The 57,671-nt window shown below is 64.8% G+C and carries 54 protein-coding genes (2 of these 54 cut by a window edge); 39 read left to right on the top strand and 15 right to left on the bottom strand.

The window, feature by feature from the left end; all coding sequences use genetic code 11:
• The 3 genes from mnmG to IT430_00590 all read left to right on the top strand — a co-directional run.
• On the top strand, positions 1-264 hold the end of the coding sequence (mnmG, locus tag IT430_00600) for a tRNA uridine-5-carboxymethylaminomethyl(34) synthesis enzyme MnmG (GenBank protein ID MCC6906413.1). The gene continues 1,626 nt to the left of window position 1, outside the view; the window shows 264 of its 1,890 coding nt (coding positions 1,627-1,890); the start codon falls outside the window, past its left edge; it ends in the stop codon at positions 262-264.
• A gap of 117 nt (positions 265-381) precedes the next feature.
• A complete protein-coding gene (gene rpsD, locus IT430_00595) occupies positions 382-981 on the top strand; it encodes a 30S ribosomal protein S4 (GenBank protein MCC6906412.1) in 600 nt (199 codons plus the stop codon).
• A gap of 204 nt (positions 982-1,185) precedes the next feature.
• Positions 1,186-3,240: a hypothetical protein gene (locus tag IT430_00590; GenBank protein MCC6906411.1), complete on the top strand. Its 2,055-nt coding sequence runs from the start codon at positions 1,186-1,188 to the stop codon at positions 3,238-3,240.
• Positions 3,241-3,247: 7 nt separating this feature from the next.
• Here IT430_00590 and IT430_00585 read toward each other — a convergent pair whose 3' ends face one another.
• Positions 3,248-5,185 carry a hypothetical protein gene (locus IT430_00585; GenBank protein ID MCC6906410.1) on the bottom strand — a complete coding sequence of 646 codons (1,938 nt, stop codon included), beginning with the start codon at positions 5,183-5,185 and terminating at the stop codon, positions 3,248-3,250.
• Positions 5,186-5,260: 75 nt separating this feature from the next.
• Complete coding sequence (locus IT430_00580; GenBank protein MCC6906409.1) at positions 5,261-5,758, bottom strand: hypothetical protein; 498 nt, start codon at positions 5,756-5,758, stop codon at positions 5,261-5,263.
• Positions 5,759-6,200: 442 nt separating this feature from the next.
• Here IT430_00580 and IT430_00575 point away from each other — a divergent pair, with 442 nt between their 5' ends.
• The 3 genes from IT430_00575 to IT430_00565 all read left to right on the top strand — a co-directional run bounded on the left by IT430_00575 (position 6,201) and on the right by IT430_00565 (position 12,048).
• Positions 6,201-9,050, top strand: coding sequence for a hypothetical protein (locus IT430_00575; protein ID MCC6906408.1), 2,850 nt, complete (start codon positions 6,201-6,203; stop codon positions 9,048-9,050).
• Between the two features lie 272 nt (positions 9,051-9,322).
• Positions 9,323-11,110 (top strand): hypothetical protein, encoded by a 1,788-nt coding sequence (locus tag IT430_00570; GenBank protein MCC6906407.1) that lies wholly within the window; start codon positions 9,323-9,325, stop codon positions 11,108-11,110.
• Between the two features lie 152 nt (positions 11,111-11,262).
• Positions 11,263-12,048: a TIGR00266 family protein gene (locus IT430_00565; protein MCC6906406.1), complete on the top strand. Its 786-nt coding sequence runs from the start codon at positions 11,263-11,265 to the stop codon at positions 12,046-12,048.
• A gap of 30 nt (positions 12,049-12,078) precedes the next feature.
• Here the strand turns inward: IT430_00565 and IT430_00560 are convergent, their stop codons facing one another.
• Both IT430_00560 and IT430_00555 read right to left on the bottom strand, forming a co-directional pair.
• A complete protein-coding gene (locus IT430_00560; GenBank protein ID MCC6906405.1) occupies positions 12,079-12,714 on the bottom strand; it encodes a tRNA-(ms[2]io[6]A)-hydroxylase in 636 nt (211 codons plus the stop codon).
• 32 nt (positions 12,715-12,746) lie between these two features.
• Positions 12,747-13,256 (bottom strand): GNAT family N-acetyltransferase, encoded by a 510-nt coding sequence (locus IT430_00555; GenBank protein ID MCC6906404.1) that lies wholly within the window; start codon positions 13,254-13,256, stop codon positions 12,747-12,749.
• Positions 13,257-13,404: 148 nt separating this feature from the next.
• On the opposite strand from IT430_00555, the gene IT430_00550 reads away from it, so the two are divergent.
• The 12 genes from IT430_00550 to IT430_00495 all read left to right on the top strand — a co-directional run bounded on the left by IT430_00550 (position 13,405) and on the right by IT430_00495 (position 25,067).
• On the top strand, positions 13,405-14,916 hold the full coding sequence (locus IT430_00550; GenBank protein ID MCC6906403.1) for an acetate--CoA ligase family protein: 1,512 nt from the start codon (positions 13,405-13,407) through the stop codon (positions 14,914-14,916).
• Between the two features lie 29 nt (positions 14,917-14,945).
• Positions 14,946-15,884, top strand: a complete 939-nt coding sequence (locus IT430_00545; protein ID MCC6906402.1) for a CoA-binding protein — start codon at positions 14,946-14,948, stop codon at positions 15,882-15,884.
• Between the two features lie 49 nt (positions 15,885-15,933).
• Entirely contained in the window at positions 15,934-16,719 is a 786-nt protein-coding gene (locus IT430_00540) for a citryl-CoA lyase (protein MCC6906401.1), read from the top strand.
• Between the two features lie 25 nt (positions 16,720-16,744).
• Positions 16,745-17,305 (top strand): GNAT family N-acetyltransferase, encoded by a 561-nt coding sequence (locus tag IT430_00535; GenBank protein ID MCC6906400.1) that lies wholly within the window; start codon positions 16,745-16,747, stop codon positions 17,303-17,305.
• Entirely contained in the window at positions 17,302-17,880 is a 579-nt protein-coding gene (locus tag IT430_00530) for an HD domain-containing protein (protein MCC6906399.1), read from the top strand. The genes IT430_00535 and IT430_00530 overlap by 4 nt, the downstream gene beginning before the upstream one ends.
• A 154-nt stretch (positions 17,881-18,034) precedes the next feature.
• Positions 18,035-19,393 carry a tryptophanase gene (locus tag IT430_00525; GenBank protein MCC6906398.1) on the top strand — a complete coding sequence of 453 codons (1,359 nt, stop codon included), beginning with the start codon at positions 18,035-18,037 and terminating at the stop codon, positions 19,391-19,393.
• Positions 19,394-19,816: 423 nt separating this feature from the next.
• Positions 19,817-20,809, top strand: a complete 993-nt coding sequence (locus IT430_00520; GenBank protein MCC6906397.1) for a hypothetical protein — start codon at positions 19,817-19,819, stop codon at positions 20,807-20,809.
• 6 nt (positions 20,810-20,815) lie between these two features.
• Positions 20,816-21,418: a nucleotidyltransferase family protein gene (locus IT430_00515; GenBank protein ID MCC6906396.1), complete on the top strand. Its 603-nt coding sequence runs from the start codon at positions 20,816-20,818 to the stop codon at positions 21,416-21,418.
• Between the two features lie 5 nt (positions 21,419-21,423).
• Positions 21,424-21,801 carry a hypothetical protein gene (locus IT430_00510; protein MCC6906395.1) on the top strand — a complete coding sequence of 126 codons (378 nt, stop codon included), beginning with the start codon at positions 21,424-21,426 and terminating at the stop codon, positions 21,799-21,801.
• A 33-nt stretch (positions 21,802-21,834) separates the two neighbouring features.
• Positions 21,835-23,829 (top strand): homoaconitase, encoded by a 1,995-nt coding sequence (gene lysF / locus IT430_00505; GenBank protein MCC6906394.1) that lies wholly within the window; start codon positions 21,835-21,837, stop codon positions 23,827-23,829.
• Positions 23,830-23,920: 91 nt separating this feature from the next.
• Positions 23,921-24,364 (top strand): hypothetical protein, encoded by a 444-nt coding sequence (locus tag IT430_00500; GenBank protein MCC6906393.1) that lies wholly within the window; start codon positions 23,921-23,923, stop codon positions 24,362-24,364.
• 154 nt (positions 24,365-24,518) lie between these two features.
• The gene (locus tag IT430_00495; GenBank protein MCC6906392.1) at positions 24,519-25,067 is read left to right on the top strand and encodes a hypothetical protein; all 549 of its coding nucleotides are present in this window, start codon (positions 24,519-24,521) and stop codon (positions 25,065-25,067) included.
• A 20-nt stretch (positions 25,068-25,087) separates the two neighbouring features.
• Here the strand turns inward: IT430_00495 and IT430_00490 are convergent, their stop codons facing one another.
• On the bottom strand, positions 25,088-26,020 hold the full coding sequence (locus tag IT430_00490; protein MCC6906391.1) for an aspartyl protease family protein: 933 nt from the start codon (positions 26,018-26,020) through the stop codon (positions 25,088-25,090).
• A gap of 156 nt (positions 26,021-26,176) precedes the next feature.
• Between IT430_00490 and IT430_00485 the strand changes: the two genes are divergently transcribed.
• Together IT430_00485 and IT430_00480 are read left to right on the top strand one after the other, a co-directional pair.
• Positions 26,177-27,313 carry an isocitrate/isopropylmalate dehydrogenase family protein gene (locus IT430_00485; protein ID MCC6906390.1) on the top strand — a complete coding sequence of 379 codons (1,137 nt, stop codon included), beginning with the start codon at positions 26,177-26,179 and terminating at the stop codon, positions 27,311-27,313.
• A 408-nt stretch (positions 27,314-27,721) separates the two neighbouring features.
• Entirely contained in the window at positions 27,722-29,092 is a 1,371-nt protein-coding gene (locus tag IT430_00480) for a hypothetical protein (protein ID MCC6906389.1), read from the top strand.
• Between the two features lie 309 nt (positions 29,093-29,401).
• On the opposite strand, the gene IT430_00475 is transcribed toward IT430_00480, so the two are convergent.
• Positions 29,402-29,602 (bottom strand): hypothetical protein, encoded by a 201-nt coding sequence (locus tag IT430_00475; GenBank protein MCC6906388.1) that lies wholly within the window; start codon positions 29,600-29,602, stop codon positions 29,402-29,404.
• 136 nt (positions 29,603-29,738) lie between these two features.
• On the opposite strand from IT430_00475, the gene IT430_00470 reads away from it, so the two are divergent.
• The 10 genes from IT430_00470 to IT430_00425 all read left to right on the top strand — a co-directional run bounded on the left by IT430_00470 (position 29,739) and on the right by IT430_00425 (position 35,999).
• Entirely contained in the window at positions 29,739-30,317 is a 579-nt protein-coding gene (locus IT430_00470) for a DUF4287 domain-containing protein (GenBank protein ID MCC6906387.1), read from the top strand.
• A 10-nt stretch (positions 30,318-30,327) separates the two neighbouring features.
• Positions 30,328-30,921 (top strand): hypothetical protein, encoded by a 594-nt coding sequence (locus tag IT430_00465; protein MCC6906386.1) that lies wholly within the window; start codon positions 30,328-30,330, stop codon positions 30,919-30,921.
• Positions 30,922-31,049: 128 nt separating this feature from the next.
• The gene (locus IT430_00460; protein MCC6906385.1) at positions 31,050-31,508 is read left to right on the top strand and encodes a hypothetical protein; all 459 of its coding nucleotides are present in this window, start codon (positions 31,050-31,052) and stop codon (positions 31,506-31,508) included.
• Positions 31,498-32,025 (top strand): isochorismatase family protein, encoded by a 528-nt coding sequence (locus tag IT430_00455; protein ID MCC6906384.1) that lies wholly within the window; start codon positions 31,498-31,500, stop codon positions 32,023-32,025. The genes IT430_00460 and IT430_00455 overlap by 11 nt, the downstream gene beginning before the upstream one ends.
• 269 nt (positions 32,026-32,294) lie before the next feature.
• Positions 32,295-32,540, top strand: a complete 246-nt coding sequence (locus IT430_00450; GenBank protein MCC6906383.1) for a hypothetical protein — start codon at positions 32,295-32,297, stop codon at positions 32,538-32,540.
• 182 nt (positions 32,541-32,722) lie between these two features.
• Positions 32,723-33,223 (top strand): VOC family protein, encoded by a 501-nt coding sequence (locus IT430_00445; protein MCC6906382.1) that lies wholly within the window; start codon positions 32,723-32,725, stop codon positions 33,221-33,223.
• A gap of 144 nt (positions 33,224-33,367) precedes the next feature.
• Positions 33,368-34,486: an acyl-CoA desaturase gene (locus IT430_00440; GenBank protein ID MCC6906381.1), complete on the top strand. Its 1,119-nt coding sequence runs from the start codon at positions 33,368-33,370 to the stop codon at positions 34,484-34,486.
• A 352-nt stretch (positions 34,487-34,838) separates the two neighbouring features.
• On the top strand, positions 34,839-35,363 hold the full coding sequence (locus IT430_00435; protein MCC6906380.1) for a GNAT family N-acetyltransferase: 525 nt from the start codon (positions 34,839-34,841) through the stop codon (positions 35,361-35,363).
• 33 nt (positions 35,364-35,396) lie between these two features.
• On the top strand, positions 35,397-35,693 hold the full coding sequence (locus IT430_00430) for a hypothetical protein (GenBank protein ID MCC6906379.1): 297 nt from the start codon (positions 35,397-35,399) through the stop codon (positions 35,691-35,693).
• Between the two features lie 33 nt (positions 35,694-35,726).
• Complete coding sequence (locus tag IT430_00425; GenBank protein ID MCC6906378.1) at positions 35,727-35,999, top strand: hypothetical protein; 273 nt, start codon at positions 35,727-35,729, stop codon at positions 35,997-35,999.
• Between the two features lie 100 nt (positions 36,000-36,099).
• Here IT430_00425 and IT430_00420 read toward each other — a convergent pair whose 3' ends face one another.
• Entirely contained in the window at positions 36,100-37,383 is a 1,284-nt protein-coding gene (locus tag IT430_00420) for a hypothetical protein (GenBank protein MCC6906377.1), read from the bottom strand.
• Between the two features lie 391 nt (positions 37,384-37,774).
• Here IT430_00420 and IT430_00415 point away from each other — a divergent pair, with 391 nt between their 5' ends.
• From IT430_00415 to IT430_00395, 5 genes are all read left to right on the top strand, one after another.
• The gene (locus tag IT430_00415; protein ID MCC6906376.1) at positions 37,775-38,374 is read left to right on the top strand and encodes a hypothetical protein; all 600 of its coding nucleotides are present in this window, start codon (positions 37,775-37,777) and stop codon (positions 38,372-38,374) included.
• A gap of 51 nt (positions 38,375-38,425) precedes the next feature.
• Positions 38,426-39,151 (top strand): L,D-transpeptidase family protein, encoded by a 726-nt coding sequence (locus IT430_00410; protein ID MCC6906375.1) that lies wholly within the window; start codon positions 38,426-38,428, stop codon positions 39,149-39,151.
• Between the two features lie 293 nt (positions 39,152-39,444).
• The gene (locus IT430_00405; GenBank protein MCC6906374.1) at positions 39,445-40,863 is read left to right on the top strand and encodes an MmgE/PrpD family protein; all 1,419 of its coding nucleotides are present in this window, start codon (positions 39,445-39,447) and stop codon (positions 40,861-40,863) included.
• A 57-nt stretch (positions 40,864-40,920) separates the two neighbouring features.
• A complete protein-coding gene (locus IT430_00400) occupies positions 40,921-41,181 on the top strand; it encodes a hypothetical protein (protein ID MCC6906373.1) in 261 nt (86 codons plus the stop codon).
• A gap of 25 nt (positions 41,182-41,206) precedes the next feature.
• The gene (locus IT430_00395) at positions 41,207-41,839 is read left to right on the top strand and encodes a hypothetical protein (protein ID MCC6906372.1); all 633 of its coding nucleotides are present in this window, start codon (positions 41,207-41,209) and stop codon (positions 41,837-41,839) included.
• A gap of 1 nt (position 41,840) precedes the next feature.
• Here the strand turns inward: IT430_00395 and IT430_00390 are convergent, their stop codons facing one another.
• Positions 41,841-42,605, bottom strand: a complete 765-nt coding sequence (locus IT430_00390) for a DUF3891 family protein (protein ID MCC6906371.1) — start codon at positions 42,603-42,605, stop codon at positions 41,841-41,843.
• Positions 42,606-42,904: 299 nt separating this feature from the next.
• Between IT430_00390 and IT430_00385 the strand changes: the two genes are divergently transcribed.
• Complete coding sequence (locus tag IT430_00385; GenBank protein ID MCC6906370.1) at positions 42,905-44,260, top strand: hypothetical protein; 1,356 nt, start codon at positions 42,905-42,907, stop codon at positions 44,258-44,260.
• 186 nt (positions 44,261-44,446) lie between these two features.
• Here IT430_00385 and IT430_00380 read toward each other — a convergent pair whose 3' ends face one another.
• Positions 44,447-46,060 carry a hypothetical protein gene (locus tag IT430_00380; GenBank protein ID MCC6906369.1) on the bottom strand — a complete coding sequence of 538 codons (1,614 nt, stop codon included), beginning with the start codon at positions 46,058-46,060 and terminating at the stop codon, positions 44,447-44,449.
• A gap of 400 nt (positions 46,061-46,460) precedes the next feature.
• Between IT430_00380 and IT430_00375 the strand changes: the two genes are divergently transcribed.
• Positions 46,461-47,129 (top strand): hypothetical protein, encoded by a 669-nt coding sequence (locus IT430_00375; protein ID MCC6906368.1) that lies wholly within the window; start codon positions 46,461-46,463, stop codon positions 47,127-47,129.
• 154 nt (positions 47,130-47,283) lie between these two features.
• Here the strand turns inward: IT430_00375 and IT430_00370 are convergent, their stop codons facing one another.
• From IT430_00370 to IT430_00360, 3 genes are all read right to left on the bottom strand, one after another.
• Positions 47,284-48,165 (bottom strand): PPC domain-containing protein, encoded by an 882-nt coding sequence (locus IT430_00370; protein ID MCC6906367.1) that lies wholly within the window; start codon positions 48,163-48,165, stop codon positions 47,284-47,286.
• Between the two features lie 202 nt (positions 48,166-48,367).
• Complete coding sequence (locus IT430_00365) at positions 48,368-48,829, bottom strand: hypothetical protein (protein MCC6906366.1); 462 nt, start codon at positions 48,827-48,829, stop codon at positions 48,368-48,370.
• Positions 48,830-48,972: 143 nt separating this feature from the next.
• Entirely contained in the window at positions 48,973-50,073 is a 1,101-nt protein-coding gene (locus IT430_00360) for a sigma-70 family RNA polymerase sigma factor (GenBank protein MCC6906365.1), read from the bottom strand.
• Between the two features lie 411 nt (positions 50,074-50,484).
• Between IT430_00360 and IT430_00355 the strand changes: the two genes are divergently transcribed.
• A complete protein-coding gene (locus tag IT430_00355; protein MCC6906364.1) occupies positions 50,485-51,114 on the top strand; it encodes a superoxide dismutase in 630 nt (209 codons plus the stop codon).
• A gap of 93 nt (positions 51,115-51,207) precedes the next feature.
• On the opposite strand, the gene IT430_00350 is transcribed toward IT430_00355, so the two are convergent.
• The 3 genes from IT430_00350 to IT430_00340 all read right to left on the bottom strand — a co-directional run bounded on the left by IT430_00350 (position 51,208) and on the right by IT430_00340 (position 55,297).
• Positions 51,208-52,533, bottom strand: a complete 1,326-nt coding sequence (locus tag IT430_00350; protein MCC6906363.1) for a rod shape-determining protein RodA — start codon at positions 52,531-52,533, stop codon at positions 51,208-51,210.
• Positions 52,530-54,908, bottom strand: coding sequence for a hypothetical protein (locus IT430_00345; GenBank protein MCC6906362.1), 2,379 nt, complete (start codon positions 54,906-54,908; stop codon positions 52,530-52,532). The genes IT430_00350 and IT430_00345 overlap by 4 nt, the downstream gene beginning before the upstream one ends.
• 137 nt (positions 54,909-55,045) lie before the next feature.
• Positions 55,046-55,297: a glutaredoxin family protein gene (locus IT430_00340; GenBank protein ID MCC6906361.1), complete on the bottom strand. Its 252-nt coding sequence runs from the start codon at positions 55,295-55,297 to the stop codon at positions 55,046-55,048.
• Between the two features lie 222 nt (positions 55,298-55,519).
• On the opposite strand from IT430_00340, the gene mfd reads away from it, so the two are divergent.
• On the top strand, positions 55,520-57,671 hold the 5' portion of the coding sequence (gene mfd / locus IT430_00335) for a transcription-repair coupling factor (protein ID MCC6906360.1). It continues 1,208 nt past the right edge of the window; only the first 2,152 of its 3,360 coding nucleotides appear in the window; it begins with the start codon at positions 55,520-55,522; its stop codon lies beyond the right edge, outside the window.

Here is a 57,671-nt window from a genome sequence, read left to right as displayed (position 1 = left end):
CGCCTGGCAGAGATGGATCAGCGGTCGATTCCGGCGATGTTCGAGTATGCCCGGGTTCCCGGCCTTGGAAACGAGGCCATCGACGTGCTGAGCCGGTTCAAGCCGGCCACGCTCGGACAGGCCGGGCGGCTGGCGGGCGTGAATCCGGCGGATGTGACGCTGCTGGAGATCGCGATCCGCGGGCGCCACAGTGGGGCCGGGACCACCAACGGGCGGCGTCAGGCGCTGACAGGTCCGGTGAAGCCGAGCACCGGGCCAACTTGACGTTTCGCCCTGAACGTCCTTTGATTCAGTTCGATCCTGAACCGGTCGGCAGCCTGAGCGGGTGGGTCCGCGGCCGAAGGTTCTCACTCCGAACAGGTCTTTTGAGGATTGGCGTCTATGGCTCGTTACATCGGCCCGAAGGTCAAACTGTCCCGCAAGGTGGGCGTGCCCATCGCGGACATCCCCAAGCACACGTCCAAGCGGCAGTTGAATCCGCCGGGCCAGCACGGCTTCCGCGGGCGGCGCCTGCGCGACTACGGCGTGCGCCTGAATGAAAAGCAGAAACTGCGCTACCACTACTCGGTGCTCGAGAAGCAATTCCGCCGCGTGTTGGCCGAGTGCACGCGCCAGACGGGCAACACCGGCGAGATCCTGCTTCAGGCGCTCGAGCGCCGGCTGGACAACGTCGTGCGCCGCGCGGGCCTGGCCCGCACGATCTGGGCCGCCCGCCAGATCGTCGTGCACGGACACGTCATGGTCAACGGCCGCAAGGTGGATCGCCCGAGTTTCCAGGTCAACGTGGGCGACGTGATCACCGTCAGGGAGCGCCTCCACAAACTCGTCCGCGAGAACATGGAATCGCTTGCCGGCCACGTCGTTCCCGGCTGGATGGATCTCAATCCTGCGGAACTGTCAACCAAGATCGTCTCCATTCCCACGCCGGACCAGATCCCGTTCGACGTCGATCCGAACCTGATCGTCGAGTTGTACAAGTAATCCACGCCGGGCAGGATCGGGGCGGCGGCCCGCGCCATCCTGCTCACGGGTGGAATCGAAAAGTCGCCGCGGTCGGTCGGGCTCTCTCGGCCGACCGCTGTCTTTAACACGCCCCGACGGTCCGGCGAGACACTTCACCCTCGCCGGACCGAACCTACGATTCGTCCCTGATGTAGAACGTCGCCCGAGGAAGGCTCACCGTCCATGCTGAAGTTTCTGCGAAAGTACCAGGCCTGGATCATGGCTGTCGGCGGATCGCTGCTGATGATCGCGTTTCTCCTGCCTCAGGCGATTCAGCGATTTGGCAACATGGCGCGCAACAAGCCGGTCTTTCGCATCTCGGTGGACGGGTCGACGCGATCAATTGAGACCATGGAATGGCAGAAGGCCAGTTCCGAACTGGCCATCCTCGAGGCGATGTTCAACACGCGCGACATCGGCCCGCTGCTCAACTTCCCCGAGCACGACGAGGCTGATTCGAAATCCGGCGGGCTGCAGGGTGCGGATCACTGGATCCTGCTCAAGCGCGAGGCCGAACTGGCCGGGCTGCTCGGCGGCGTGGGGGACGGCGACCGGCAACTGATGGAACAGGCCGCGAACTTTGCCGCCCAGCAGCGGCTCGAGGTGGATGAAGTCTACCAGCGACTGATCCAGATCCTGCGCAGCGAAGCCGGCCAGGCGAGCATGTCTCTCGACGACGGCAAGCGCGCCTTCGCCGCACTGGCCGGCATCGGCCGGCTCATCGACCTCTACGCTGGCGCTCCTCCCGCCTCGGACAATCGCGTGCGCCACATCTTCGATAAGTTTGAAGACAAGGTAAACGTCGCGCTGGTCTTCGTCGATGCCGCCGATCACATCGCCGATCTGCCCGAACCCGATGAAGCGCTGCTCACCGAGCAGTTCGAGAAGTACAAGCACGTCGCGCCTGGCGAAGGCGAGAAGGGCTTTGGCTATCGCCTGCCCGATCGTGCGCAGGTCGAGTACCTGACCATCGACTACGACAGCGTGATCGACCAGGTGCAGGCCTCGGGGCTCGAGGCCCGCAAGTGGTTCCAGCGGAACGCCGACCAGGCCCGGGCCAATCCGGATGGCAGCCAGCCGACTTTTGACGAGGTCGCCGACGAGGCGATCGACGCCTACCGCCGCTCGAAGGCCGAGGAATTGCTGACCGAGATCTCGCGCTACATCAAGGGCGAACTTCTCAAGAACGTCCAGCCACTCGCGCACGAAGGCGGCTACCGCGTGCTGCCCGAAGACTGGGCTCAGAAGAGAGTCTCGTTCGAGAAGCTCCGCGATGAGATCCAGCAGCAGTTCGGCGTGGATGTCGAGTATCACGCAGATACGACCAAGTGGTACACGATGTCGGAACTGAGTCAACTCGAAGGCATCGGCGGCGCCGTGCGCCCGGCCGGCGTGACCAACATGAGTTTCGGCCAGCTCGTGCAGGCGCATCGCGAACTGGGCAAGAGCAATGTGCCCGGCCTGCAGGCGGGTCTGGCCGACTTCCTGTTGCTTCGCTCCAACGTGTACAACACGTCGCGCGTGGGCCCGACGGCCTATCCCGGCGACGCGTTCCTCTATCGCGTTCTGGACATCGACCTCGCCCGCGCGCCCGAGACGCTCGCCGAAGTGCGCGATCAGGTGGCCAAAGACGTCAAGCGGCAGCAGGCGTTCGAGCAGTTGAAGGCGAACCTCGACACCTGGCGGCAGCGCGGCATCGACGAGACGCTCGAGGAACTCGCCAAGTCAATCGACACGACCGTCCGCCGCGGATCGATCGCGCGCTACGGCAACTTCAACAGCAAGCCCGGCGACTTTGCGCCCAACGGCGTGGGCAGCGTCAACAGCCCGACGATGGTCGCGGCCGTGTTCGACCGCGTCGAGACGTTCGAGCCGCTCACTCGCGTCAACGATCTGCCCATGGAGCAGCGGCTGCTGGCCACGCCGGTGCCTGAGCAGCTGGGCCTTGCCCTTGTGCGCCTCGAGAGCCATTTCCCGCCCACGCGTCAGGCGTGGCTGCGCGCCTTGGACACGGGCATGCGCATCTCCGGCCTGGCGCCGGGTCCGATCTCGCCGACCAAAGTGCTCATGGATCGGACCTTCGCCGACGAGCAGATGGAGCCGTTCACCTTCGAGTCGATGAAGCGCCGCTTCGATTACGTGGATGAGCGGCCCGAGTCGGAGCGGGAACCGGCCGCCGACGGCGTCGCGCCGTCTGAGGGCGAGCCCGAGTCTTCATCCGAAGAAGCCGGCGGCTGAGCGGTCCTCAACCGCCCACCGCGCACGACGTCTCGTAACTGCGGCCGGTGCGGTTCTCGTAGTAGTTGATGAACGCGTTGTTGAGCACGCGATAGCCGCCGGGCGTGGGATAGCGGCCGGTGAAATACCAGTCGCCCGTGTGGCGCGGCAGCGAAGCGCGCAGCCCGTCGATCGACTGATAGATGATCTGCAGTTCACCCTGCCAGTCGATCGTCACCGGCCTGATGATCTCGGCGATCTTGGCGCTGAGACGTTCGAGGCTGATGCCGTCGTAGATGCGCTCGACGTGGTTCTGGTACGCGCCCAGCGGCAAGCCGACCTGCGACTTGCACGATTCGTAGACGTTGTCGATGAGCGACTGTCGTCCGTCTCCGCGGAGGATGGAGATCGCCGCCTCAAAGGCGACGAAGCGCTTCAGTTCGCTCATGTCGATGCCATAGCAGTCGGGATACATGATCGGCGGCGCGCTGCTGAGCACGATGATCTTGCGCGGGTTGAGTCGCGAGAGCATCGTGATGATCGAGTTGCGCAGCGTCGAGCCGCGCACGATCGAATCGTCGAGCACGACCAGCGTATCGTCCGGCCCGACCACGCCGCGCGTGATGTCGTAGACGTGGCTGATCAGATCGCTGCGCTGGACGTCCTGCGTGATGAACGTGCGGACTTTCTGGTCCTTGTGCGCCGCTTTTTCGACGCGCGGGATGCCGTTGGTCAGGCGCAGCACGTCCTCGCGCGTCAGCCGGCCCGCCTGGCTCAGGCGCCAGATCTCCTCGGCGTTGCGATGGCGCATGATGCGCTCGGTTTCCTCGACGAGCCCGAGAAACGCGGTCTCGGCCGTATTGGGTATGAAACTGAACACCGTGTGATCGGTGTCGAAGTTCACGGCTTCAAGGGTGCGCTGGGCGAGTTGCCGCCCGAGCGATTTTCGCTCGCCGTAGATGGCCTTGTCGTTGCCGCGCGAGAAGTAGATGCGCTCGAAGGTGCACTGGCGCAGTTCGCCGGGCTCTTTGATCTGGTGTTCGGCGATTTCGCCGTTGTGCCGGATGACCAGCGCAGCGCCGCGGCCGATGAAGCGGATCTCTTCGGGCTCGACGTCGAAGACCGTGGTGAGCGCCGCCCGTTCGGAGGCGACCGCCACGATTTCATCATCCTGGTAGTAGAACACCGGCCGGATGCCGTTGGGGTCGCGATAGACGAACGCGTCGCCGTTGCCGATCAGGCCTGAGAAGACGTAGCCGCCGTCCCAGTCCTTGCTCGCCCGGCGCAGCACGACCGGAATGTCGAGCCGGTCGCTCACTTCGCGCGCCAGGTCCTCTCCCGCCAGGCCGGGCATCTGCCGGGCGAGTTCGACGAGCAGATGGTCGTTCTCGCGGTCGAGGTAGTGGCCGACCTTTTCCATGACGGTGAGCGTGTCGGAGACGCCGACGGGGCGCAGGCCGTAGCCGATGAGTTCGGAGAAGATCTGGTCCGCGTTGGTGAGATTGAAATTGCCCGCGAGCACGAGGCTGCGCGTGGCGGCGGTGTTGTGGCGCACGTAGGGGTGGCACGTCGCCACGCCGTCGTCGCTGAAGGTGCCGTAGCGCAGGTGCCCGAGGTAGAGTTCGCCGATGAACTCGAATCGTTTCTTGAGCCGCTCGTCGGGCCGCCCGGTGTGCTTGCGCTTGGCGATCTTGGAAAGATCCTTGTGGATGTCCTCGAAGACGACGGAAACGGCGTCTTTCTTGGCGGATCGCTTGCGGAAGATGTACGGCTCTCCCATGGGCATGTCGAACTTGACGACCGCGACGCCCGCGCCGTCCTGGCCGCGGTTGCGCTGCTTGATCATCAGCAGTTGGAGTTTGTCCAGGCCCCATGCGGCCGAGCCGTACTTGGCCCGGTAGTGGCTCAGGGGCTTGAGAAGCCGGACCACCGCCAGCCCGCATTCATGCTTGATGGGATCGCTCATGGATTGCTCAATCTTAACGGCGGGAGAGGCCGCGACAAACGAGGCTTGAACCGCAAGTGCCGTCCAAGAGAATGATCACACGCCCAGCCAGCGGATGAGCGCCGCGACGCCAAGCACGCCCAGCAAAGCGCTGATCACGAGCAGCGCCAGCGCCGACCGGCCGGATGAGGCTGAAAGGTGATTCGCGACATCGGCTGACGACTTCCCGCCGAGGGTCGGCGACGCTGGCACGATGCGCAGCCGGTCGGCCAGTTCCCAGGCCGAGTCGGCGCCGGCGGACGCCAGGCGGGCTTCATCCTGCACAATGGCGATGACGAGGTTGGCGTCGAACGGCCTCATGCCCAGGTCATGGGCGAGGCCCAGGAGCCGTTCGCGCCGGTCAGCAGTGAGCGAGGCGCCCTGCAATTCGGCGCGGGTCCGGGCGGCGAGCACCCAGCGGGGGTCAGCCGGATCGAGGTCGGCCGCGAGCGAGGCCGCACGATTCTCACGCGCAATCGCCCTCGCCGCCGGCGAGTCAGCGGCGGACGGGCTCGTGCCGACGAGCCGCAACGGCCCGCCGGTCAGGCGGAGCACGGTCGAGGAACCAGGGGCGGGACGGAGGTTCAAATCGCTTTCCCTTTCGGGGTCAGACGAATCGAGCCTCCCTGCTCGCGCGCTGCGCGGACGGCCTCTTGCCGTCCGCTTGAGCAAGTGTAATCGAAAACGGGTGAGGAGCAAGGCGATGCGCGGAGCTGGGTGAGATTGCCTGCTTTATCGGAGTGAAGTGGCGGCCAGCCTGGCCGCCGCGTCCGCGCGAGCGGTGGCGGTCTGGAATGCACGGGCTTTCCCGCGAAATCGATCGCAGGTCCGATCCCGTGGGATGAAAAACCAGCCGCAACGTGTTCATTCGGCGACGCCTGCGCGTATGGTGCGTACTTTCGGTGCGCGCCGCGGCAGGGGTCGAAGCCGGCCGCCGGAGCGACCGGGTCGAGGAGCATGGGTACTTTGCTAGGGGACCACCATGAAGAAGAGAGGCATGTTGGCTGCGCTGTTGGCGGCCGGTTTCATCAGCGCCAGCGCGCTGGGCTCGAGCACGCCACTGCAGCAGCTGCTCGATTCGCGCCCGGGCGTGCGAGCCTTCAACTGGGAGGGGAAACTGTCGCGCCTGTACGGGGCGCCGATGTCCACGGGCTCGGACCCCGAGGACAGCGCGTGGAATCTGCTCGAACAGCATGCGGCCGCCTTTGGGGCTGACCTGGCCGATCTTCAGCAGCTCGCCACAGCCGACGGCCTGGCCTACCAGCCGGTGATGTACAACCGCGGGACGGGCGATTACAAGTTCTTCGCGATCTACTTTGCACAGGTTCGCGGCGGCGTCTCGGTCTTTGACAGCAACCTGACGCTGGTCGTTCGCAACGACCGCGCCGCGGGCTACCCCGTCGTGCTGGCCGTCAACAACCTCAAGGACCTGAGCACCTACGTCCAGCCGCAGGGCCAGATGAACGAGTCGCAGGTCAAGTCGCTGCGCAACGGCTATCCGGTGACGGAGGCGCTCGACCGCGTGATCTACGTCGATGAAAAGGCGGGCGAGCAGCCTGTCGCCCGGCTGGCATTCACGTACATCAGCGAGACCGGCTCGCCTGAAGACGGCATCGCCATCGGCATCAACGGCGAGCACCGCCACGGAACCTACGACAAGCGACGGCTGATCGTCGATGCCGTGACGGGTCAGACCCTTCACGAAGAGACGCTCGTTCACTCGGTGGACGTGGTCGGCAACGTGAAGGGCAAGGCGACTCCCGGTCTGCTTCCCGACAAGACGAACAATGTGCCGATGACGGTGGACCTGCCCAACGTGACCGTCCAGGTCGTCGGCGGCAACAGCGCCAATACGGATGCGGCCGGCGACTACGTCATCTCCCACAGCGGCAACACGCAGGTGACCGTGCGCAGCCGCATGGTTGGCCCGTCGCTGCTGCAGGGCGTGTTCCCGACCGGGGGCACGGCGATCCAGATCGACCTGAATGTTCTGCCGCCCGGCCCGGCCGACTTCATCCACAACGACGTGCCGACGGAACTGGTGACCTCGCAGGTCAACGCGATGCTGCAGACGTCGATGATCCACAGCCGCGTCATTGAGATCAACCCTTCGTATCCAAACATCAATCGCACGTTCCGCGCGAACGTCAATCTGACGGATACCTGCAACGCTTTCTACAACGGCTCGTCGATCAACTTCTACCGTCGCGGCGGAGGCTGCTGGAACACGGCCTATTCGACGGTCGTGCACCACGAATACGGCCACAAACTCGTCGGCGACGCCGGCACGAACCAGGGCGCCTACGGCGAAGGCATGGGCGACGTCATGGCCATCGTCATGACTGAAAGCCCGATCACCGGCGAAGACTTCTTCGAGAGCGGCCAGGACATCCGCGACGCCCGCGCCGGCAGGCAGTATCCCTGCTCGGGTGAAATCCACTTCTGCGGCCAGATCCTTTCAGGCTGTGCGTACTTCACTCAGGAAGCGCTCCGCGTGACTGAGCCTTCGGAGTATCGCAACATCCTCGCGGATCTCGCCATCAACTCGATGCTCTTCCGGCCGTCAGGCATCACGCCGGGCGTCACGATCGACTGGCTGACGCTCGATGATGATGACAACAACCTCGGCAACGGCACGCCGCACTATGCTGAAATCGACGACGGCTTCAGCCGGCACAACATGGATCCGCCGCCGCTCGAACTGCTTGATTTCAGCTATCCCAACGGCCAGCCGGCGCGGATCGATCCCGCGGGCGGAACGACGTTCCGGGTGAGCGTCTCCGGACTCAACTCGCAGCCCCAGTCCGGCACCGGCACGCTGCACTACAACGACGGCACGAGCGGCTGGCTCGACGTGGCGATGAATGAAGTTCAGCCGAACATCTATGACGCCACGTTCCCGGCTATCGAGTGCGGCCGAACGGTGCGCTACTACGTCAGCGCTGAAACCACGGACAACGAACTGGTCACCGATCCGGACAATGCTCCCGTCGGCAGCTTCTCGACGATCTCCGCCAACGGGATCATCACCTACTTCGCCGACAACTTCGAGACCGACATGGGTTGGACGGTTCAGAACCAGAGCCTTACCGACGGCGCTTGGGAGCGCGGCGTTCCGGCCGGCGACGGCAGCCGACAGGATCCCGCCAATGACTACGACGGCTCCGGCCGGTGCTTCCTGACCGGCAACCGCAGCGGCAATTCCGACGTGGACGGCGGGCCCACGCAGCTCACCTCGCCCACGTTTGACATGAGCGCCGGCGACGGCACGCTGCGCTACGCCCGCTGGTTCGTCAGCGTGAACGGCGTGACCGATCGCTTCACCGTCGAAATCTCCAACAACAACGGCGCCAACTGGACCACCATCGAGAACATCACCAGTCAGGGTGAGCAGTGGGTCCTGCGCGAAGTTCAGGTCGGCAACTACGTCGCCCCGACCGCGACGATGAAGTTGCGCTTCACCGCGACGGACAATCCGAACGACTCGGTGACCGAAGCCGGTATCGACGCCGTCGAGATCTTCAAGATCGACTGCGGCGGCGGTTACACGCTCAACGTCACCGGCTCGTGCCCCGGCTCGGTCAACGTCGCCTGGAGCGGCGCCCAGCCGAGCGTGCAGCAGGGCATCGTGTTCGGCAACAACCTGGGCACGACGATCATCCCCACCGGGCCGTGCCAAGGCACTTCGCTTGGCATCTCCGGGTCGGTGCAACTGATCCAGACGATCAGCACCGGCAACGGCGGCGGCTCGATCAACGGCAACGCCAACCAGGGCGCGTGCGGCCACTACCTGCAACTCGTGCAGGCTGGCTCGTGCCAGACGAGCAATCCGGATCAGATCCCCTGATCGACCTCACGGCACGGAACCCCGAGAGCCCCTCTCCGCCCAGCGGAGAGGGGCTCATCATTTGGCGGCGAGCTACCTCCCCGAATCAAGGGAGTGCTGTTCGCATTCTGCCGTACAGGAGGTTAATTCCGGTAAGAAAGTTGTTCAAAAGTGCCGCGGGTGGCCGGGTCCTCTCAAAATATCCGGTACTATGGGACCTAGTTTGGAGGGGGCGGTTTGCACGTGGCACAACCGGCCGTCCCTCCGTCAACCTGGAATGAGGAGAGGCAATCATGAGACGTTTTACAGTGGCAGCCATGGCGATGTTGGCTTGCGCGGCAACCGCGCATGCTGACGGATTCATCGCCAGCAGTGACTTTTCGGGCGGCGAGAACGTGCTGACGTTCAATGCCCTGGACATGACGACGCTGGGCCATCCCACCGCGAACCTTGGCAGTGGCGTGACGGTCACCGACAGCGGCGGCGGAACGGGCAACGGGGCCTGGCGCGGCAACACGGATTGGAGTGCGTACTTCGACAACATTCCCGGCTCGTCGCAAGGCCGGGCTCTGGCCGACAGCTGGGGTATGTCGGACCTGCTCTTCAACTTTACCGGCGCGGGCAATCCCAACCGCGTGGGCATGCTGCTCTCCACCGGCGTACAGACGACGTGGACGGTCCGGGTCTACAACCCGTCGTTCAGCCTGATCGAAACCGCCACCGTGACGATGCCGGCCGCACAGGACGCATGCTTCATCGGCTTCCACGCCACGGGCGGCATCGGCTATGTTCGCGTCAGCGACAACGAAAACGGCTTCATCACCATCGTCGACGACCTGCGCTTTGAGCACTCCGGCGGCAACAGCCTCTACGAGCGCTTCAACGACGACATGATCGGCTGGACCTCGCGATGGTTCTATCTCAACAGCAACGCCGGCAACTACTACGTCTCCACCGGCAACTGCGACGAGAACAATCGTGGCAACAACTCCTGCGGCGTGTGGATCACCGACACGCAGACCTGCGGCGCGGGTGTGGGCGGCACGATGTGCCAGATCGTCTTCGACGCCGCATTCGCTTCGCGAATCCAGTACTTCGCGTTCGATCTGTCGGCCTACACGGCGCAGGCCCTGCGCATCTACGACTCCAGCGGGAACATCATCCTCAACGTCCCGGACGTCGTGCGGACCAATGATGTCTGCAGCGGTGAGCGCTACAGCGTGACGAGCAGCAACGGCATCTCGCGCATCGTCATGGACTCGTCGGCTAATGGCGGCGGGCAGATCGAAGGCAACACGGCCTGGGACAACATCGTCGTTTCGCTCCGCAGCGGCGCCTGCGACATCGACCAGAACGCCGACACCAACAACTCCTACATGGCCGGATTCAGCCAGGCTGACCTCGCCCAGTCGTTCCAGCACCAGAGCGCCTCGAGAATCTGCGGCGCCGGGATCGAACTGCGCTCCGGCATCGGTGAGAAGGACACGGTCACGATCGAACTCTGGGACCGCCTCCCGAACGCGGGCGGCACGCGGCTGGCCTCCGGTTCGGCCGTCGGGACGCAGGGTCAGTGGATCGATGTCTACTGGAACCCCGTGTCCATCGTCGCCAACAGGACGTACTACCTCGTGTTCAAGGGCAACACCACCCTGGGCATCTCCGGCGATACGAGCAATGGTTACCCGCACGGCCAGGTCTTCGCCAACGCCGGCTTCCAGCCGTTCCCGAACTACGACTACACGTTCCGCACCTACAGCGGCGCTGGAGGCGGGTTCAACCTCTCAGTTACAGGCACGTGCCCGGGCACGGTGACGGTGAACTGGTCGAATGCGATTCCCAACGTCACCCTCGCACTGGTGTTCGCCAAGAACACTGGCTCGTTCGTGATTCCCTTCGGGCCCTGCCAAGGCACGGTGCTTGGGCTGGGCAGTAACAGCATCCAGCTCGTGAACACGTTCGGATCCGGCGCCTCGGGCAGCGGCCAGCGCAGCGGAGCGGCGGGGCAGGCCGCGTGCCGCGGCTACCTGCAGATGCACGACATCCCGGGCTGCAACTTGAGCAACGTGGCTCAACTCCCGTGATCGCCTGACCGTTCTTCGGCTCACAACGTCGCGGCTCCCCGGCAATCGTTGCCGGGGAGCCGCGTCATTTTTTGATTCGTCCGCAGCCGTAGAATGACCGCACCTGGCGCCGGAGGCGGCGCCGCAACGAAACCTGCCGCAGGAGAAGTCGAATGCAGTCGCATGAGATTGACTATGAGATCATCGGCGATGATCTCCAGGCCGTGGTCATCACGCTCGATCCGCAGGAGGCCTGTGTGGCCGAGGCCGGGGCGATGATGTACATGGAAGACGACATCGAAATGGCCACGCAGTTGTCGATGCAGGACGGCGGAGGACTGTTCGGCAAGCTCTTCGAGGCGGGCAAGCGGATGATCGCCGGCGAGAGTTTCTTCATCACGATGTTCGCCAACAAGGGCGCCCAGCGGCGCAACGTCGCGTTCGCCGCGCCCTATCCGGGCCACGTTGTGGCGCTGCCGCTGCGCGAGCACGGCAACCACGTCATCTGCCAGAAGGACGCGTTTCTTTGCGCGGCGTACGGCACCAACGTCGAAATCGCCTTCAACCGCCGCCTCGGCGCCGGCTTCTTCGGCGGCGAAGGATTCATCCTGCAGCGACTCACCGGCGACGGCTATGCGTTCCTCCACGCGGGAGGCTCGGTGACCCGGCACCGACTCGAACACGGTCAGACGCTCCGCGTCGATACCGGCTGCATCGTCGGCTTCGAAACCACGATCGATTACGACATCCAGTTCGTCGGCGGCGTCAAGACCGCCCTCTTCGGCGGCGAGGGGCTCTTCCACGCCGTGCTCCGCGGACCCGGCACCGTCTGGCTCCAGACGCTGCCCTTCAGCCGGCTCGCCGATCGCATTCTCGCCTGCGCGCCCAGTCGCGGCGGTAAGCAGACGGGCGAAGGCTCGGTGCTCGGCGGTGTGTGGCGCATGATCGACGGGCGCTGAGGGCCACCCCCGCACGCTGCAGCGCGCGGCTCAACCCGGCCAACTGTGCATGCGCGGGCCCGGCGACTGCGATCGGATGATCTCCGCCTCCGCGTCGAGCATCTGGTTCCAGCGGCTCTTGACGATCTTCGCCGGCACGACCTGTTCGGCGAGATCGATGAAGATGCGGTAGTGGCCGTGTTCTGACGCCCAGAGGTTGCCGTAGAGTTTGCGCAGCTCGCGATCGTCGGTGCACGCTTCGGCCAGCAGCGCAAAGCGTTCGCAACTGCGCGCCTCAATGAGCGCCGAAACCATCAACCGGTCCATGAGTTCGACGGTTCCTTCTCCAAGCCGCACGAGTTCGCGCAGCGCATTGGCGTAGGGATTGCGGTGGTTCTTGGTCAGTCGCCCGCCGCGGCGCGAGATCAGCCGCGTCACCAGCGCGAGGTGTTCGACTTCATCCCGGGCCACGGTTGCCATCGCCTTCACCCAGTTCTCCGGCGGGACGGGATCGGGCCAGCGGTGGAGCAGTTCCAGCGCGTTGCTCGCCGCTTTCTTTTCGAGATGGGCGTGATCGTTAAGCAGCGCCATGCGGTCGCCGGCGAGCGCCTGCTCGGCCCAGGCCCGCGGTGTATTCATTCGAAGCGGCAGGGCCTGCAGTTCGGCGGCGGGGGGCGACGTGGGCATGGCGTATTGTTGGCGCGCCTGCGCGGCCGGCGTCAGTCGCTCAGCGCGATTTCGAAGCCGTACTCGTGCGAGTTGTTCGAATCGACGATGTCGCGCTCGCCGCAGCGCACAAAGCCCATGGACTCGTACATGGCATGAGCCGCGGTAAGGCGCGTGTCCGACCAGAGAACGAATCGCCTGCGGCCGCGCGACCTGGCGTAGCGCATCGCCAGCGTGGTCAGGGCCCGGCCGAAGCCGCCGCGCCGGTGGTCGCGATGCACGTAGAGGCTCTTGAGTTCGGCGGTGTTCTGATCCTCCTCGTGCAGGTGGACCGCTGCAGTGGCGATGAGGCGCCCGTCGCGGGCGTCGCGCACAACCCAGAATTCGCCCCCGTTTTTGCGAAAGTAGGCGCCGGGGTCGGCCAGGTGCTGTTCGGCTTCATCCGCAAGCACCAGGGTCATGCCATACTCGCGATAGATGTCGCCGATGAGCCGGTAGATATCCTCCAGATCGTCGGTTGTGACTGGTGCAATGGAGCAGTTGCTGAGCATCAGGTGCGTCATGGATTCGTCCCGGTGTGCTGCGTTCGGCCGGCCGCGATTCGGAGGCTATGCGCACCAGAGCCGATCATCCAGCCGGACCGCGGTGCATACGATCCCACTCGCGGCGCACAGCGCGCTGCGTTGCCGCGACGTCGAGAGGTGACTAACGGTGGCCCGTCTGCACGAATACCAGGGAAAGGCGCTGCTTGCACAAGCGGGCCTCAACGTACCGCGCGGGTCGGTTGCGGCTTCGCCCGAGGAGGCGCATCGCGCGGCGGTGAAACTCGCCGGCCCGGTCGTAATCAAGATTCAGGCGTGGACGACGGGCCGCAAGGCGATGGGGGGCGTGGCGTTCGCCAACACGCCCGACGAGGCGGCGGCAGCAGCCCAGCGTCTGCTTGCGATGAGAGTCGGCGCGTTTCCAGTTGAGCAGGTGATCGTCGAAGAACAACTGCCAATCGAGCACGAAGTCTTCGTCTCGATGAGCATCGATGACGCCGTCCGCCGGCCGGTGCTGCTCTTGGCCGTGACCGGCGGCTCGGGCATCGAAGATCGAGCTGCCGACGTAGCCCGCATCGGCGTGGGAGTGGATGGAAGAATCGAGCGAGCAGATGTCGCCGCCAGGCTTGCCGCTTCGTGCATAAGCGACAAGGCGCAGCCGGCCGTCGTCGAAGCCATCGCCCGAATCGCGGCCTTGGCGCGGAAGATCGAAGCGCGATCGCTTGAAGTCAATCCGCTGGTGACGACGCGCGACGGTCGCGTGGTCGCGGCGGACTGCCGCATGACCATCGACGACTACGCCGTGTTCCGCCACGGCGAACTCGGCATCGACATCGCCCGTGAACTCGATCATCCGCCGACGAGGCTCGAGCGCATCGCCTACGCCATCGAGCAGGATGATCATCGCGGCACGTTCTACTTCGCGCAGCTCCCGCCCGATCCGGACAAGCCGCTCATCGGCTTCCACGGCGCGGGCGGCGGCGGATCGATGATGTCGATGGACGCCATCACTGCGGCTGGATTTTCGATCGCGAATTTCACCGACACCTCCGGCAATCCATCCGTTGCCAAGGTGTATCGCGCAGCGCGCATCATCCTCGCCCAGTCCGGGCTCGTGGGCTACTTCGGCTCAGGCAGCGGCGTCGCCAGCCAGGAACAGTTCCATTCCGCCTACGGCCTCGCCAAGGCGTTTCTCGAGATGAACCTCGCCATTCCCGCGGTCATCCGCCTTGGCGGCAACAGCGAAGACCGGGCCGTCGAGATTCTCGAGGATGCGTGCCGCGATCTTCCCGCCAAGGTGCGCGGCTTCAAGAAGGACGACACGCCGGCGAAGTGCGCGGAGGCGTTCGCCCAGCTCGTGCAGCAATGCGGCGGCAAGCCAGCGGCGATGAGGCGCTGCGTTCCCGATTTCGTCGGCTCGGCGCAAGCCCGCTCGTTTCCCATCAGCGGCGGTCGCGTCTGGATCGACGTGGACCGCTGTGATGATGTCGTAACAGAGGCGGTGGTGCTTCATAGCGCCGGGCTGTTCAAGAACGAGATCACCAAGCCGGCGCTCGCCGTGCCTGAGGAAGAAGTTGCAACCAAAGACAGCGAGTTGATCGCGTGCGAAATCGAGTGCCGCCGCGCCGGCCATCCGGTGGTTTTCGTTGATCTGCCCATCCCGGGTCTGGATGACACTTGATGCCTCGACCCCTTGATGCCTGAATAGCCATGTCCATCATCATCGACGAAAAGAAATCGGTCATCGTTCAGGGCATCACCGGCCGTGAGGGTCGCGCGCGCACGAAACTCATGAAGGAGTTCGGCACGAACGTCGTCGCCGGCTGCACGCCGGGCAAGGGCGGCGACAGCGTGCTCGATCTTCCCGTCTACGACACGGTGCTCGAAGCGTGCAACTACGCCGAGTCGTACATGGGCGAGACGGTCGATGTCTCCGTCATCTTCGTTCCCGCGGCGCTCGTCAAGTCAGCGGCGATCGAGGCGATTGAAGCCGGCGTGAAGATGCTGCTGCTCGTGCCGGATCGCGTGCCCGTGTGGGATGCAATGGAAATCTACGCGGCCGCGAGCAGCAACGGCGCTCGCTTCGTCGGTCCCAACACTCTGGGCGTGCTCAGCCCGGGTAAGGCCGTGATCGGCATGATCGGCGGCCGGGCCCAATCGGCGCGCGAGTGGTTCAGGATCGGGCACGTGGGCATCATCTCGCGCAGCGGCGGGATGACTTCGTCATGCGGTTATTACCTCGGCCGCGCGGGCGTGGGCCTGTCCACGCTCGTGCACGTCGGCGGCGACTCGGTGCTCGGCCTGCGCATTCCCGAAGTCGCGCTCATGTTCGAGCAGGATCCTGACACGCGCGCCATCGTCATCTTCGGCGAGATCGGCGGCAGCCAGGAAGAACAGCTCGCCGAATTGATCGCGTCGCGGCAGGTCACCAAGCCCGTCATTGCCTACATCGGCGGCGCCGCGGCCAAGGAGGGCACCCGCTTCAGCCACGCCGGCGCCATCATCGAAGGCGGCAGGGGAACGCACGCCGGAAAAGTCAAAGCGCTCCGCGAAGCCGGCGCCACGGTTGTGCCCGCGTTTGGCGACCTCCCTGCGGCGACGGTCAGTGTATTGGAGCAGTGCCGCATTCCATATGCCATCGAACCATGAACTTCCACCATGAAGTCACGCGCGCGTAGCGGTGGAGATTGGATTTCCGATGACTGTTCAACCCAACCCCAACGCCTGGACCACCGCGATCACGGAGATCAAGCCCAACCACGTCGCCGTGCGCGGCTACGACATCGCCGATCTCATGGGCCGCATTTCCTTCGGCCAGGCGGTGCATCTCATTCTGCGCGGCGAACTTCCGACGCCCGAGGTTGGCCGACTCATGGACGCCCTGCTCGTGGCGAGCATCGACCATGGCGCCACGCCGCCCTCGGCCCTGGCGGCGCGCACCGTCGCTTCGACGGGCGCATCGCTCAGCGCTGCTGTCGCGTCGGGCATCATGAGCATCAACGTGCACCACGGCGGGGCGATCGAGAATTGCGCTCGGGTTCTGGCCGAAGTCATCCAGACGCACAAGGGCGGCGACGACTGGGACGACGCGGCCAGGCAGGTGCTCGACCGGCTCAAAGCGCAGGGCGAGCGCATGGCCGGTTTCGGGCATCGCTACCACACCGCCGACCCGCGCACGGCCCGGCTCTTTGAACTCGCCGCCCAGGCCGGAGTTGCCGGCGACTTCTTCAACGCCGCCCGGGCCGTCGAACGCTGCTTCGCCGCCGCGGGCAAGCCTCTGCCCATCAACGTGGACGGGGCCATCGGCGTGATCCTGGCGCAACTCGGATTTGATTTTGAAGTCATGAACGGCCTGTTCATGATCGCCCGCACGCCTGGCCTGGTTGCTCACGTGCGCGAGGAGCAGTCGAGGATGAAACCCATGCGCAAGATCGATCCGGTCGATCACTCCTACGATGGTCCGACGAGCCGCTCACTCCATTGATTTCGCGGCACGCAATGGACTTGTCATGACCACCGCGCCGACCATCCAGACGCAGCGACTTACGCTTCGGCCGTTCGCAGCGGAGGACGCACCGGCCGTTTACGAGTACGCCCGGCACAAGCAGGTCGCCGCGACCACGGCCACCATCCCGCATCCCTACACCATGCAGGATGCGGTTGAGTGGATCGAGGCGGTCGCCGGAAACGTTGTCGGCGGATCGACTTTCAACTTCGCCATCGTCGTTCGCGACTCCGCCGCGCTCATCGGCGCCATCGACCTGCGCCTCGAACCCGACAACCAGCTGGCCGACATTGGTTACGCGATCCATCCGGATTGCTGGAACAGGGGCTACGTTACTGAAGCCGCAAGCGCCATCGTCGAATACGGATTCGAAACGCTTGGCCTGAATCGCATTCACGCGCATCACCTGGCCAGCAACCCCGCGTCCGGGCGCGTGATGGAGAAGATCGGCATGCGGCGCGAAGGCGTCATGCGCCAGCGCATCTGCAAGTGGGGCGAGTTGATCGACGTGGTCCACTACGCCATCCTGCGCTGCGACTACGAGCAGAGGAAGACCGAGTCATGAGTACGACCGACCGCATCGCCGAATTACTGCCTGAGATCAACCGCATCAAGGACGCCAGTCTGCGCGACAAGGTGGCCGCGGTGTGGAACGAGGCGATCACAACCGGCTGCGGCGGCCAGGGCTGGACGTTTGACGAGCTGCGTGCGGTGAAGTTCACCCTGCTCGCCGGCGACATCCCGATGACCTTCATTGACCACATCCGCAGCTGCGCGCAGCAGTGCCAGGCCATCGCGGATGTCCTTGAGACGATGTTTCCGGGAATGATCCCGATCAATCGCGATCATCTGCTTGCGGGTTCGCTGCTGGCTGACGTGGGCAAGCCGCTCGAGTATGACAAGGACGCATCAGGCCGCATCGTGCAGGGTTCATTCGGGCAGATGCTCCGTCATCCGTTCAGCGGAGTGGCGATGTGCTACAAGCACGAGATGCCGCCCGAGGTGATGCACATCATCGCCACCCACAGCCACGAAGGCGACAAGGTCCAGCGGAGCATCGAGAGCATCATCTTCCACCACGCCGACTTCGTCGATTTCGACATCGCCAAGTACCTCGGCGCGAAGGCGGCAAAGAAGTAAGGCCGCTTGGCGGCTTTGCGGGTCGTCACTGGCCCAACACCCGAATCTCACCCCGGTTCTGCTCCAATCCGGTATCGCCGGAACCGGAAATTGCCGCGTCGGGTGTACCATGCCGCTGTCGAACCGTGCCGCCAGAGAGCCGTCGAGGTGCACCATGAAGACCATCATCGAGCCGTTCCGCATCAAGTCCGTTGAGCCGATTCGCATGACCACGCGCGACGAGCGTGAAGTGCATCTGCGCGAAGCCGGTTTCAACCCGTTTCTCATTCACGCCCGGCACGTGCTCATCGACCTGCTGACCGACTCGGGCACCGGGGCCATGAGCAGCGAGCAGTGGGCTGGCGTGATGCGGGCCGACGAGTCCTATGCCGGGGCCGAGTCGTTCTTTCGCTTTCATCACGTCATGCACGAGATTACCGGCTTTGACCACATCCTGCCTACGCACCAGGGCCGCGCCAGCGAGCGCATTCTCTTCGAGATTCTCGGCGCTCCCGACCTGGTCGTGCCCAGCAACGCGCACTTCGACACGACGCGCGCCAACATCGAGCACAGCGGCGCATCGGCTGTCGATCTGCCCATTCCCGAAGCGGGCGACCCGCGCACGCGCCACCCCTTCAAGGGCAATATGGATGTCGCCGGCCTCGATGCACTCATCAGGCGCGTGGGCCCGGAGCGCATTCCCGTGGTCATGCTCACCATCACCAACAACAGCGGGGGAGGCCAGCCCGTCAGCCTCGAGAACATCAGGCAGGTGCGGCAGGTGTGCGACCGCCACGGCCTGCGCTTCTTCCTCGACGCCTGCCGCTTTGCCGAGAACGCCTGGTTCATCAAGCAGCGCGAGCCGCAGCAGCACAAGCGGCCGGTTCGCGCCATCGTGCGCGAGATGTTCGACCTCGCCGACGGCGCGACGATCTCGGCCAAGAAGGACGGCCTGGTCAACATCGGCGGCGTGCTGCTCTTTCGCGACCGCTCGCTGTTCCAGAAGGCGAGCAACCTGCTCATCCTCACCGAGGGCTACATCACCTACGGCGGCCTCTCCGGCCGCGACCTCGAGGCCATGGCCCAGGGCTTCAACGAGGTCGTCGAAGATGACTACCTCGGCTATCGCATCCGCAGCACCGAGTATCTCGGCGAGAAGTTGCTCGCGGCGGGCATCCAGATCGTCGAGCCGCCCGGCGGGCATGCGATCTACATCGACGCCAAAGCGTTCTGCCCGCACATCCCCGTCGAACAGTTTCCGGGACAGGCGGTGGTGTGCGGCCTCTATCGCACCGGCGGCATCCGCAGCTGCGAGATCGGCAGCGTGATGTTCGGCGGCGACGGCCGGCCGGCGCCGAAGATGGAACTCGTGCGCCTCGCCATCCCGCGCCGCGTCTACACGCAGAGCCACATCGACTACGTCATCGAAGCGACGATCGAGCAGTTCGGGCGCCGCCAGGAAATGCGCGGCCTGCGCATCAAAGAGGCCCCGCCGGTCCTGCGGCACTTCACGGCACAGTTTGAGGAGATCTGAGAAGCGGCGAAGCAACGCATGAACCAGACCGACGCGCCAGCGAGGATGAATGCAGCCAGACCGACGCGCCAGCGAGGAATGATGCCCGATCTTCGGCAACTACAATGTGCTTTATGAACGATTCTCGCGCGGCATCCGAGCAGGAGAGTCGTGGACTCGTCGCAGCCGGCTGCGTGCATAGCGCGGGTGCCGTGGTCTAAGCGACGCTCTGGGAGCGCAGGCCACGCGAGCGCGCGAATGAGATACGGACAGTTTGGTCGTACACCCGCGCGACCGCGTGGCCCTCCGGTCGCAGCCTTCGATGCAGGCTCAGGCCGGGAAGCCTCTCTCCGGACTACGGCACCGCCGCTGCGCCGCCAAAAAGTGAATGCTTCAGTGCATGGCGCCTGACCGATTCTTCGCCCTGCAACTACAATGCGCTCGATGGCCGAACCTGACTCCGGCATCGCGCAAGAGCCTCGCGAGCGATTTGCCGCCGACTGCATACACAGCGGCCACGAGGCTGCGATCACGTGGCTCGATCCTCATGCAGAGCGGCTGTACTGGCTCGTGGCCCTGCTCGTGCTCGGCGGCGGCGGCGTTGTTCTCGCGGTCAACTGGGAAGGCTTCATCGGCGGGTACGTCTCGATGCGCTGGATCGTCGGATACGCCGTCGTGTTCGGAGGCGCGGCCGTACTCATCCCGCTGCTGTGCATTCTGCCGATGCGCCGTGATGCGATCGAACGTCGCGCGATCTGCAGGCGCGCCATGAACCAGCCTGATCCGCGCCGTTGGCTGAGCGGCGATGCGGAAATCGTCCTGGCCACGGCATTGAGCGACGCCGGATTGACCGCCACGCGTGCTGCACAGTCGCGCAATGCGCTGGGCGCGATCAGGCGGCAACTCGATGCATACGGCATTCGTCCTCCAGGGCTCATCGTCGATCGACGGCTGGCGCGCGCGGTGCTGAGTGTCGAAACGACCGAAGAGTTCATTGAGCCGGAACCGATCGAGAGCCAGATGCAGCGCAGCGCCTGGATCATGTCCATCGTGCTGCTGCTGGTGTTGGTGGCGGTCATCAGGCTCACCGGGATGGCTCCACTCTTCTATCTGCTGCTCATCCCCGCGGTCGTCGGCGAACTTCTGCGGCACGTGTGGCGCACGGGCCGTTCAGCTGTGGGACTGGCTGGAATCAACTACTTCGCCGGCGTCGGCTTTGTCGAGTCCCCCAGCGGCGAGCGCATCGGATCATGGCAGGCGCTGACTCTTATCTCGAGCGATTCCGGCGGTTCCTTACTCGTTCGGATCGTGCACGAACACGGCATCGCATCGTTCCGATTCTCTTCCCCGGCCGACCCCGGCTTCATCGCCTTCTGGCAGCGCTGGAATCACCCGCACCCGAGGCCGGAACTGCTCGGCGGGCAGACGCGTCTATGATGCAGCATGTCCATCGGAGGCTATGACTCAGCGGCCCTTCTGCAACGGATGGTGGACGCCGTGGAACAGGTTCGACAGCGATTGGTTCGTGCGGCGGCGGCGCTGAAGAACGCCGGCGTTGAGTATGCCGTGGTGGGAGGCAACGCCGTGGCCGCCTGGGTGGCGACGGTGGACCAGGCCGCCGTGCGCAATACGCAGGATGTGGACATCATGATCCGCCGCGGCGATTTCGATCGCGCCAAAGCGGCGCTGGAGGCCGCCGGGTTCGTGCATCGTCGCGCGCGGAACCTCGACCTGTTTCTGGATGATGCGAATGCCGGTCCGCGCCAGGCGGTCCATCTCGTCTTCGCCGGCGAATTCGTCAAACCCGGCGAGCCTGCGGCGAATCCGGATGTGGCGGAATCTACAGACGTCGGCGGTCACCTCGCGATTCGCATCCTCAATCTCGATGCACTCGTGCGCATCAAACTCACCGCGTTTCGCGACAAAGATCGCACCCACCTGCGCGACCTCATCGAGGTGGGGCTTGTCGATCAGTCGTGGACGACGAAAATGCCGGCCACGCTGGCTCAGCGGCTGCAGTCGATTCTTGACAATCCTGATGGATGATCGCGATGAAGGTCGAGTATCTTCCAGACGCTTCGCCGCACGGTCCGTTCATACGTCTTTACGACTTCACTTCCGAAGAGGCGGCATGCCTGCAAGAGGCTTGCCACGCGCTCCACATCGGGCGGATCGAGCGGTTCGATTTGCATGCGCAGCCGTGGGTGACCAACGTCGGCGGGTTCAGATTGAGTCTCGGCATCGCCGACTGGAACCGGGGCCTCGTGGAACAGCGGGATGGATCATTCGCCTGGCTCCTCAAGCAGACGTGGTGGGACAACGTCGAGGGGCTGATCGAGCCTTTAGTGCAGAATCCCACCGGCTGGGCTCAATGGATCGATTCCAATGGCGGCACAGATCTGCTGCTTTCGTATGATGGGACCTGGTAGTCGCCAGTTGAATGTGACCCGATACCCTTCCCCATGCCCATGCCCATGCCCATGCCCATGCCCACGCCCCTCACCCTCATCGAGAAAATCGCCACGCGCTACGCCGTCGGGCTCAAGCCCGGCCAGGCGGCTCGCCAGGGCGCCATCATCACGATCCGCCCCAAACACATCATGACGCACGACAACACCTCGGCCGTCATGGGCAAGTTCAAGGAGATCTTCAAGGACAACGCATCGCTCAAGCCGCGCATCCATGATCCGCGGCAGCCGGTCTTCGCCATCGACCACGACATCCAGAACACCTCGCCCGAGAACCTGGGCAAGTACGCGAAGATCGCCCAGTTCGCGCGGCAGCACCACATCGACTTCTACCCGGCCGGCACGGGCATCAGCCACCAGGTCATGGTCGAATACGGCTACGCGACGCCCGGCTCGATGGTCGTCGGCAGCGATTCGCACTCCAACCTCTACGGCGGCGTCAACTGCCTCGGCACCCCCGTCGTCCGCACCGACGCCGCGTGCATCTGGGCCACCGGCGTGACGTGGTGGAAAGTGCCGCCCGTCGCGCGCGTCACGCTCACCGGCAGGCTCCGGCCGGGCGTGGTCGGCAAGGACGTCATCATCGCGCTGTGCGGCGTGTTCAACAACGATGAAGTCCTCAACATGGCCGTCGAGTTCGGCGGCGATGGCATCGCCGGGCTGACGATGGATCAGCGCCTGAGCATCGCCAACATGACCACCGAGTGGGGGGCGCTGGCCGGCGTCTTTCCCTTCGACGAGATGCTGCGCAACTACCTCCATGCCCGCGCCGATCTCTTCGCCAAGCGCGGTGACGATCCCCCCAAATACACCCGCGCGGATGTCGATGCGTGGTATGCCGATCGGCTCGACCCCGACACCGGCGCGCACTACGCCGTGGAACTTTCACTCGATCTGAGCAGTGTCATTCCGCATGTCTCCGGCCCCGATCATGTGAAGGTCATGCACGCCCTGCCTGAAATCCAGAAGCAGCAGGTCAAGATCAACAAGGCGTACCTGCTCAGCTGCGTCAACGCGCGCCTCGAAGACTTGCGTGAAGCGGCCAGTGTGCTCAAGGGCAGGCGCGTCGCTGACGGCGTGCAGATGTACGTCGCCGCCGCATCAGCCGAGGTGCAGTCCAAAGCGAGTGAAGACGGGACGTGGCAGACGCTCATCGACTCCGGCGCCTCCATGCTGCCGCCCGGCTGCGGCACGTGCATCGGCCTGGGCGTGGGCACGCTCGAAGCCGGCGAAGTCGGGATCAGCGCCACCAACCGCAATTTCAAGGGCCGCATGGGCAGCCGCGACGCCAAGGCGTACCTGGGCAGTCCGGCGGTTGTTGCGGCCAGCGCCGCCGCGGGTTACATCTGCAGCCCGACGTCTTTTGAGAATGTCAAACCGGTATACTCGGTGAAGTTCGCCGACGCCTCACCGGCCACGGCCGATGGCGAGGTGGACATCATCGAAGGCTTCCCCGAGCGGCTCGCCGGCCGCGCGCTCTGGCTGCCGGTGGACAATCTTAATACAGACGGCATCTATTCCGGCAAATTGACTTATCGCGATGACGTGACCCCCCAGGAGATGGCCGCCGCCGCCATGGCGAACTACGATCCGCAGTTTCAGCAGATCGCGCAGCGAGGCGACATCATCGTCGCGGGCCGCAACTTCGGCACGGGTTCATCGCGCGAACAGGCGGCAACCTGCCTGGAGCTGCGCGGCATCCAGCTCGTCGTCGCCGCGTCGTTCAGCGAGACTTACGCGCGCAACGCGTACAACAACGGCTTCATACTCATCGACTGCCCGGCGTTCTCCGACGATCTGCGCGCCTCGCTGGCCGATCGAAGGGGTGCGACGATTGCCGGGCCCCACGTCGAGATCGACTTCCGCAGGTCACGGATCACTTGTGATGGCAAGTCGTTTCCGTTCCCGCCCCTCAGCCCGACCGCTCAGGAACTCATCGTCGCCGGCGGCGCGGAGAACGTGGCGAAGAAGCGCCTGGCGGCACGCTGACGCCTGGTCTATGGCCGGAGTGCATATTCGGTTCTAGCATGGCCAATACCGGAGCGTGGCAAGAGTGCTCCGGGCCAGGAAGGAGCACATTATGGCACTCATCGATTACGCCTTCGATCGCGAGACGCGCGGCAGCATCCGCATGCTTCGCGTGACGCTGCTCATCGGAGTGTTCGCCTGCATGGCCCTCTTCAAATCCTGCAGCGAACTCAAACTCTCTATCTGGGGCCGCGATGCGACCGGCACCATCGCCCGCGCCGAGCCGAGCCTCTACAACAGGTCCGACCAATTCGTTCTGTTCAACTACGTCGATGAAGACGGCAAGACGCGGCATGTCGAGCGGACCATCACCATCGCCCGGCCGCTCACTCCCGGTGAGCAGGTCGCCGTCGTCTATCGCAAGGGCCGCGAAGACGACGCCGTGCTCGCTGAGGAGCGCAGCATGCGCTGGCCGATGACGCTGGGCGGCCTGGCAATCGCCGGCTCCGTTGCGTTCATCATCGCCTACCGCAAGTCGCAGGCGGGGGAACTCTGACGCTCGCTGTTCGCCGCCGCACGCCCACGGCGCTGTGCGATTCGCTCAGAAGTCTCCCCGGCCGCGCGAGGGGAGATCGTCGAGCATTGACGAGGCAGATTCGCGCCCGCTTCTCCACCTATTAGTCTCCGCGAACCCACCCCCGGAGACACCAATGCCCCAGTACCACATCGCATGGATGCCCGGCGATGGCGTCGGCAACGACGTCATGGAAGCCGCCAAATTCATCCTCGACGCGCTCAAGTTTGACGCCCGCTACACCCATGCCGACATCGGCTGGGACTCTCAGAAGGGCGACATCATCGTCGCCGGCCGCAACTTCGGCACGGGTTCTTCGCGCGAGCAGGCCGCGACGTGCCTGGCGCTGCGCGGCATCCAGCTCGTCATCGCCGCGTCGTTCAGCGAGACTTACGCGCGCAACGCGTACAACAATGGGTTTATTCTCATCGACTGCCCGGCGTTCTCCGACGATCTGCGCGCCTCGCTGGCCGATCGAAAGGGTGCGACGATTGCCGGGCCCCACGTCGAGATCGACTTCCGCAGGTCGCAGATCACTTGTGATGGCAAGTCGTTTCCGTTCCCCCCCCCTCAGCCCGACGGCTCAGGAACTCATCGTCGCCGGCGGCGCGGAGAATGTGGCCAAGAGGCGACTGAATACAGCGTGTTAGGAAGTGTTCCCGGGATCGATCGACTGCGTATTTGACAGCGAGAAGCGATTCGATGTCACGGATCCGCCGCCGCTTCATTGGATTCAGCTTCTTCCGCCGGCTTGGCGGCCGATTCCTTCGCCAGTTCTTCAATCCGCACGCGCTGGCGTGGGCAGTCGATCGTGAAGATGCAGTTGCTGAGGATCTCGCCTCCCAGCATCGTGTCGCGAGCCAGGCTCACCATGAGCCCCTCGCGCGTGAGCGAGCCGATGCGCACCGTGCCTTTCAGCCGCACCAGTTCCTCCCACACCTCGCCCGTCAAGGTCTGATGCCTGATGCTGATCGACGGCCCGTCGTCCCGCGGGAACCGCTGGGCATCTTCGGGGCTCAGGTCGAGTCCGCTGCTGCTTCCCGTGTCGATCTCGGCCTGGATGGCGACCTCGCCGACGTGAATCTCGATGGCCGGCGCATCGCCGCTGTAGAGAAACGGCAGCACGTGCTCATCATCGGGCAGCTCGGCCGATGCCGGTGCGATGCGCAGCTGCCGGCCCGGGTAGTCGATCGTCCACACACTCGCGTACATGAGCGGGATGCCGATCACGCCGTCGAAAGGGTGGTCCACGGCGGCCTCCAGGTGCGACAGATCGGCCACCAGTCCCTCGAACCCGGCAAACGTCGCGCCGCCGATGGTCAGGCGATCAAAGGCCGCCTGGTCCATGCGGCCGAAGTGATCGCCCGCCGAAGTCGCGTGCGTGCCGAAACGCATCGAGGCTTTCATTCCGGCCGCGGCCGCCGCATCGTCATCGATGATCGCCGTGAACGCGCCGGTGTCGATCATGAACCACAGCGGCTCAGAGCCGTTGACGCTCACCTGGACGAACGGCAAGTTGTCCGCCACTTCGAGGGGGACGATTACTCCCTCCGCAGGGATCTCCACCGATGCCGGCACGCGCTGCGGATTGAAGCCCAGCGCGCAGCCGCCCAGCAGCAGCGCGGCGCCCATCAGCACGACGCAACAACCCGGCACACTGCCCGCGCGAGGCTCGCCTCGCCGGCGCTGAACCGATCTGAACCAACGCAGGTCTTGCATGGCTGCGGACTATACTCACGCCGCCGGGAATTCTGGCCCGGCGGCTCATCTCAAACTCTCGAAACGGACTCACCAATGCCCCAGTACCACATCGCATGGATGCCCGGCGACGGCGTCGGCAACGACGTCATGGAAGCCGCGAAACTTGTCCTCGACGCCCTCAGGTTCGACGCTCGCTACACCCACGCCGACATCGGCTGGGAGTTTTGGTGCAAGGAGGGCGACCCGCTGCCGCAGCGCACGATCGACATCCTCAAGTCAACCGACTGCGCGCTGTTCGGCGCCATCACCAGCAAGCCGCGCGAGGAGGCCGAGACCGAGCTCGACCCATCGCTGCACGGCAAGGGGCTGGTCTACTTCAGCCCCATCGTCAAGCTGCGCCAGCTCTTCAATCTCCACACCAACCTCCGCCCTTGCAAGGCCTATCCCGGCAACCCTTTGAACTATCGCGATGACATCGACCTCGTCGTCTTCCGCGAGAACACCGAGGGCATGTACGGCGGCGTCGAGTTCTTCCCGCTGCCCGAGTCCGTCTGCCAGGCCCTGTGCCTCAATCCCAAGATGAAGCCGTGGAAGGACAAGGGCCTCGAGAATGTCGCGCTCTCCACGCGCATCATGAGCAAACAGGGCTGCGAGAGCATCTGCCGCCAGTCGTTCGAGTATGCCAAGACGCACGGCCGCAAGTCCGTCACGCTCGTCGAAAAGCCCAACGTCCTGCGCGAGACCGGCGGACTGATGACGCGCATCTTCCGCCAGGTGGCGAAGGACTACCCGGGTATCGCCGCCTGGGAGGCGAACATCGACGCCATCTGCATGTGGATGATCAAGAACCCGCAGGACTACGACGTGCTCGTGGCTGAGAACATGTTCGGCGACATCATCTCCGACCTCTGCGCCGGCCTGGTGGGCGGCCTCGGCTTCGCCAGCGCTGCCAACATCGGGGACAAATACGCCGTCTTCGAGCCGACCCACGGCTCAGCCCCCAAGTACGCCGGCAAGTATGTCGTCAACCCCATGGCGATGCTGCTGACGGTCAAACTCATGTTCGACTGGCTGGGCGAGGCGGACCTGGCCAACCGTTTGGAGAGCGCGGTCGCCAAGGTGATCCGCGACGGCAAGGTGGCGACATACGACGTACGAAAGGTGAGAGCCGGTGACGCCGCGGCGGATTCAACGCTCGAAGTGGCTGAGGAAGTGGCGCGGAGTCTGTAGCAGAAGACACGAACATGCGCCCCGGCGACGGCGTCGATCCGACTCCGGCCAGGGAGCCACCCTGCGCACCACGGCACTGCGCGTCGTCAGAACGCCGCATCACTCCGGCGCTTCGCTGCCCTGAGGATCTGTAGCGCAGAGAAGTGATTTACCGCAGAAAAACAGAGGGCACAGAGGGCGGCCACCGTGGCAACCGTTGACCTCCCTACACTCAGGCTGGAGGTGACATGAGTCTTGGGGGCAGGTCAGCAGGCACCCGGTGTACTCCGAATTCCACGTTGGCACTGACCGTTCATTCGTGCACCGACGAGCGCCTTGGGATCGCACAGTCGCATCCGCCTACTGCCTGCGCCGGCCTGTGTTGTCGCGGGCTCGCAGCCCCGCGTGGGCGAGTGGAGGTGCAGCATCATGAGTATTGGAAAGCGCCTTGCAGGTCTGGGGGTGACGGTCGGTCTGGTGGTGTGGTCGGGCTGCGCGACATCGCCACGGCCGCCCGCCCCTGAAACGCCGCGCCAGGTGAGCGGCGCCGGAACCGGTCAGTTCGTGACGGCGGAGGAACTCGATGGACTGAGCCGCGCGTTCGCCGATCGATATGTCGGTCTTCTTTATTCCGCATGCGAAGCCCTGAAGAAGGACAACCCTGATCCGGTGCAGCGGCGTGAGGCGCAGCTGCTGCTGCTGGACGGTGCGACCAATGTGTATGACATCGCCAGCAATGCCGACTCGTTCACGCGGGTGCTCGACCTTGTCGTGATCACGCGGCTGATGAGCAAAGTCTGGGTGGACGATGGCCGGGCGGAGCAGGTCTTCGGCGATCGCGCTGCGCCGCTGGTCGACGCGCTGGTCCACTCGCGCGATGAAGCGCAGGCGCTGGCGGCGCGAGTGCTCACCGACGAACATCTCGCCGTGCTCGAGTCGCTGCTGGTGGACTGGCAACGAGACAATCCGGAGATGATCCACGCCTCGTTCGTGCGCTTCTCAAACTTCGCCATCGGTCGGGGTCGCTCGGCCGCTTCGGAGGTGCTTGCCGCCCGTGGTCTCTTCAGCGAAGTGGGGGCGGTGGGCCAGGCGGTTGACGAAGCACGCCTGCTGGGAGAGCGGGTGTTCTATCGACTGAAGCGCGAGCCCACCCTGCTGCGCTGGCAGCTCGAAGCGGCCAAAGCCGACCTGCTGGCCACCCCCGAAGTGGTCTTGGCGCTCGACGATATCGATCGGATGACTCGTCAGCTCGAGGGGTTGCCGGCGCACGTCGCCGCCGAACGCGAAACCATTCTGGCGGCGGTTGACGCCCGCATGAATCGCCTGGACGTGACCTTTGACAAGGCGGAGGATGTCGTTGCTGAAACAGAGTCGCTGGTCGTCGCGCTCCGAGAAACCGGTGAATCGCTCCGCCCGTTGCTCGCGACGGCCGATTCCCTGTTCACGCGGTACGACGCATGGCACCGATGGGCCGTCGCCAATGGGCGGCCGCGCTTCGACATCCGCCAGTACACCGAGATGATCAAGGAGACGGGAACCACGGCGCACGACCTGGATGAGGTGCTGCAATCGTCGGCGGACCTGTTGGCGTCGCCCGATTGGAGCAGCCGGATCGACGAGTGGAAGCGCGCAGCGGATGGCCGAATCGCGCTGGCAGCCGAGCAGAGCAAGTCGGTGATCGACGGCTTCTTTCTGCGCGTCTACATCGCTCTTGGCGCGCTGTTTGCCCTGCTCATCCTGTATCGGATCATCACGCTCATGCTCACGCGGAGATTCGTGCCTGGCCCGACACGGAATTGACCAGGTGCGCGCTGGCGCCCGGCGAAGGATGTTTCGTGGGTTGCTGCTGGGCCGGGGCTCCGCGTCGGTGCCACACGGACCCTGGCACATACGATGCGCTGACGGGGCCGCGATCACTCACGCGCGATTTGGATTCGGAGGCGGTGCTGCTCGGTGGTGGACCCCACTGCGTCACCCCATCACCCCTCACGCCTCCACGGGCAAGCCTGCTTCCTTCCACGCATCGACGCCGCCCTTGAGCGCCTTCGTATTGGTGTAGCCGCGATCTTCGTATTGCTCTGCCAGACCGGCAGAAGTGTGTTCCTCCTGTCACGCGCAGTAGAAGATGATCTCCTGCTCCTTGGGGACGGAGTCGCGCTGTGATTCAAAATCCTGCAGCGATATCGCGCCCTGCAGGTGATTGTTCTCGAACTTCTCCGGCTCCTCGTAGCCGCATACCAGCAGCGCCTGGCCGGACTGTACGTCCTGCCGGGCCTGTTCAACGTCGATCCGCTCTGCTTTGTTGGCCATGGTCGATTTCCTTTCACTGCGTCCGCGCCGATGTGCGCGGGCCTGAACCTTGAGCATATCGAGGCGACGTGAATCCGCGGTAAGCAGGGGATGAAGCGCTCTTCACCCGCGAGGGTGGTTCGGGCTAGCATTTTTCATGCCCCACTCACCCAACGACATGATCGCCGCCGTGACCGAGTCGATGAAGAAGCGCACCGGCCGCACTGTTGAGCAGTGGGTCATGCTCGTGGGCAGGAGCGGCGTCGATCCGCTGGATCAGAATGCGGTGCGCAAGTGGCTCAAGAGCGAGCACGATCTGCCGCAGAATTCGCGCTGGGCGATCGCCGACGCCGCCGCGCAGGCGGCGGGGTGGAAGCGGCCGGATGTGGAGCAGTACATCGATTCGCAATACGCCGGCGACAAGGCGGCGCTGCGACCGATCTTTGACAAACTCCGCACGATCATCGAAGGCTTCGGCGAGGATGTCAGCGTCGAGGGGCGCTCATCCTACACGCCGTTCGTGCGCCGGCGGCAGTTCTGCGCCATCGCCGCGACGACGAAGACCCGTATCGATATCGGGCTGAAGTACACCGATGCGCCCAGGTCCCCACTGCTCACTCCCGCCAAGGCGCCAGGCCAGGCGACGCACAAGCTGGCGCTGAGCAAGGCATCGGAGATCACCGCCGAAGTGAAGAAGCTGCTCAAGGTGGCATACGAACAGAGCAGCAGCGGCTAAGGAGGACGTCATGACCGACGAATCCATGCAGGAAGCTATCGAAAGCGTGACTGAGCAGATTCGGCGCGAAGTGTTCGCCGCGTTCATGCCGCTGAACGAGATTGTGCCGGCCGCTCTCGAGACGGTCGACGACGAGTGCGACACCGAGACGCTGCGGCCGATCGCGTCTCGCATCTTCGACGAGGTGCTTGCCGAGTACCGGTCACAGATGGCTGTGTGGCCCGGCGTGACCGACTGTGATCGTTTCGATGCAGCCTGTGCGGATCTTGAGGAGGCCGGTATCGTGTGCAGACAGAACTATCTCTGCTGCGGCACGTGCGGTTGCGGCGCGATTATGCAGGAGATGGAGGCCCAGCGAGACACAGGGCGCGAGGTCGTCGGATACCTCTTCTACCACGAGCAGGACACGGACGGCGCCCTGGACGGCGAGGGTGTCTATCTGAATTACGGCTCGGTCCTCTGCGGCGAAGGACCCGCTGTTGCGATCGGCCACCAGATTGTCGCCGCGATGCGGGCGCGGGGACTGCGTGTGGTCTGGAACGGCTCGATCGAACGGCGAATCCACGTTGCACTCGACTGGAAGCGGCGAAGAAGCGATTGCTGATCCTGTGGGATGAGAGGCGTTGATGACGATCGGCGTGCGTTGGTCGCCGATTCTCGTGCTCATCGAAGTCGCCAGGCGCTGGCGCAGTACAACCTGTCGCACCGGCGCCGCGGCGGTATGATCTACGCATGGGCAGGCGCATCATGTTCGGCGTGGCGGTGGTGATCGCCCTGTGCTGGGTCGCGAGTTACTGGCGGCCGGGCACGCGGCAGCCGATGGGCGATCTGAATCGCGTGCAACTCATTGACGGCGCGCTCGTTTGGACGAGCCGGCCGCTGGGCAACAGCCGCATTCTGTACAACGGCTCGCAGCGGTTTCTTCGTACGCTGTGGTGGACGGACTGGTCGTTTACCGGCGCACGGCTGACGGCGGGCGCGACGACGACCGCGGCCCGCGTGCTGCCGCTCTGGCTGCCGCTGCTGGGATCGGTCGGCGTGGCGCTGTTGCTGCCTAGGCGCGGGTTTGCGAAGGGCTGCTGCGCAGCGTGCGGCTACGACCTGCGCGGGGCAGCGCACCAGGCGTGCCCGGAATGCGGCAGATCGGTCGTTCAGTCACCTTACACGCAGGAGCAGTCAGATGGATCATAATGCTGCCTTCACTCTCATCGACTGCCAGGTCGGCCTGCTCGAAGGCGACTGGCCCGTCGTCGGCGCGGACAGGCTCATCCCGCTCTGGACGGACCTGCTGAAGCGCGCCCGAGCCGCCGGCATGCCCGTGTTCTTCGTCCGACACGGAGAGGGTCCCGGCACGCCGCTCGAACACGGCACGCCCGGCTGGCAGGTGCATCCCGATGTCGGGGCCCGGCCGGACGACACGTACTTTGACAAGACGACCTGCGACACGTTTGCCTCCACGCCGCTGGCCGAGGAGTTGGAGCAGCGCGGCATCAGGCGCCTCATCATCGCCGGCCTCGAGGGGCCGCACTGCATTCGCGCCACGACGCTGGGCGCGCTGCAGCGCGGCCTGCGGGTCACGCTCATTCAAGACGGCCACGGCACGTACAACAGTGACACGGAGTCGGCCGAGCAGATCACGCAGGCCGTGAATGATGAACTCGCGGACCGCGTGACACTCGTCGCGGCGTCGGATGTGTGCTTCGATTGAGCCATGCGTGACGCGCCACAGATCCCGGGTGCTGTGAGCAAGCCGCAGGCTGCGCGCAGGCCGGGGGCATCGGTGAAGGGCAGATCCTGACCATGCTCGGCCGGTCGCACAAGATCATCATTGGGTGCGTTGCAGTTGCCGTTGTAGTTCTGTTGGCGCTGATCGCAGTGGGAGTCCGGGTCGCAGCCGATTGGTCCAACCCCTTTGATGACGAGGTTTTTACGCCAGCGGCCTGGGCGGCCGCGCGCCGACCCGAGGATCGCGCCGCCATGGCCGATGACCTCGTCGCCCACCACCTGCCTGCGGGAATGGCGACTGCTGCCGTGGTGACGCTGCTCGGGCAGCCGGATGAGACATACGACAAAGGCTGGCTAGAGCAGCGACGATACACCAACGAGCAGATCTACTCGTACTACATCGGGAGCTGGAGCCTGCACGGCTGGGACGACGCGTTCGTTTCGCTCGAGTTCGATGCCGCGGGAGTGCTTGTTCACTGCGCAATCCGCGGCTACTGACATGACATTGTTGTGCCCCATCATCTCCGGGGGGACGGACGAGTCCGTACGTCTGCGCGATGCGGTGCGCCCACGGAACATTGAGTGGCGAACGTCTCCGGGGTGGCGGTACTATCGACGGATCCAGTGCTAACCTCGAGTCGATCCGTGGCGTTTCAAACTCGCTATGGAAGGAGAGATCAATGGCCACCTTCAACCAACCCATCGTCCCCTGCCTCTGGTTCGACAGCCAAGGCGAGCAGGCGGCGAAGTTCTACACGTCTATCTTTCCCAATTCGAGCATCGGCAAGATCAGCCGCTACAGCGAGGCGGGCAAGGAGCATCACCGCCGCGAGCCGGGTTCGGTGCTCACGGTTTCGTTCACGCTCAACGGCCAGGAATTCCTCGCACTCAACGGCGGACCGGAGTTCAGGTTTAGCGAGGCGATCTCCTTCCAGGTCATGTGCGATGATCAGGATGAAGTCGATCACTACTGGGGCCGCCTCAGCCAAGGCGGGCCGCCCGAGGCGCAGCAATGCGGCTGGCTCAAGGATAAGTTCGGCGTCTCCTGGCAGATCGTGCCGCGCGTCCTCATGGACTTCATCAGCGATCCCGATCCGAAAAAGTCCGGTCCGGCCATGACCGCGATGATGCAGATGAAGAAGATCGACATCGCCGCATTGCAGCGCGCCGTGGCGGAGTGAAGTCGGTCCGGCTTGACGACATCGAGTGATCGGGCTTTTGCCTGCGCCCCCGCCTCCTCGAATCATCCTACCATCCTTCAGATGGATCGATCTGCCCGGCTCCGCCGTCAGGTGGACGTGCCGTCGGCAGGAGTTCCGCATCACATGACCATTTCATCCCCATCGCCCGCTGCGCCGAAAATCAAGTTCAACGGCAGCGATCGATTCGTCCGCGAACTCAAACGTCGCGTGGACGCCTACTTCGAGCAGACCGGCCGCCGCCGCCGCGACTGCCCGCAGATGTACTTCAAGACCGCGACGATTCTCGCGTGGTTCTTCGGGGCCTACTTCCTGCTCCTGTTTGCCGTGACCAGCTGGTGGATCATCGTGCCGCTGGCGATGGTGCTCGGCGTGGCCATGGCCGCCATCGGCTTCAACATCCAGCACGACGGCGGACACAGCGGCTACAGCGAATCCACCTGGGTCAACAAGATCATGGCCATGAACCTCGACCTCATGGGAGGCAGTTCATACCTCTGGGCCTGGAAACACAACACCTTTCATCACACCTACCCCAACATCGACGGCCACGACGACGACATCGACCTCGGCCTGCTCGCCCGGCTCTCGCCCCACCAGCGCCGCCTGTGGTTCCATCGCGCCCAGGGCATCTATCTCTGGCTGCTCTACGGCTTCCTCGCCATCAAGTGGCACTTCTACGACGACTTCCGCCAGCTCGCCGCGGGCCACATCAGCGGCCACGCGATCCCCCGGCCGCGCGGCGCGGATCTCCTCGTCTTCGTCGCCGGCAAGATCGCCTTCTTCTCCCTCGCCTTCGTCATTCCGATGCTGCTCCACCCGTGGTGGGCGGTGGTGGGGGTCTACGCCATCGCGGCTTTCGTCAGCGGCGTCGTGCTGAGCATCGTCTTCCAACTCGCCCACTGCGTGGAAGAGGCCAACTTCCCCGCGCCCGCCATCGGCGCCGACGGCGTCCATCGCATGGACTCCGAGTGGGCCGTGCACCAGGTCCAGACCACCGTCAACTTCGCGCGCGGCAACCGCGTGCTCTCGTGGTTCCTCGGCGGCCTCAACTTCCAGATCGAACATCACCTCCTCAGCAGGATCTGCCACGTCCACTACCCCGCCCTCTCCAAGGTCGTCGAGGAAGTGTGCAACGAGTTCGGCGTGCGCTACGCCTCACACGAAACCTTCTGGTCCGCCCTGCGATCCCATGCGCGCTGGATTCACCACATGGGCCAGCCGGTGCTGGTGAAGGCGGACTAAGCGCGGCGCTGGGGGGCGCGGCCTTGCGCTTCGCATGGCTATGCTGGGTGCCGTGGTCTAAGCGAGGCTCCGCGAGCGCAGGCCACGCGAGTGCGCGATCGACGATCAAATCGTCTTGATCCTCCGCGGCGTCTGGGCGAGTGGCGGGGTGCCGCGGTCCAAGCGAGGCTCCGCGAGCGCAGGCCACGCGAGCGCGCGATCGACGATCAAATTGTCTTGACCCTCCGCGGCGTCTGGATGTGTGGCAGGGCCGTGCAGCGCCCTGCAACACTCGTTGCCATCCGCAGGTGCCGATATAGCATTGGCCGCGTCCCTCCGTTGACGCCTTTACGACTCATCCGTGGACTCCACTATGCCCTTCGATCTCCAGCCAACTCTGCAAGGCGAACTCGTGCAGCTCCGCCCCCTGCGCGAGGAGGACTGGGACGACCTCTACGCGGTGGCCCGCGACCCGCTCATCTGGGAGCAGCATCCGCATCACAACCGCTGGCAGCCGGGGGTGTTCCGCGCGTTCTTTGACAAAGGCATGCAGTCCGGCGGCGCGCTGGTCGTGATCGACCGGGCAACCGGCCTCCTCATCGGGTCATCGCGGTTCCATCCGCACGATGAACAGGACGGCGGCGACCTCGAGATCGGCTGGACCTTCCTCGCTCGCTCGCACTGGGGCGGATCGTACAACCGCGAGATGAAGCGCCTCATGCTCGAACATGCGTTCAAGTACGTCGACCGCGTCATGTTCCTTGTGGGCGCGAGCAACCTCCGCTCCCAGCGCGCCATGGAAAAGATCGGCGCGATCCGCACCGGCACGCGCGACATCGAGGGCGGCCTGCCGCATGTCGTGTACCATATCGAGCGCGCTGCGTTTCAGATCGAGTGATTGCCGCAGCGCGACGACGGTGAGGATCGAGTCATGGCGCTTCAGGTCATCGGCGCCGGCCTGCCGCGCACCGGCACGAGTTCGCTCAAGCAGGCGCTGGCGATGCTGCTCGGCGGGCGCGTGCTGCACATGAGCAGCATTCGGCGACACCCGTTCGATCTGGGCGCCGACTGGCGCACGGCCCTGGCCGGCGGCGATCCGGACTGGCGACAACTCCTGGCGCCTTACGTCGCTGCGGTCGACTGGCCCGCTTCACACTTCTGGCGGCCCCTGAGCAGCGCTTTTCCCGAGTCCCTCGTGCTCCTGTCGCTGCGCGACTCGGCGAAGTAGTGGCTCGAAAGCGCCGAGGCCACGATCCTGCCGGTGGCGCGGCAGGCGTTCGCGCCCGACTGGTCGCAGGGGCGCGATCTCATCACGCTGCTCGAGCAGTTTGCCGGCACGAGCAACTGGGATGATCGCGCCACGCTCATGGCGGCGTACGACCGGCACAACGCGGCGGTGCGCGCAGCCGTCCCGCCGCATCGCCTGCTCGAATGGAAGGCTGCAGGCGGTTGGGCGCCGATCTGCGAGCGGCTCGGCCTGCCGATCCCGGATGCGCCCTTCCCGTGGCGCAGCCGGCGCGAGCAGTGGCGATAGTCGCGCCATACGCGCGGCCGCACCGAGGCCGTACAAACCGTACTGCCGCGCCGCCGTGATGCCTTGCTGCCTCGATGCCTCGATGCCTTCCGCCCCGCACTCAATTGAACCAGAATCCCCAGCGGAACACGCGGCCGTTGAACGCATCCTCCATGCGGCTCCACAGTCCCGGCTTGGTCAGCGTGCCCTGCTCCAGATAGGGCGCCGCCGCCGTCCCCTGGATCCACAGCACCAGGTCAAACCGACGCGGCTCCGTGAACACGCGCTTGAGATTGATTCCCATTCCCTCCGGCCGATCGTCCCACTCGGGCATGCGCCAGAAGCGCACGAGCCGCTTGCCGTCGAGCACGAGATCGGCCTCGTCGAGGAACATGAGCCAGGTGTCGCGGATCGCCGGCGTCACCTCCGCGCCGGGAATGACCGAATTCTGAATCGAACTGGGAATCCACTCGCGATCGTTGTCCGTCTCTGCGTCGATGTGCTTCCACATCTCCCGACCCATGGCGATCACCATCTTGAGATGCTCATGCGCACTGAGCAGTCGCTTCGGCTCGCGCACTTCGAACTGCATGAGGTGGAAGAAGGCAACCCAATCGGAGACCGGCATCCACTCGTAATCCCGGTACTCGTACTCCTTCTGCAGGAAGGGGAACGGCGTCTCCGGCTTGGCGAACGCCAGGTGCGAGCAGTGGTTGAACAGCGCCTCGCGGTCGTGCGCCAGCGCGGCGTCGGTCAGCGCCATGATGAAGTGGCAGTAGCCGCGCAGCCAGGAGACGTCAGCCCGGTCGAAGGCGATGGCGAATTCCGCTGCGCCTTGCTCGCTTGCGTCGAAGCGGCCCTGGAAGCGGTTGAACAGGGCCCAGATGGCCTCGCTCTCATCGCCTCGGCCGTCGCCGTTGATATCGAGGCGCAACTGCCCGATGTAGACGCGGAGTTTCACGTGATCGTCGGTGATCTGGGCCAGTGTCGCTTCGCTCCTGGCGACCGCCGCCTGCCATGACTCGATCATCTCGTTAAGTGCGGCGTAGGTGAGCGGCTCAGGTTGGGGATTCTGCGGCACCGAAGATGGATCGATGGGCACAATCCACTCCATGAACGGCGCGCCGTGCAGGAAGCCGTAGCGGTACAGATTGCTGAAGAGCACCTCGCCGCTGTGGAAGAACTGCGTCAGCCCAAGCCCAAACCGAACGTAATCGGAGCGCGGGTGCTCTGCAAGATAGGCGCTCAGCGCCTTCTCGCCCTCGACGAGACTCTCGCCGCTCAGCGCCGCTTTGACGAGCAGCACCTCCTGGTCGTTGGGGGAATCGACGCGCTGGGCTGGTGCGGTTGCACAAAGCGCCAGCGCGCAGACCGCGGCAGTGAGAAGCGTGATCGAGCGTGACATGGCATCTCTCCTTGATGATCCCAATCAGATGCGCCGGGCCGGATCGGCTTGATGATGCTAGCCGGGGCAGCGGTGCGCGGAACATGGAGCATCCGGCCCTGTTTCGGCGGCGGTAAATGCATGTCCCCTCGAGCCGCAATCCGGACATGCACGCTCGCCGCGGCGCGGGCATACTACAAGTGTGATGAATCCTGCGACCTTCCATTGCCCACCCGACGAACGCGCGGAACCGCGCCGCCACGCGCGTGTCTTCCGCACGGTCATGTCGCCAGGGGAGCGCCGCAGGGGCGTGGTCGGCGGTCTGGTTGTGCTGCTCGCGCTGAATGCAGGGGCGCTGATCATCTCGCGAAGTCCAGGCGTTTCAGTCGCCGCCAGAGCAGACTGGGCCGCCATGCTTCACGTAATCTCGTGGCTGCCAGGGATGCTCGTGCTTCTCTGCTGGCTCATTCCCCAGAAGGTCATGCGCGTTTCGCCGCGCGGCATCTGGTATGCACAGACGCGATGCGGCCGCATACCCGGCACGAGCAGAAGGTGGGCCGCCAGATGGAATGACATCGACCGGCTCAGGTGGGGCGCCCGCCGGTGCGACCTGCGACTTGGCCGGAAACGGAGGAGCCTTCAACTGACGCATTGGCAAGGCGCGGGAGCCGCCGACGTTCGCAACCTGATCGCCACACAACTTGCCGACCGCTTCGACCTCAGCAACGGTACCCTCGAAGAGCGGCGGCTGCGCCATCGCGCGTCCTGGACTTGGGGCCGTCATCTGCTCGACAAGGCCGAACTGATCTGTTGTGCGCTGGGAATGCTCGCGGTTCCATTGTTACCGATGAGCGTTGTCTGTGGTCGCTTCGATGTGGCGCTGGGAGCGCTCCCTTTCGTCGAAATGTTCATCGCCAATCTTCTCTACGAGCGCCGCCTCGGCTGGCAGGAGCCGAAAGGATCATGCGTGTGGAGTGAAGTCAAACGCGGAGATTCATTGGCGCCGATTTGAAGTCTGCGGTCCGCGGCGGCCGATGACGTGGAGGAGTCCAGAGACTTTCCTTTGAACCGCAAAGCCATCATCATCCTTGTGCTGCTCGCACTCGCCGGCTTGGCGCTCCTGGCGTCTTCGAGCGCGGTTCGCAGCCGCGCCTATGGCGTTTACACGCGCCTGCGCGGCCGGGCGACGGTCGAACAGCGGCTGGCGGAACTCGGCCCACGCGTGCGCAACACCCTCATCGCGCAGTGTGGCGAGATGGGAGTTCCCTATCCGCCGGCCAGGCTCACACTACTCGTGCTCAAACAGGAAGGCATGCTCCAGGTCTACGCGCCGACCGCCACCGGTGGAACGCAATGCATCGCGATCTATCCGATCCTCGGCGCAAGCGGCTCGCTGGGTCCAAAGCTGCGCGAAGGCGATCGCCAGGTGCCCGAAGGGTGGTACCGAATCGTGAGCCTCAATCCCAACAGCCGATTTCATCTCTCGATGGAGCTCGACTACCCGAATGAACTTGATCGCCGGGCCGCGGCGGCGGACGGCCGCGCGAACCTCGGCGGCGACATCTTCATCCACGGCGGCGATGCCTCGGTCGGCTGCGTCGCCATGGGTGATGCGGTCGCCGAGTTGCTGTTTGTCGGGGTTGCAGATGCGGGGCTCGAGAACGTAGAGGTGCTGATCGCACCGCTCGATCTGCGCCTGAATGAACTTCCCGATAATCTGAGAGGCGCCTGGCGCGATTCGCTCTACAACCAGATTGCCGAGAGAATGGCGCTGCTTCCGGTGCCTTGAGAGAGGAGACGGATGAGGTGGAGACGACTTCGATCCTGCTGCCGGCGCTGGGGGTCCTGGGTTTGGCAACCGTCTAGATCCAGTCGGCCGGCGACACTCCGTAGCCGCCGGCCGCGCCCCGGGCAGCCTCTGGATCTTCTCGTCGCGCCCGTCATCGGCGCCGCACTGGCGGTGGCAATGTGGCGGCGGGTCGTGGCGAGCCCTCGAAGCTGATCTCCGGGCACCGCGACAACCATCCTCCTATCCTGATTCACCTTGTGATTTCCGTGGCTCCGTGGTGAAAAGGATCGGCAATGGCCTCGCACGACACCTCAAAGAAGAACACCGACTTCATCTCGTGGAACCTCGCAGCCTGGGCCGCCGGCCTGACGTACGAAAGCCTCTCGCCCGACGCTATCCAGAGCGCCAAACTCTTCCTCTTCGACTCCCTCGGCTGCGCCTTGGGCGGGTCGCAGCAGCATGATGTGCACATCGCCCTCGAGCACTTCAAAGAGATGGGCGGCCGCAGCGCCTGCACCGTGTTCGTGGACGGCTTCCGCACCAGCCCGGTTGACGCGGCGTTCCTCAACGCGCTGATGATCCGCGCGATGGACTACAACGATATCTACTGGAAAGCCGATCCGGCGCACCCCTCTGACATTATCCCGGCGCCGCTGGCGATCTGCGAACTCAAGGGCCTGGGCGGCCGCGATCTCATCCTCGGCATCGTCATCGCCTACGAGATGGAAATGCGCCTGGCCGAGTTCGCCGAGCCAGGCATCCGCGAGTACGGCTGGCACCATGCGACGATCACCAGCATCGCTTCGCCCATTGCCGCCGGGCGCATGCTCGGGCTCAAACCCGAGAAGATTCAGCAGGCGATCGGCATCAGTGCCGCCCCGTCGATGTGCCTCGGCGCCGTCACGGCCGGCAAACTCACCAACATGAAGAACACCGTCGATCCGCTCGCCACGCGCTGCGGCGTCGAGGCCGCCATGCTCGCGCAGCGCGGCTACACGGGGCCCGAGCACGTCATCGACGGCAAAGAGGGTCTGACGCACTGCTTTGGCAAGTTCGGCGGCAAGTTCAATCTCAACATGCTCACCGACGGTCTGCCCAAGTGCAGCGGCTGCCATTACAAAATCATCGACTGCGGCATGAAGTCGTTCCCCATCGAAGCCCTCAGCCACGCGCCGCTCACCGCCATGATGAAGTGCGTCGCCGAGAACAACATCAGCGCCGCCGACGTGGCCGAGATCAAAGTCGAAGTCATCGCCCGCGCCGCCGACATCCTCGGCGACCCGGCCAAGTATCGCCCGACGGGCAAAGAGACCGCGGACCACTCGTTGCCCTACTCACTCGCAGTGGGGCTGGTGGACGGCATGGTGACGCCGCTGCAGTTCAAACAGGAGCGCATCGATGACCCGAACCTGCGGCCGGTGATGGACAAGATCAAGGTTGTCCCCAATGACGAGTTTGAGTCGCTCTTTCCCAAATTTCAGCCCAGCCGCGTGACGATCACGCTCAACGACGGACAGTCCTTCTCCAAGCGCGTCGATGTGCCCAAGGGCGACCCGCGCGATCCGATGACTGAAGAGGAGATCGCCGTGAAGTTCAATGCACTCGGTCGGGACGTGGTGGGGGAGGAGCGCTGCGCTCAACTGCGCAAACTCATCATGAGCCTCGACGAGCACAACGACGTCGATGCGCTGATTGATCTGATGAAGGCGTAGGTCGGGACAAGGCTCGGCGCAGGCCCGGCAGTGCGAAGACGCACTGGATAGCGCGACATGATCGAGTTCGTGGTTGACATCTTCGAGCGACTTCCCAACCAGTCACTCGCGGCGTATGTGTGCAAAGTGCTCACGGGACTGCTCTTCCCGCTTGCATTACTCGGCGCCGTCTTCTTTGGGATCATCGTCGGACTCGAATTGACGGGAGTGAACCCTCAGCGACTCGGTCTGGGCATCACGCTGACCGTCGTGCTGGGAGTCATCGCAGCTATTTGCTTCATAATTAACTCACGATTGAGTCGCGCACCTCGCCCCTAACCACGAGGCAGTCCGTGTGTTCCCCATGACCCCCAACGAATTCACCGCATTCTTCCACGAGCAGCGCGCCTCGGCGATCCTCCGCACCGATCGCGCCGCCGCGGTTGCTCCTGCGATGGACGCCGCCATCCGCGCCGGCTTTCGCATCTGCGAGTTCACGCTCACGGTTCCCGCTGTCTTCGAGCACATCGCCGCGTTCTCGAAGCGCGATGGTATCGTCGTCGGCGCCGGTACGGTGCTGACAGTCGATGATGCGCGCCGGGCGGTGCAGGCCGGGGCGCGATTCCTCGTCTCGCCGGTCGTCGATGAGGCGGTGATCGAAGAGGCGCACCGCCTCGGTGTGGCCGCCATGCCCGGAACGCACACGCCCACCGAGATGCTCCGCGCCCACCGCGCGGGCGCTCCGCTGCAGAAGCTCTTCCCCGCGCCCGGCATCGGACCCGCGTACGTCAGGGCCTGCCTCGGCCCGATGCCGTTTCTGCGGATCGTGCCCACCAGCGGAGTCGATGCATCCAATGCGGCCGCGTACTTCGCCGCCGGCGCCTTCGCCGTCGGGTTCGTCGCGCCTCTTTTCGATGCGGACGACCTCGCCGCCGGCCGCTTCGATCGCATCGAGCAGCGCGGCCGCGAACTGCTCGCGGCGTGCGCGAAACGCTGAATCACGCGCGCATCAGCGTCATCTCGACGCGCACCAGCCGCGCCGACTCCAGCATGTTCTGCATCTGCCGCGCATCCGCAGCCCGCCCCTCAACCAACCGTCCCTCGGCGGCGACCTGCAGCGCATCGCCGACAAACGGCCACGGCTCAACGCACCACGCCGTTTCGTCCTGGCGCGTGACCTCGAGATCGACCGACCCCCCGGCCAATGGCGCCGACTTCACCTCGCCTCGCTCCGACTCATTCATGCACACAATCAGCGATAGCCAGTCCCACGCGGCGATGAGCCGGCTCGCCCGCTCGATCGCCTCGTCGCTCACCTCCGCGCTCCAGCCGCGCCCTGCGCGGAGCAGTTCGAGCCACCGCGATTGGGCCCGCTTCTCGCTCTCCAGGTGCGCCAGCACCTCCGGCTCGCTCTGCACCTGCGCCAGTGTGTGAAAGCGCTCGTAGAGCCCGGTGCCGTGGCGCGACACGAGCAGCGCCGCCAGCGTGCTCATACTCTCAACGCGCCGGCCGGCGTTCGACCAGATCGCAAGATGCTCCGCAGTTTCCAGTTCGAGAAACGTGCGCGGCAGGCCGGTCTTCGGGTTGAAGGTCGGCTGCCGCTCCCAGTCCGTCCACCCGACGTCGTGCTGCTCGGCCGCCAGCAGGACGTCTTCGCGCGGCTCAAACCCATCCGCCCAAGCGCGGGCCATCTGCCCGCTCACCCACGCATGCGCCGGTTGCGTCAACAGTACGATGCCTTGCGCCGTTGGCCTGTGCAGCATGGCCATCCTCCTGAACGCATTCTATGGGCGGCGATGTGTGAGCGCCATGTGAGCGTCAGGCGAGCATTCAAACGTTCGGCAAACCTGTTCCTCATGTCGTGATTTTTGCGTTAGTTCCACCCGGCGGCATGGCGGGAAGCCAAGATGCGGCAAACATTGTCTCGTTGACGGCGGCGGCACTCCTTTCCAGAGTGGCGCTGTCGAGTGGGTCCGCTCGATCACGTTGATCGTCAATTCTGCGGATCGATGGGTGAGTGGTTGGAGCGGCGCTGCTCGCTCCCGAACCTGAAGGAGTCGAAATGAACAAGCACGTGAAGGGATCGATCCTGGTGTGCTCGGCCATGGCCGCCATGGGTCATGTGGCCATCGCTGGCGAGGGCCCGGGCGACGCCGATGCGCGCGTCGCCGCGCTCGAATCGCAGCGCGATCAACTCGATGCGCAGATCAACGCCATGAAGCAGGGCGACCGAGGCGCCTGGCTCAGCGGAGCCCGCGCTGAAGAAGTCCGCGCCCTCGTGCGCGAAGTCATGGCTGAAAGCGAAACGCGCTCGAGCCTTTTGGCCGAGGGCATGAACGCCGGCTGGGACAAGGGCTTCTTCCTCAAGAACGACGACGGCACGTTCTCGCTCAAGATCAAGGGGCAGACGCAGTTCCGCTACGTCTGGAACAGCAAGGACTCGCCCGACACCGACGTCGCATCCTTCGAGATGCGCCGCGCCAAGCTCGAGTTCTCCGGCAACATCTACTCCAAGGATCTCAAGTACAAGATCAAGGGCGCCTTTGAACGCAACGGCGGCGCCTTCGTCCTCGAAGACGCCTACGGCGAATACATCCTCGGCAACGGCTGGTCCTTCAAGTGGGGCCAGTACAAGCCCGCGTTCATGACCGAAGAGACGATCAGTTCATCAAAGCAGCTCGCCGTCGATCGATCGGTGGTCAACGAGATCACCAACCTCGGCTTTTCGCAGGGCGTCGAGCTGAACTACGAGAGCGAGAACATCGCCTTCGCCGCAGGCTTCACCGACGGCGCCACGCTTTCAGCCACTGGTGCTGCCGGAAATCGAGCCAACACCAACTTCAGCAACGACACCACGGAGTGGGCCCTCAACGCCCGCATCGATGGCCTGCTCGCCGGCACGTGGAAGCAGTTTGAAGACTTCACCTCGTGGTCCAGCGATGAAACCGGCTTCAAGATCGGCGCCGGCCTCTTCTGGCAGGACGGCGAATACGGCACCGGCGCGCCCGACGAAGTCCAGTGGCTCCAGTGGACGGTGGACGCACAGGCCGAGTTCGGCGGGGCCAACATCTTCGGCTCGGTCGTCGGACGCCACAGCGACGCCAACATGACGACCACGACCGACGTCGACCAGTACGGCTTCGTCGTCCAGGGCGGTTACCACATCGTCCCCGACAAGTTCGAGATCTTCGGCCGCTACGAGTGGTTCGACTTCGACGGCGCCTTCGCCGACGACTACAACGCCGTCACCATCGGCTTCAACTACTACTTCCACAAGCACGACTGGAAGTGGACCACCGACCTCGTGTGGAACCTCGACCGCGTGCCCTTCAGCGTCAGCGGCGTGGGCCTGCTGAGCGACGGGGCGACCGATGAAGACCAGGTCGCGCTGCGTACGCAGGTGCAGATGCTCTTCTGATGCCTCATGATGCGGCGCCGCGGCATGCGGCGCCGTGCTGCCGCACCTGCCTGGAGGGTGCGGCGACAATCCGCGACTTCAACGGGCGCTTCCACCCGCCCGACGGCGCAGCCGACGGCCACCAACCACCGCCGGCTGCCCGTCTTTTCTGGCTTGGTCGGCGCCGGCCCTAAGTGCCCGCCGGCGCTACTCGAACTCATGCACGACGAGTTGACTGATCGCGCACCCATTCTGTTGCACGGCCTGGATGAGGACGCCGCCGAGGTTGCGGGCTGCCGTGGGGACGAAGCGCGTCAACGTGGCGACGCCGTTCTGGTTGGCGACGGCAGTCCCGATCTGGATCGGGTCGTCGAGTTGGAGGGTGACGCCGTCGGTGTGATTGCAGCCGGGCACGAGTGTGCCGCCGCCGGTGGTGCTGTAGAAGAAGGCGATGCGCTCGCCCGGGGTGCAGCCCGTCACGCGCATGCCATTGACCGTGCCGGCGTTGCCAGGTTGCGGGCCTTGCAACGTGAGCGTCGGATGGACCGGCGTGATAAGCACGGCCGTGTACTCCTGATTGAGTCCCCCAATGCGATCGCCGTACGCGACGATCTCGCCCCGGTCGTTGATGTCGAGTGGAGCCAACAGCTGCCGCCACGTATGGCGAGGCGGAAGCACGGTAAGGAGATCGACCATTGGTCCCGCGCCCTCGTAAAGAAATCCACTGATGTGATCGAATTCTCCATCCACATCCAGGTAACCGACGATCTGATTCACTGAATTGATCGCATAAGCGTGAGACTCGTATCCGATGGAGGACCGGTGGATGCTCCGGATAACGCGGTTCTCCCAAACCACTGCTTGGCGCTCTCCGGTCGAGGCTGTGGCGTATCCGGCGATCAGGCCACCATTATTAATGTCCTCTGCGATGCTGAATGAGCCGTTGGGCAGCGTGCCGAGGTTGATCATCTGGCCATCTTCCCAAAGAAAGGCGCGACTACTGAGGGGCTGAATACCGGAGACACCCACAAGTTGGCGAGATTCGTTGATCGCCTTGGCGCCGCCGCTCGGACGACCCAAATCCCCCAGATCGATCATCTGGCCATCCTCCCACAAACAAGGATGGCGGACTCCATCCGGCCGATCAGACGATCCTGCGATCTGCCCTGAATCACTAATGTCCCATCCAAATGAGTCTTCGCCTCCCAACGTGCCCATGTCGATTGCTGTGCCGTCCGCCAGCCACTTCACCGCGTGCTGCACGCTCATCTGAACATAACTTACACCTGTCGCTTCGCCTTCCTCATTAACGTCGTACGCGGTGGCGCTGAACCCCTCAGTCAGTGGAGGCAGGAACTCGACCACGCCATCGCGCCAGACAAAGGACCGCACTCGACCGATAGAGATATCGAAGGTATCGCCGACCACAACACCGTTGTTGTTAATGGCGCGCGGCGTCGCGGAATAGCTGAAGCCGATATTGCCGATTTCAACAATGGCGAAGCGCGCGGCCGCCTGGCCGCGCGCTTGAGTGCAGACTCCAAATCCACTTAGCAATGCTGACACAACGATCATGGCCGGTGCCATTGCAAGGTTGGATTGCATGTGTCGTCCTTTCTGTTCTTGCAGAAAGCTCAAGGCCGAGTGACGCAGGAACACGATGCCGTAGGCGCATCGGGGTGTGGTACGAATGGGGCAGGAAAACGGGCAGGAAAACGGGACTGGTACGATTGTTTGCGAAAAACTCGCGACCGACTCGCCGCCTTCCCGGCGTGCCGAAGGCCCAACTGCGGCCACCCCGCCCAGAGCCAGCATGCTCATCGCGCGAATGCACGCGCTGGTCCTCGTGCATCTGCTTTCGATCACCGACTCGCCGACTTGTCCTCGCTGCAGATTCAGCGTTCCACTCCTTGCGACTCAACCGGTTCCGGCTGATGCCGCCGGCGAACGCACAGCGGCAGGGCGGTGGTTGGTCGATGCAAGTAGAACCGGCCGAGGCGCTGATAGCCAGCGGCATCCGCCCACAACGCTCTCGATCAGGGTGGAATTCTCGCGCTTGGAAAGACGCTGCGACTGAGCGTGAATCATTCAACGGCAAGAGTAGGCCGAGCCGCACCTGCACGTCTCGTCCGTCCGAGCCGGCATCCGCTGCTGGACCAGCAGCGTATCGTGTGCTGCCATGTGGCTGCTCCGCCATCCGTGGATGACTGCGATCGGCGCGGTGATCTTGCTGATCACGTGCCCGGCGGCGATTATGATCACGCTCATCACCAGCCGCGTGGGCGGCAAAACCGACGCCTGGCGGTCGCCGGCGCTGCCTGCCGCCCGCGGCGGCGACGGCGAGCCGATCCCGCAACTCGAATCCCACACCTGCGGCCTGCTGAGCCTTTCCGCCGCGTATGCGCTCTACGGCCTCTCGCCCGAGGAGAAGAACCTCCGCTATCGCCTGGGAGTCGATGTGCCGGCCAGCCCGATCGACTCAACCTCGACGGGCACGCTGCATCCCGATCTGCTCCGCGTGCTCGTGCAGGACGGCTTTGACTGTTCGATGCCGGCTGTCGCGGCCGGCGGGCGCGAAGCGCTGATGGCGCACCTGCAGGGTGGCGATGCGGCACTGCTGCTCATCCGCCGCCGCGAAACCGGCGGGCTGCACTGGGTGCTCTGCGATGCGATCGAGGGCGGCAATCTGCGCATCGTCGACTCGCTACAGCCCAAGCCGACGGTTGAGCCGCTGGACGCCTATCTGGCAGAGTGCGTGCTCTCAATCATTCTCATCCGGCCGGCCGAGTCGGGCGCAGAGGCGGACATCCATCAAGCGCACCGCGAGGGCGCGGCGGAGATGATCCGAGTGAAGCAGCGGCTCGATGAACTCAAAGCGCCGCAGCGCTGAGTCCCGCGTGGCACGTTGAGCCGGGCGGTACGCGGCCCTCGCGACTGGCGCTGACGCCGTGCGCTGCAGAAAAGCGACAGGGCCCGCGGACGAATCCGCGAGCCCTGTGATTGAGCGTTGCTGCTCCAGCGCGGGGCTGGAGGCGATGCCGCGATTACGGAATCTGCGCGACGTTGCTCGTGTCGCACGAAGGCACTTCGACGAGCTGGAGGTATCCGCCGCACGCGCCGGTGCCGGCCGCGCCGTTCACGCTGCCGCTGCCGCTGCCGGTGCTGATGGTGTTGACGAGGCGCAGGCCCTGGGTGCCCAGGCCGAGAGCGGTGCCCTGGCAGGGGCCGGTGGGAATGACGAACGCGCCGGTGTTGAGGGCGAAGACGATGCCCTGCGTGACGCTGGGAGTCGCGCCGCTCCAGGAGACGGTCAGCGTGCCGGGGCACTGGCCGGCGATGCTGAGGAAGTAGCCGCCGGCGTTGCCGAAGCCGGCGCCGGTGAGGTTGATCGTGTAGACATCAGAGGTGGTGCCGGAGGTCGTCCAGCTGATCAGCGGGCTGCCGGCGCCGGGGCCATCGGGAGCGCGCTCGACGTTGAAGGGGCTGTTGGCCCAGATGAGACCGCCGGCGGAGTTCGGGTCCGCGTTGTACTGGCTGACAGCGAGGTAGTACACGCCGGGGCTGTTGATGAACACGCCGGTGATGATGGACTGCAGGCCGCTGCCCGCCGGATCGTCGTCGTTGTGGGTGACGCCGTTGCCGTTGCTGTCGAACAGGAACAGCTGGGTGTCGAAGTTGGTCACGCCGACGGTCGAAGCGCTGAAGTTGGCGGTATCGGTGACGGTGATCTTGTAGAGATCGACGTCGTTGGAGTCGTGCGTGCCGGTGATCTGGGTCAGCGCGCCGGCGCCCTGCGTTTCCTGGCCGGGAAGCAGATTGGGAGCGTCGCCCTGCTCAGCCCACGTCTGGCCGTTGGCGATGCCGCCCGCGAGAGCCGCGACGGCAATCCCCGCAAAAATACCCACCTTTGCATTGAACTTGTTCATCTTGCCTTCCTCTTCCTTGCTTGGGCCGGTACTTCGGGGAGAACCGGCAAATGTTAAACTGGGCTTACTGGACATTCAGCAAACCCCCGCATCCCCTGAGGGATCGTTAATGTACCGCAATTCGTTCGGGAACGCAACCCTAACGCCGGCAATTCCCGTGAGATTGAGCACTTTCTGCGCCAGAGGGGGCGCCGACGGCCCGTTACTGGGCCAGAAGCGCCGGAGCCCGCGGTCCCAGGAGGTGCATACCCACGAGCATCGTCGTGTAGACCGGTGGGAACGCCGACACCGCCACCGACCACCGCGCCAGCCGGCGGGCCGTCCTCTCGCGCTGGCGGCTGATCACTTCGCAGATCACGATCACGAACAGCGTGAGCGAGAACTTGAAGCCGATGGCCCCGGGCAGGCCCCAATGGGCGATAACCGACGCCGCGATGGGGTTGATTTCATAGCCCCCGTGCTGATCGAGCACGAGCCAGGTGAGCACGATATCCAGCGACGACACGAGCACGAACATGGCGTAGATGTACGGGTAGCGCAGGGGCGGAATGCTGCGAAAAGTCAGCGGGGACTCGGGCATGGAGGGAGGCGCCGTTTGGATGATGGCCGGCTCGGCGCTCAGCCGAGTGGATGTGCCTGGCAGGCGCGGGTCCAGATTGGCCATGGTCATCGCGATTCTACCTCCCGCCGCGAGCACCATTCGCAGGGTTTCTCCGATGAGATCGGCAAAAACAGCAAGCAAATCCAAAACGACAGCCGGCCCCAGACGGGGCCGGCTGATTCAGGTTGCTGATTGGCCGCTTTGATTCAGGCGCGGGCTTCTGCGGCGGCGTCGGCGACGATCAGGTCTTCGATGCCCCCTTCGCCTTCGCCTTCCTCTTCAATCTTGCGGGTGAGGAACTTCTCTTCGAGTTCGATGCGGATTTTCTCGAGAGCCTTGTTCTGAATCTGCCGCACGCGCTCCTTGGTGACGCCGATGATCTGGCCGACCTGCTCGAGCGTAAGCGGCGTGTGGTTGTCCACGTCGATGCCGAAGCGATGATGGATCACGGTGCGCTCGATGCTGGAGAGGTTGGCGCGGTTGGCCACGACGATGCTCTTGACCTCTTCAGCGCAGTCTTCCTCGTGGGACGCGCGGCGCTTCTCGTGGTAATCGCTCCGCTCGAGCTTGGGATCGAAGTCCGCCGGGAAGCGCTGGCGGTACTTGCTCAGCTTCATGCCCTGGCGGCTGAACGCCTTGAGGATGGCGCGGCAGGCGTAGGTCGAGAACTTGAACCCGCGGCCGCAGTCAAACTTGTCCACGGCTCGCAGCAGCGCCATGTTGCCTTCGGAAACGAGATCGGCAAAGTCCACCTCGCTCATGCGCGTCCGCTTGGCCATGGCCAGAACGAGCGCGAGGTTCGTATTGGCGATCTGCTCGCGCATCTGCTCGGCCTTCCGATTCCAGCGGAGGATGTCCTCGGCCTGCTCGGGCGCCGGGTCGTGGCCGTTGAGTTCGATCTGCACTTTGCGCACGCGGTGCCGGGCGTAGTTGAACTGGAGGAACAGCACGCGCTCCTCGGCAGCGCTGAGCAGCACCTGCGTGGACTGCTTGGGCGTCTTGGACGTGGCCGTGAGCGAGTCCATCACCGGGTGGTACCAGGAGGTATCCGGCTTCTGGATATCCGGCGCTTCGCGATAGATCTTCTCCTCGGCGTCGGGCTCGTAGAAAGCCGCGTTGTCGATGAAGTCCATCGGCTCACGCAGGATGCGCTTGAGTTCCTGCCGGTCCTTGGCGCTGAGGCTGCGGCGGGCGCGCGCATGGGTCTTGGCGTCCTTACCGGACGCCTTGGAACGGCTGGTAACACTGACACCTGTCCGCCTCTGAATCTGTTCAAGAGGCGAGGCGGCCGACATCATCCGGCTCATGGCTGGTAGCCCTCTGGTACTGGCTGGGAACTTGGGGAAATTCTAACGGAATCCCCGGGATCACACCCGCGAATATACGCCAAAACCCAAAAGATGCTCATAATTTTTGCCTGAACGGCACGGAAAGCCGGTATCTACGGCATTTTACCTATCTGCACATCAAAAATGCCCGGCGTTCATCCACATTATGCGGACAAGAACCCGCCGAACCATGGCGGATTTCAGGCATCCCGCACCGGCGGGGCCGCGACGTCCCGAACTTCGCGCCCGCCCGACCGCGCGGCTGGGCCGGCTGGAACGTGTAGAATCGTTCTCGTCTCGGGTCGGAAGACCTTGGCCCGAACCCGGGGCGGACGCACCGTCCGCACCCCCTGACTCAAGACTATCCGCCAGCCAGAAGGAGAGTTGATCATGGCTTTCACGCTTCCTCCGCTGCCCTACGCCGCCAACGCCCTCGAGCCGCACATCGATGCCCGGACCATGGAGATCCACCACGACAAGCATCACGCGGCCTACGTGAACAACGCCAATGCCGCGCTCGAAGGCACGGAATGGGCCAACAAGACCGTCGAGGAGGTCATCACCCATCTCGACGCGATCCCCGACGCCAAGCGGACAGCGGTCCGCAACAACGCCGGCGGGCACGCCAACCACTCCCTGTTCTGGACTATCCTCACCGCCAAGGGCGGCGGAAAACCCTCGGGAGCGCTGGCTGATGCAATCAACAAAGACCTCGGTTCGTTTGACGCGTTCAAGGAACAGTTCACCAAGGCCGCTGCGACGCGCTTCGGCTCGGGCTGGGCGTGGCTCGGCGTCAAGAGCGACGGCAAACTCTGCGTGTGCTCCACGCCCAACCAGGACAACCCGCAGATGAAGGGACTGGTCGAGTGCCCCTGCAAGCCCATCCTCGGCTTGGATGTGTGGGAACACGCGTACTACCTGAACTACCAGAATCGCCGGCCGGATTACATCAACGCGTTCTGGAACATCATCAACTGGGACCAGGTCGGCAAGTACTACTCCGCCGCCAAGGGTGGATGACCCCGGAGACACGACCCAACAGAGCGGCGCGGTGCACTGCATCGCGCCGCTTTCTTCTGCGCACGATCCAGCTCCGACAAAGCCCGGAGGCGATCAGCGGATGTACTCGACGCGTTCGAGCGACTCGGCCTGCTCGTCGAACTCGAACGACGGGCGGGCGAAGTAGGTCGCGGGGCGCAGCGCGATGCTCAGCGCAATGCCGGTCATGGCGAAGTTGGCCACGAGGCTCGAGCCGCCGTAACTCACGAACGGCAGAGTCATGCCCGTGATGGGCAGCAGGCCGATGTTCATGCCGATGTTCACGACCATCTGCGACGCAATGATCGCGGCGAACCCGACGCACACGAGCCGGCCGAACGGGTTCATCGTCGTCGCCGCGGTCATCGTGAGCCCGGCGAGATAGACGAGATAGATGCCGATCATCGACGCGGCGCCGACGAAGCCCCAGCGATTGACAACCACGGCGAAGACCATGTCGTTGTGGTCTTCCGGCAGCCGCTGCGTGCGGATGATGAGCCGGCTGCGCTCGGGCCCGAGGCCGAAGAACCCGCCCGAGCCGATGACGGTCATCGCCTTGTCCGCCTGGTACGTAATCGAGTCGGCGAAGCGCCGGTCGCCCTTGATCTGGTTGATAAGCCCCTGAATGCGTTCCACCTGGTGCTTTTCGAGCAGCGGGTAAGCGGGCGGCTGGCGCTGCGCCGCCATGAGCGAGATGACCGCGATGAGGCCGATGGTGGCCACGCCCAGGCCGGCAATGGTGAACAGATGCTTCAACTTCGCACCGGCGGCGAGCAGCATCGCGAAAAGCACTGGACCAAAAAGCAGCGCCGTGCCGAGGTCCGGCTCGACGAGGATCAAACCCATCGGCATGAGCATGATCAGAAACGGCACGAGAAGGCCCGTGAGCGTGCGGTAGTTCTTGCGATAGCGCAGGTAGTGAGCCAGCGCCAGCACGAGCACGATCTTGGCCGCCTCGCTGGGCTGAAAATCGGTGATGACCAGGTTGATCCACCGGCGGGCGCCGTTGCGCGGCCGGACGATCTCGTGCGGCACGAAGGGTACGAGCACGAAGACCAGCAGCAGGATCGCCACGACCATCGACGGATAGGCGATGTAGCGCCAGCTGCGCGGCGAAATGGCGGCGCACGCAGCGCACGCGACGAGCCCAACGCCCACGAAGACGAACTGCTTCACCCAGATCGTGCCGGCGCCGAGAGGCTCGGTCAGATTAATGGCGGCGATGCCGATGGCGCTGAGCGCCAGCGCCGCGGCGATGGAAAACCACGCCGGATTCCACCACAGCACGCCCGGGATCGCCGACGACGGCGCGGCCTGGTTGAGCGTGTTGGGCGTGAGGCGGTGCTGCTGGGCCCACGTCGAGCCGCCGGGCATTGTTCGCGTCGAAGGATGGCTGCTCATGGCAGATACCCCTCGGCCTTGAGTGCGTGGATGATCTGGTTGGCGATCGGCCCGGCGCAGCGGCTGCCTGAGCCGCCCCACTGGACGATGACGGCGATGGCGTACTCCGGCTGACCGCGCCCGTCGCCCGAGCCCGGCCCGACGAGGCCGACGAACCACGAGTGCGATCCGATGGCCGGCGCCCGCTGCACGAACTGCAGTCTTCCCGCCGCATCCACCAGCGGCCGGCCGCCCAAGTCATACTGGATGATCCGGCTGGGCCACTGCTGCTGGGCCGTGCCGGTCTTGCCCCAGACGTTGACGCTCTGAGCGTTGAAGATCGGCTCGTAGTGATGGTTGGCGGGGTCGGTTTCGATATGCCGCGCGCCGCCGTATTGCTGGTTGTTGACGACCTCGTGCAGGCCCTTGAGCGAGAGATAGATCGCTTGATCATCGAGTTCGAGATCATCGCGAATCGGTCGCACCCCCCGTGGATCATCGCGGATGAGCGTCGGCGAGATGTAGTACCCGCCGCGCGCCAGCGCTGCATAAGCCGCCGCGGCGTGCAGGGGCGTCCACGCCACGCTGCCCTGGCCCATGGCGAGCATGAGCGGCTCGTTGCGGCCGGGCGCTGCGCTGTACTCAACCGGGCGGTTGTAGAACGGCAGACCGATGTCGAAGTCGCGGCCGAGGCCCCAGTCCTCGTAGACCTGCGTGCATCGCTCCAGACCGAGCGTGTGCCCGATGGTGTAGAAGTACATGTTGCAGCTTCGCGCGATGGCCTCCACCGGCCCCAGCGGGCCGTGCACCGCATACGAAGGCGCGCGGTAGATCCAGCAGCGCAGCGCTTCGCGGTTCTCCGGGTAGAAGTGCCCCTGGCAATCGACCGTGCGATTCAGATTCCACGCGCCGTGCGACATGGCCCACGAGAGAAACAGCGGCTTGACAATCGAGCCGGGCGCGTAGGGCCAATCGACCGCCAGGCTCCAGGTCTCAGGCGATGGAAAATCACGGTCGAACTGCTCGAGCGTCTCGCGCTTTTCATGAGTCCTTTTGTCAAGGGCTCTGTGTTTGTTGGCCTCGTCCTCGATGTCTGCTTCAGCCTTGAGAGCCGCGCGGTACTCGTCGATGGCCCTGGGGCGCGACGTCGGGGACGACACGAGCGCGAGCACCTCGCTGGTCTTCACGTCGATGACCACGGCGCCGGCGGCCAGCGGCGTGCCGAGCGGCAGTTCGTTCTCGTGCCCGTGCCACGGCTGCACGCGCGTGAGGCCGAAACCGGGATCGAGAAGCGCCTGAACGCGGGTCTGCAGCCGCGCATCGATGGTGAGTTGGACGTTCCCGCCGGGCCGGGGCTCGACGCGTTCATCGGGCTTGTCATCCACGTGCCGCGTGATGTGCCCGCGCGTGCCGCGCAGCGTGGCCTCGAGCGCCCGCTCCATGCCCGAGGATCCGACTTCGTCTCCGGCGAGGTAGCCCTGCAGGTCGATGATCTCGCCGTCGCCGCCAAAGAGCGGCCACGCGGCCAGTTCACTGGCGTTCACTTCGTCGCGAAGCGAGCCGAGCAACTGCGACATCGAGCCGTCGATCTCAATGACCTGCGGCTCATCGCTGCGCAGCGGAGTGGGCAGGTGCGAGCGATCGAGCGTCACCTGCGTGCGGCTCCAGGGGTAGTCGCGCGTGCCGGACGTGCGCACCGTGATGCCGGGCTGATCTTTGGCGATCTGCGGCCCGCTCAAGGACAGTTCCTTGAACGCGCCTTCCTGGCCTGATGGAATGCGCGTGAGGATGACGTGCGGCTGGCGCTGCTCAAGGATCGGCTTGGCCACGTCTTCGACCGTGACGCTCGTCTGAAACTGGCGGTAATACGCCACCGCCCACTTCTCATAGAGATGCTGCGCCATGGCTTCGACGCGCCCGGAGATAGCGTCGCGCCGCTGCTCTATCTCTTCAAGCGGCGTTTCGCCCAGGCGCGCCAGATCGCGCCACACGTTCTCGACCTGCCGGTCGTAGCGCGGCTTGTACTCTTCGATGAGTTCATCGCGCCGGGCCCGGCTCAGTTCGTTCCACTCCTCGCGGTGCGTGCGCCGGGCCTCGGCGCCGGCCGCGGCGATGGCCCACTCGCCGCTGATGAGCCGGTAGTCCACCAGCACGTCAAAGCAGGGGCGGTCGAGCGCCAGTACCTCGCCATTGCGATCGACGATGCGGCCGCGATAGGTCGGCAGCAGCTCGGTGTCCACGAGGGCCGACTCGACAACGTTGCGGTGCTCGGCCCCGTGCACGACGGTGAGCCGGTACAACTGCCCGACGAGCACGAACATGGCCAGAACGACCATCGTCAGCAGCAGCAGCAGCCGGCGGTGGAACATGCTCGGGATGATCGCGTCGCGTTTCATGGTCCTTGTCATCCCTGCGCAGGCAGGGATCCAGTCTCCCTCCTCCCCCGGCCTGCTTGCCCCGGATCCGGTCGATCGGGTCGGGGGCGCCGGGATGGGGATTTGGCTTCAGGCGGCGCGGGCATCGCCCGTGGGCCTCAATCTATCGCGTCCAGCGCCTGCCGCACTTCCTGCTCGTCGGGCTTGCCTTCGAGGATGACGGCGTCTCCATGCATGACCACCGGCACGCGAAAGCGGAACTGCTCGATCAGCCCCGGATCGCCGTCGATGTCCTGTTCGACGAGCCGAAGATCATCCCGGCCGTCGCCGTCGATGATCGCCTCGACCATCGCCTTGAGCCGGTCGCACAGTCCGCAGTTGCTCCGCGTGTAGAAAACAAGATCGGCCATGCGTCGTCCGGGGCTTTGGATTCGGGGGAAGTTCGCGGCTCTGGACGAATCCTATTCGCGCAGTGCACTGCGGTGCGGCCCGGACCACCGGTGGAGTAGAATCCGGGCAACACAACTGCACGTCAGCGGCCCCGGTCGGTCCGGAGTTCGCGGCGTGGGCGTGCGCGCTGGAGATGCACGGTGGACTGGCTGGGGCCGATTTCTGCACACGAATCGATACGCGTGCTTGCCCAGCGGCTCGCAGAGGGTCGCGAGACGTATGCGCGCATCCCCGGCGGCAATGCTTCAACGGTGAGTGTGGTGGTCGCGGCTGCGTTGCAGGGCATAGCCACGCGAGGCGCGAGGCCATGCCACCCGATGGAGGCGATCGAGCAGGCAAAAGGCGGCCCCTTCCCCGGTCCTCCCCCGCAAAGCCCGGGGAGGGAGAAGAGTGGGCCCATCCTGTTGGTCACTGCCCACATCGATGATGCGGATGAGGCGGTGGATGAGCTGCGCGGCCTGGGCGTTGCGGCGCGGCTGTTTCCGGCACTCGAGGTCCTGCCCGGCGAAACCGGCGTCAACCCCGAACTGCTCGGCCAGCGTCTCGAACTCGTCCGCCTGGTCATCGACGGCGAGACGCCCGAAGTCATCGTCGCACCCATCCACGCGCTCATGCAGGCAGTGCCCGAGGCGGGGCGGCTGGGGAGCTTGTGCCTGAATCTCCGCGTCGGCCAGACTCAGCCCACCGGCGAACTGCTGGCGTGGCTCGAGGCCGCGGGTTATCTGCGCGTGCCGGCGCTCGACGGGCCCGGCCAGTTCGCCGTGCGCGGCGGGCTGATCGACATCTACCCCGCCGGCCGCGGCGACGACACCCCGCCGGTGCGCCTCGATTTCTTCGGCGATGAGATCGAAGCCATCAGCGAAGTCGATCCCGACACGCTCGCCACCGATCGGCGCATCGACGAAGTCCAGATCGTCGGCGCGACCGTGAGCGCGCTGCTCAGCGAAGAAGGCGGCACGCTGCTGACCAGGCACCTGCGCGACGACGCCATCATCATCCTGCACGAACTTATGGAGGTGACCGAGCAGGGGCGCGGCTACTACGAACGGGCGATCTCGGGTGGCGCCGTGTTTGGCCCGCCGGCGGTGCTCGCCGACCTGCGGCGCTTCACCTATCTGCAGATCGACGCCCACCCCGTCGGCGCGACCGATCCCGACGCCACGATCGATCTGCCCGTCGAATCTCTGCCCCCCTTTGCCGAAGATGCGAAGGAAGCGGTGCGCGAACTCGTCGAGCTGGCGGCGGGGCACGATCGCGTCGTCGTCCTGTGCAACAGCGAAGGCGAGCGCCAGCGCTTTCGGGAACTGGTCGCTGACGCAGCGCCGCAGGGCGTGGGCGAGATCGAATCGGTCGTGTCCTACCTGCACCGTGGGTTTGTGTGGCTGTCCGAAGGCGGGCAGCGGCTGGCGCTGACGCCTTACCACGAACTCCTGCATCGCTATCACATTCGCAGGAGCACAAAGCGGCTGCGCGCCGGGCGCGCGTTGGATGCGTTCCTCGAAATCGCACCCGGCGATTACGTCGTGCACCGGGACCACGGCATTGCCAGGTTCGTCGAACTCGCGACACTGCGCATCAACCGCACCGACGGCCGGCGCAACGACAACGCGCCGGCACGCGAGTACCTCACGCTCGAATTTGCCGGCAGCACGCGCCTGCACGTGCCGCTGACGCGCATCGACCTCGTGCAGAAATACGTCGGCGGGTTCGACGGCAAGCCGCCGCTCTCGCACATGGGCGGCAGGAAGTGGACCCGCCAGAAAGAGCAGGTCAGCGAAGCGGTCCGCGATCTCGCGGCCGAGATGCTGCGCATCCAGGCGGCGCGCCAGCACGTGCCGGGCATTCGCTATCCCAATGACACGGCGTGGCAGAAGCAGTTCGAAGCCGAGTTTCCCTACGACGAGACGCCCGACCAGCTCGCCGCCATCGCCGAGATCAAGAAGGACATGCACAGCGATCGGCCGATGGATCGGCTGCTCTGCGGCGACGTGGGATTCGGCAAGACCGAACTGGCGATTCGCGCGGCGTTCAAGGCCGCAGAGTACGGCAAGCAGGTCGCCATCCTCGTCCCCACAACCGTGCTCGCCGAGCAGCACCATCAGACCTTTCGCCAGCGATTCGCCGATTACCCTTTTCGCGTCGAGGTCATCTCGCGCTTCCAGACGGCCAAACAGTCCAAGGAGATCATCCGCGGCCTGCGCGAGGGCGCGGTCGATGTCATCATCGGCACGCACCGCCTGCTGAGCAAGGATGTGAAGTTCGCCGACCTCGGGCTGGTGGTCATCGACGAAGAGCAGCGCTTCGGCGTCGAGCACAAGCAGCGGTTGCTGCAGT

It is taken from the genome of Phycisphaerales bacterium (genome assembly GCA_020852515.1).
Classification (GTDB): Bacteria; Planctomycetota; Phycisphaerae; order Phycisphaerales; family UBA5793; genus UBA5793.
Note: the sequence above shows the minus strand (reverse complement) of the source record. Positions and strands in the feature narration are given on the sequence as shown.

Bases quoted from the DNA above. Each gene is read 5' to 3' on its own strand.
- IT430_00575 (MCC6906408.1), top strand. From the start codon at position 6,201: ATGTTGGCTGCGCTGTTGGCGGCCGGTTTCATCAGCGCCAGCGCGCTG.
- IT430_00545 (MCC6906402.1), top strand. From the start codon at position 14,946: ATGTCCATCATCATCGACGAAAAGAAATCGGTCATCGTTCAGGGCATC.
- IT430_00435 (MCC6906380.1), top strand. From the start codon at position 34,839: ATGCCCTTCGATCTCCAGCCAACTCTGCAAGGCGAACTCGTGCAGCTC.
- IT430_00590 (MCC6906411.1), top strand. From the start codon at position 1,186: ATGCTGAAGTTTCTGCGAAAGTACCAGGCCTGGATCATGGCTGTCGGC.
- IT430_00470 (MCC6906387.1), top strand. From the start codon at position 29,739: ATGCCCCACTCACCCAACGACATGATCGCCGCCGTGACCGAGTCGATG.
- IT430_00350 (MCC6906363.1), bottom strand. From the start codon at position 52,533: ATGAGCAGCCATCCTTCGACGCGAACAATGCCCGGCGGCTCGACGTGG.
- rpsD (MCC6906412.1), top strand. From the start codon at position 382: ATGGCTCGTTACATCGGCCCGAAGGTCAAACTGTCCCGCAAGGTGGGC.
- IT430_00365 (MCC6906366.1), bottom strand. From the start codon at position 48,829: ATGGCCAATCTGGACCCGCGCCTGCCAGGCACATCCACTCGGCTGAGC.
- IT430_00400 (MCC6906373.1), top strand. From the start codon at position 40,921: ATGATCGAGTTCGTGGTTGACATCTTCGAGCGACTTCCCAACCAGTCA.
- IT430_00415 (MCC6906376.1), top strand. From the start codon at position 37,775: ATGCTTCACGTAATCTCGTGGCTGCCAGGGATGCTCGTGCTTCTCTGC.
- IT430_00355 (MCC6906364.1), top strand. From the start codon at position 50,485: ATGGCTTTCACGCTTCCTCCGCTGCCCTACGCCGCCAACGCCCTCGAG.
- IT430_00565 (MCC6906406.1), top strand. From the start codon at position 11,263: ATGCAGTCGCATGAGATTGACTATGAGATCATCGGCGATGATCTCCAG.
- IT430_00390 (MCC6906371.1), bottom strand. From the start codon at position 42,605: ATGCTGCACAGGCCAACGGCGCAAGGCATCGTACTGTTGACGCAACCG.
- IT430_00465 (MCC6906386.1), top strand. From the start codon at position 30,328: ATGACCGACGAATCCATGCAGGAAGCTATCGAAAGCGTGACTGAGCAG.
- IT430_00585 (MCC6906410.1), bottom strand. From the start codon at position 5,185: ATGAGCGATCCCATCAAGCATGAATGCGGGCTGGCGGTGGTCCGGCTT.
- lysF (MCC6906394.1), top strand. From the start codon at position 21,835: ATGCCCATGCCCATGCCCATGCCCATGCCCACGCCCCTCACCCTCATC.
- IT430_00535 (MCC6906400.1), top strand. From the start codon at position 16,745: ATGACCACCGCGCCGACCATCCAGACGCAGCGACTTACGCTTCGGCCG.
- IT430_00445 (MCC6906382.1), top strand. From the start codon at position 32,723: ATGGCCACCTTCAACCAACCCATCGTCCCCTGCCTCTGGTTCGACAGC.
- IT430_00560 (MCC6906405.1), bottom strand. From the start codon at position 12,714: ATGCCCACGTCGCCCCCCGCCGCCGAACTGCAGGCCCTGCCGCTTCGA.
- IT430_00450 (MCC6906383.1), top strand. From the start codon at position 32,295: ATGGCCGATGACCTCGTCGCCCACCACCTGCCTGCGGGAATGGCGACT.
- IT430_00520 (MCC6906397.1), top strand. From the start codon at position 19,817: ATGGCCGAACCTGACTCCGGCATCGCGCAAGAGCCTCGCGAGCGATTT.
- IT430_00515 (MCC6906396.1), top strand. From the start codon at position 20,816: ATGTCCATCGGAGGCTATGACTCAGCGGCCCTTCTGCAACGGATGGTG.
- IT430_00540 (MCC6906401.1), top strand. From the start codon at position 15,934: ATGACTGTTCAACCCAACCCCAACGCCTGGACCACCGCGATCACGGAG.
- IT430_00420 (MCC6906377.1), bottom strand. From the start codon at position 37,383: ATGTCACGCTCGATCACGCTTCTCACTGCCGCGGTCTGCGCGCTGGCG.
- IT430_00360 (MCC6906365.1), bottom strand. From the start codon at position 50,073: ATGAGCCGGATGATGTCGGCCGCCTCGCCTCTTGAACAGATTCAGAGG.
- IT430_00485 (MCC6906390.1), top strand. From the start codon at position 26,177: ATGCCCCAGTACCACATCGCATGGATGCCCGGCGACGGCGTCGGCAAC.
- IT430_00440 (MCC6906381.1), top strand. From the start codon at position 33,368: ATGACCATTTCATCCCCATCGCCCGCTGCGCCGAAAATCAAGTTCAAC.
- IT430_00460 (MCC6906385.1), top strand. From the start codon at position 31,050: ATGGGCAGGCGCATCATGTTCGGCGTGGCGGTGGTGATCGCCCTGTGC.
- IT430_00495 (MCC6906392.1), top strand. From the start codon at position 24,519: ATGCCCCAGTACCACATCGCATGGATGCCCGGCGATGGCGTCGGCAAC.
- IT430_00380 (MCC6906369.1), bottom strand. From the start codon at position 46,060: ATGAGCATGCTGGCTCTGGGCGGGGTGGCCGCAGTTGGGCCTTCGGCA.
- IT430_00570 (MCC6906407.1), top strand. From the start codon at position 9,323: ATGAGACGTTTTACAGTGGCAGCCATGGCGATGTTGGCTTGCGCGGCA.
- IT430_00430 (MCC6906379.1), top strand. From the start codon at position 35,397: ATGGCGCTTCAGGTCATCGGCGCCGGCCTGCCGCGCACCGGCACGAGT.
- IT430_00455 (MCC6906384.1), top strand. From the start codon at position 31,498: ATGGATCATAATGCTGCCTTCACTCTCATCGACTGCCAGGTCGGCCTG.
- IT430_00525 (MCC6906398.1), top strand. From the start codon at position 18,035: ATGAAGACCATCATCGAGCCGTTCCGCATCAAGTCCGTTGAGCCGATT.
- IT430_00345 (MCC6906362.1), bottom strand. From the start codon at position 54,908: ATGAAACGCGACGCGATCATCCCGAGCATGTTCCACCGCCGGCTGCTG.
- IT430_00480 (MCC6906389.1), top strand. From the start codon at position 27,722: ATGAGTATTGGAAAGCGCCTTGCAGGTCTGGGGGTGACGGTCGGTCTG.
- IT430_00500 (MCC6906393.1), top strand. From the start codon at position 23,921: ATGGCACTCATCGATTACGCCTTCGATCGCGAGACGCGCGGCAGCATC.
- IT430_00530 (MCC6906399.1), top strand. From the start codon at position 17,302: ATGAGTACGACCGACCGCATCGCCGAATTACTGCCTGAGATCAACCGC.
- IT430_00510 (MCC6906395.1), top strand. From the start codon at position 21,424: ATGAAGGTCGAGTATCTTCCAGACGCTTCGCCGCACGGTCCGTTCATA.
- IT430_00385 (MCC6906370.1), top strand. From the start codon at position 42,905: ATGAACAAGCACGTGAAGGGATCGATCCTGGTGTGCTCGGCCATGGCC.
- IT430_00555 (MCC6906404.1), bottom strand. From the start codon at position 13,256: ATGACGCACCTGATGCTCAGCAACTGCTCCATTGCACCAGTCACAACC.
- IT430_00395 (MCC6906372.1), top strand. From the start codon at position 41,207: ATGACCCCCAACGAATTCACCGCATTCTTCCACGAGCAGCGCGCCTCG.
- IT430_00370 (MCC6906367.1), bottom strand. From the start codon at position 48,165: ATGAACAAGTTCAATGCAAAGGTGGGTATTTTTGCGGGGATTGCCGTC.
- IT430_00475 (MCC6906388.1), bottom strand. From the start codon at position 29,602: ATGGCCAACAAAGCAGAGCGGATCGACGTTGAACAGGCCCGGCAGGAC.
- IT430_00405 (MCC6906374.1), top strand. From the start codon at position 39,445: ATGGCCTCGCACGACACCTCAAAGAAGAACACCGACTTCATCTCGTGG.
- IT430_00340 (MCC6906361.1), bottom strand. From the start codon at position 55,297: ATGGCCGATCTTGTTTTCTACACGCGGAGCAACTGCGGACTGTGCGAC.